Genomic DNA, 56,418 nt, shown 5'->3' on the forward strand with positions numbered 1-56,418 from the left:
CAGGTCACGGTGATCGAGGCCGACGGCCGCGAGAAGACCTTCAGCGTGCCCTACTCCTACGCCGCCGAACTGCTCAGGCCCGGCGCCTCGCGCTACCAGGTCGCCTCGGGCAGCTACCGCGGCGAGGACGTCGGCAACCCGCTGAAATTCGTCCAGGGCGGCTACCGCCGGGGCCTGAGCAACAACCTCAGCGCCTATTCCGGCGCGGTGCTCGCCGACAGCTACATGGCCTCGCTGATCGGCGCCGCGCTGAACACCTCGCTGGGCGCCTTCTCGGTGGACGCCACCGTCTCGCGCTTCGACGCGCTGCCCGGCGAAGCCGCCGGCCAGGGCATGCCCGACAATGGCGAAAGCTACCGCCTGGCCTACAACAAGAGCTTCGGCGGCACCCACCTGCAACTGTCCTACCGCCGCTCGGACAAGGGCTACCTGGGGCTGGCCGCCGCGGCCGACGCCCTGGACACCGACAACGCCAACCTGTTCCGCGAGCGCGACCGCGTCCAGCTCAACCTCAGCCAGGCGCTGGGCGGCGGCAGCCTGTACCTGTCCGGCGTGGGGCAGACCTACTGGACCGGGGAGAACCGCAGCCTGACCTTCAGCGGCGGCTTCAGCCGGACCTTCGGCTGGGGCAGCCTGGGCCTGTCGGCGACGCGCTTCCAGAGCGTCGACGGCTACGACAACCAGTACCTGCTGAGCGTCAGCGTCCCGCTGGGCCGCGAGGCCGGCGCGCCGCGCCTGAGCAGCACCCTGTCGCTGCAGGACGCGCGCAACCGCTCGCTGCAGACCAGCCTCAGCGGCATCGCCGGCGAACAGGGCCAGTGGAACTACAACCTGTACGGCAACGACAGCCAGGCCGAGGGCGGCAACAGCCAGTCCTATGGCGGCAACCTCAACCTGCGCACCGCCGCCAGCTCGCTGGGCGCCAGCCTGGCGCGGGGCGACGGCTTCAGCCGCGAGTCCCTGTCCGCGCGCGGCAGCCTGGTCGCCTATTCCGGCGGCGTGGCGCTGTCGCCGAACCAGGGCGAGACCATGGCCATAGTCGAGGCCGAAGGCGCGGCGGGCGCCCTGCTGCCGCGCGGCCGCGTTCACCTGGACGGCGACGGCAAGGCGCTGCTCACCGGGCTGACGCCCTACCGCCACAACGAGATAGTGCTGGACGCCAAGAGCGCCATCGACGACGTCGAGATCCGCGAGAACATCCAGAAGACCGCGCCGCGCTACGGCGCCATCGTGCGGGTGCCCTACCGTACCCGCAGCGGCATCTCGGTGCTGCTCGAGCTGCGCCGCGCCGGCGGCCTGGAAGTGCCCTTCGGCGCCGAGGTCGGCGGCGACGGCGAGGTGCTGGCCTACGTCGGCCAGGACAACCTGGTCTACCTGTACCTGGAAAAGGGCCGCGACAGCTACCGGGTATCCTGGGGCGAGGCGGACGAGCAGCAATGCAGCTTCACTTACGCCATGCCGGCGAAGAAGGACAAGCAAGACACCTACCGGGCCATCCCGGTCGACTGCCAGGCCGCCGCCGGCGGCCCGCCAAGCGAGGAAAGATCATGATCCACCCGCGCCGCCGCCCCCTGTTCCACTGCCTGGCCCTGGCCGCCTGCCTGCTGCAGGCGCTGCCGGCCGCCGCCGACGAGTGCCCGGTCGAGCCGAACCAGTGCTACTTCACCAACCAGCAGTTCACCTACGACGGCGAGACCTACATCAGCGCCGGCCTGCCGGTGGGCAGCGTGCTGGGCACCCTGAACCTGTCCCTGGACTACGCCTGCCGCCTGCAGGAGTACCTGGCCGGGGACGCCGGGCGCTACATCGTGCTGGGCGTGGCCAGCGAGGCCAGCCACATGCAGGGCAACGACTTCGCCACCAACCTCAACGGCCTGGTCTACCGGGTGATTCCCTCGGGCAAGGACGGCGTCGGCGTCAAACAGGTGGGCGGGGTGGCCGAGCGCATCCAACTGGGCATCGTCGGCGACCGCAGCCTGGGCCCCAGCGAATGCGTCAGCGGCTCGCTGTCCAACAGCTTCATCGAGGTGCTGAAGAACGGCCCGATCGACACCCCGGGGGTGTACTCGATCAACTTCCGCGAGCCGGCGCTGTTCGTCGGCTCGCGCTGGAACAACACGCCGCCGGCCTACCCCATCGACCCCTTCCCGGGCGTCGCCCTGACCTTCCTGCCCACCACCTGCGAGATGACCGATGTGCCGACGCGGGTCGATTTCGGCAGTTTCAGCAAGAACCAGTTGCCCCTGCAGCGGCGTTTCGACTTTCATTGGCAGTGCGACGGCGGCGCGGTCATCCACACCACGCTGTCACCGGCCAACGGCCAGCTCCTCGACGGCAACACCGCGCTGCTCCACGAATCCGCCGGTTTGCTGCTGAAGATCAAGGACCTGCAGAACGAGCGGTACGTAGTCTTCAACCAGCCCGTCGAGCACGTGGTGCGCTCGCCGCGTTCGCTGGGCTTCGACACCACCTTCGAGGCCGAGCTGCTGGCGGGCGCCGAGGTCCGGCCGGGGCCCTTCGAGTTCGTCGTGCTCTACACCACCGAATACAAGTGAGCCGCCCATGTACCTCTGGCTGAAGCACCTGCACATCACCCTGGCGATCCTCAGCAGCCTGCTGTTCCTCTGGCGCCTGGGGCTGAACTGGCGGGGCCGGCGCCTGGCCGGCTGGCAGCGCTGGGCGCCGCACCTGGTGGACAGCCTGCTGCTGCTCAGCGCCCTGGGCCTGGTGCACCTGGCCATGCCCTGGCCGCTGCCGCTGTGGCTGCAGGCCAAGCTGGGGCTGCTGCTGGGCTACATCGTGCTCGCCGCCTTCGCCATGCGCAGCGCCGCGCGCGGGCCCAAGGCGCTGCTCAGCGCCCTGGCCCTGGCATGCCTGGGCGGCATCTTCTACCTGGCGCTGAACAAGCCCTGGTGGTGATCAGCGCCCGAGCAGGCGCGCCAGGCCCTCGCCGATCGGCGTCGGCCGCTCCAGGCGGTAGTGCGTCAGCAGGCGGCCGTTGTCGGCACGGGAATGGCGGATGTCGCCGGGGCGCGCCTCGGCGTGGCTCACCGGCGGCAGGCTGCCGACCAGCGCACCGATCTCGCCGAGCAGCTGGTTCAGGCTGGTCACCTGGTTCAGCCCGACGTTGACCGCCCCTTCCGGCACCTGCCGCGCCTCCAGCGCCTGCACCAGCAGTTGCACCAGGTCGGCGACGTAGATGAAGTCGCGGGTCTGCTCGCCGTCGCCGAACACAGTGATCGGCTGCCCGTTCAGGGCCCGCTGGGTGAAGATGCTGATTACCCCGGAATAGGGCGAGGACGGGTCCTGGCGCGGGCCGTAGACGTTGAAGAAGCGGAATACCGCCGGCTCCAGGCCATGCTGGCGGCGGTAGAAGTCGAGGTAGTACTCGCCGGCCAGCTTGTCCGCGGCATAGGGCGTCAGCGGCGCCTTCGGCAGGTCCTCGACTATCGCCGTGCCCTGGCCGTTCTGGCCGTAGACGGCGGCGCTGGAGGCGTACAGCACGCGCCGGATGCCGGCTTCGCGCAGCGCCTCGCAGAGGTTCAGGGTGCCGATGAAGTTGCTCTGGTGGGTGGCCACCGGGTCGTCCACCGAGGCCTGCACCGAGGCCACCGCGGCCAGGTGCACCACCGCCTGGCAGCCGTCCAGGGCACGGCGGACCAGCGCCGCGTCGGCGACGTCGCCGACCAGCAGCTCCACGGCCGCGTCGAGGTTCTCGCGCTTGCCGGTGGACAGGTTGTCCAGCACGCGCACGTGGTAGCCGCGCGCCAGCAGCGCGTCGGCCAGGTGCGAGCCGATGAAGCCGGCGCCGCCGGTGATGAGGACGGGCTGGGCGCAGGTGGGGGAGATGTCAGCCATGACGGTAGTAACGGTCCAGTAGGGTCGGCAGCGCGGCGCGCCAGGCGCGCGGCTTGATGCCGAAGGTGTGGAGGATCTTCTTGCAGGCGAGCACCGCGTGCTGCGGTTCCTCGCTGGCATCCGGGCGCGCCGCGTGGGCCTGGGCGACGGGGTCGCGCAGGGCCTGGCCGGTGAGGGTCCGGGCCTCGGCGACGATCACCTGGCCCAGGGCCAGGGTGGTGGTGGCCTCGAGGCCGCCGTAATGGTAGGTGCCCCACAGCGGCGCCTGGCAGTCCAGCTGCTTGAGCACCGAGAGGATCACCCGCGCGGCATCGTCCACCGGGGTGGGGTTGCCGCGGCGGTCGTCCGCCAGGTACAGCTCCTCCTCGCCCAGGGCGCGGCTGAGGAAGCGGTCCAGGCTGCCGCCCGGGCTGTCGTCCAGCAGCCAGCCGAAACGCAGCAGCACGTGGCGCGGGCAGGTGGCGCGGACCCACTGCTCCATGCGCCACAGCGCCTGGCCGCGGCGGCCCAGGGGCAGCGGCTCGTCCTTCTCGCTGTAGGCGGTGGCGCGGGCGCCGTCGAACACCCGGTAGCTGGAAGGCTGCAGCAGGAGGATCTCGTAGTGCTGGCAGAGTTCGGCCAGGCGCTCCACGGCGCGTTCCTGGGCGGCCAGGCGGGCGTCGTCGACCTGCTCGGCCTGGAACCAGTCGTGGTAGTAGGCGAGGTTGATCACCGCGTCGGGGCGGGTCTCGTCCAGCAGCAGGGTCAGGCTGGAGGCATCCCAGCCCTGCTCGGGCGGGCGCGGGGCGAGGAAGCCGATGTCTTCCTCGGCTCCCAGGCGGATCAGCGCCTGTCCCAGGGCATTACCGCCACCCAACAGCATCAGGCGCATACGCATCTTCAGGGGGTCACTCGAATCGTGGGCCACGGCCGGCGGCGTTTCGCCGACGCTTTGCCGGCATTTTTCCTGCGCACCGGAACAGCGTCAAGCACGGCGCCACGCGCGGCGCGGCCTTACCCCCGAAAGCGGGCCGCTTTTCAGCGCCGGCGGAACAGCGGCCGCGGCTCGATCGCCGAGCGCCCGTAGAGCACGCTCAGGCCGGCCAGGCCCTTGAGCGCGTCCTCAACCGACTTGTCCTGGCGCACCGCGAAGGCGTCGAAACCGCACTGGCGCAGGTGCGCCAGCTGATCGCGCAGCACATCGCCCACCGCTCGCAGCTCGCCGCGCCAGCCCAGGCGCCGGCGCAGCAGGTAGGCCAGGCTGTAGCCGCGGCCGTCGCGGAAACTGGGGAAGTCGATGGCGATGAGCGGCAGCTTGTCCAGCTGGCCGAGCAACCTCTGCAGATCATCATCCGGCCCCAGCCACACTCCGCTTTTCTGTAGGAGCGAGCTTGCTCGCGAACCACCCGGCTCCGATTTCTCCGGACAGCTTTGTTCGCGAGCAAGCTCGCTCCTACAGGTGAGCCAGGCATTCAGCGGAAGGATAAGGTCGCCTTCGGGCAGCACCGCCGGCACCTCACGCAGCAGCGTCCAGGCGTCGTCGCAGTCGTGCCAGGCGCCCTCGCCGCCCAGGCGGATCAGGTTGTTCATGCCGGCACCTGCGCCTGCGCGTAGACCCGCGCCTTGAACGGCTCCAGGCCGATGCGCTCGACGGTCTCGACGAAACTCTCGCCGGCCCCGCGCCGTTCCACGTAGGTGTGGACGATGCGCTCGATCACCGCCGGCACCTCGGCGGCGCTGAACGACGGGCCTATCACCCGGCCCAGCGCGGCGCGCTTGCCCTGGGCGCCGCCGAGAGTGACCTGGTACCACTCGCTGCCGTTCTTGTCGACGCCGAGGATGCCGATGTTGCCGATGTGGTGGTGGCCGCAGGCGTTCATGCAGCCGGAGATGTTCAGGCTCAGCTCGCCCAGGTCGTGCAGGTAGTCCAGGTCCTCGAAACGCTGCTGGATGCCCTGGGCGATGGGGATCGACTTGGCGTTGGCCAGCGCGCAGTAGTCGCCGCCGGGGCAGGCGATGACGTCGCTCAGCAGGCCCTGGTTGGGCGTGCCCAGCCCCGCCTCGCAGGCTTCGCGCCAGAGCGCGTGCAGGTCGGCCTTGCGCACGTCCGGCAGCACCAGGTTCTGCTCGTGGGCCACGCGCACCTCGCCGAAGCCGAAGCGCTCGGCCCAGTCGGCGACCCGTTCCATCTGCCCGGCGCTCACGTCACCGGGCGGCGCGGCGGCGCCGGGCTTGGTCGACAGCACCACCGAGGCGTAGCCCGGCACCTTGTGCGGGCGCACGTTGCGCGAGGCCCAGCGGGCGAAGGCGGCATCGGCGGCCAGGGAGCTGCCGTAGGCCAGTTCGTCGGCGGCGGCCTGCGCGTAATGCGGCGGCTCGAAGGCGGCGGCGACGCGCTGGTATTCCTCCAGGGTCAACTGCGCCTCGCCATCGCGGATGTGCAGCCACTCCTCCTCCACCTCGTGGGCGAAGGCCTCGATGCCCAGCGCCTTGACCAGGATCTTGATGCGCGCCTTGTACTTGTTGTCGCGGCGGCCGTGGCGGTTGTACACCCGCAGGATGGCCTCGACGTAGGACAGCAGGTGCTGCCAGGGCAGGTCCTCGCGGATCGGCTGGGAGAGGATCGGCGTGCGCCCCAGGCCGCCGCCGACCATCACCCGCAGGCGCAGCTCGCCGGCTTCGTCGCGGTAAAGGTAGAGGCCGATGTCGTGCATCATCACCGCCGCGCGGTCTTCCTCGGCGGCGCACAGGGCGATCTTGAACTTGCGCGGCAGGAACAGGAACTCCGGGTTCACCGTCGACCACTGGCGGAGGATCTCGGCCAGCGGCCGCGGGTCCAGCAGCTCGTCGGCGGCGACGCCGGCGAAGGCCTCGGTGGTGATGTTGCGCACGCAGTTGCCGGAGGTCTGGATGGCATGCATCTCCACCTCGGCCAGCTGTTCGAGGATGTCCGGCACCTGCTCCAGCTCGATCCAGTTGAACTGGATGTTCTGCCGCGTGGTGAAGTGCCCGTAGCCGCGATCGAAGTCCCGGGCGATCTGCGCCAGCACGCGCAGTTGGCGGCTCGCCAGGGTGCCGTAGGGTATCGCCACGCGCAGCATGTAGGCGTGCTTCTGCAGGTACAGGCCGTTCTGCAGGCGCAGCGGCAGGAACTCCTCCTCGCTCAGCTCGCCGCACAGCCGCCGCGCCACCTGGTCGCGGAACTGCGCCACGCGCTCGCGCACCAGGGCATGGTCGTAATCGTCGTATCGGTACATCGCCGGGGGCACCTCACAAGGCTGCTGCGGCGGCCTGCGTCGGGCCACCGCTGGTGATGGCGCCACTATGGCCGGCGGTCGTGTCGCGAAACAGCGGCAGATCCGCCACAAAAAACCGGATCAGACGCCTTGCCCGCGTGGCCTGGACCGCCCTGCGACCGCGTGCCGCGCGCCACCGCCACAGCGCAGGCCACGCCTGGCGCGGCGCATCTGATCCGGTTTTTCGCGGGCAACCTGAATCTGTTTCGTGCCCAGGGCGCTTCCTATAGTCGCGGCGCATCCCAAGCCTGATGGGCCACGACAATGAGCCAGAGAATCCCCGCGAAGATCGTCGAGATCGCCGCCCCGCACGCCTTCACCCCGCCGCCCAGGCCGCTCTCGGCGGTCACCCCGACGGTCTACACCAAGCGTTTCAGCGGGCGCTTCCGCGACCTGCGGCGGCTCGGCGGCGCGCTGCTGTTCGCGCTGTTCTTCGGCACCCTGTGGCTGCAGTGGAACGGCCGCCAGGCGGTGCTCTGGGACCTGCCCGAGCGCAAGTTCTACATCTTCGGCGCGACCTTCTGGCCGCAGGACCTGATCCTGCTCTCGGCACTATTGATCATCGCCGCCTTCGGCCTGTTCTTCATCACCGTGCTGGCCGGCCGGGTATGGTGCGGCTACACCTGCCCGCAGAGCGTGTGGACCTGGATCTTCATGTGGGCCGAGCAGGTCACCGAGGGCGACCGCAACCAGCGCATGAAGCTGGACAAGGCCCCGCCCAGCACCGCCAAGTACCTGCGCAAGGGCGCCAAGCACGGGCTCTGGCTGCTGGTCAGCCTGGCCACGGCGCTGACCTTCGTCGGCTACTTCACCCCGGTGCGCCCGCTGGTGGCGGACCTCTTCACCCTGAACCTGGACCTGGAAAGCGCCTTCTGGGTGGCCTTCTTCGCCGCCGCCACCTACGCCAACGCCGGCTGGCTGCGCGAGCAGGTGTGCATCCACATGTGCCCCTACTCGCGCTTCCAGAGCGTGATGTTCGACAAGGACACGCTGATCATTTCCTACGACGCCGCCCGCGGCGAAACCCGCGGGGCGCGGCGCAAGGACGCCGAGCCCAGGGCCCTCGGCCTGGGCGACTGCATCGACTGCCAGCAATGCGTGCAGGTCTGCCCCACCGGCATCGACATCCGCGACGGCCTGCAGATCGCCTGCATCGGCTGCGCCGCCTGCGTCGATGCCTGCGACTCGGTGATGGACCGCATGGGCTACGCCCGCGGCCTGGTGCGCTACACCTCCGAACGCGCCCTGGAAGGCGGCCGCACCCACCTGCTGCGGCCGCGCCTGGTCGGCTATGCGGCGGTGCTGTTGGCCATGTTCGGCGCCTTCGCATGGGCCCTGCAGGCGCGCCCGTTGATCGCCCTGGACGTGGCTCGCGACCGCGGCCTGTTCCGCGAGAACGCGGCCGGCGAGATCGAGAACGTCTACAACCTCAAGCTGATCAACAAGACCCAACAGGCGCAGCGCTACCGCCTGAACCTGGCCGAGGCCAGCGGCTACCGTCTGCAGGGCGCCCTCGACCAGCGCCTGGAGCCGGGCGAGATCCGCGACTTCGCCGTCTCGGTGGCGCGCCTGGAACTGAGCGGCAGCGGCGGGCCTGTGCCCCTGCACTTCCGCGTGACGGCGCAGCAGGGCGGCGAACAGGTCGAGGCGGCCAGCACCTTCGTCGCGCCGAGGCGCTGAGCGATGGCCCCGCGGCATGGCGGCGGCGCCGCGCAACGCCTAGAGTGGGAGCTCCCCAACGGCCCCCGGGACAAGATGAAGCGCTACGAGAAATTCGCCGACGAGATCGCCGAACTGATCCGCAGCGGGGTGCTCGCCCCCGGGCAGAAGGTGCCCTCGGTGCGGCACGCCAGCCGCACCTACGGGGTCAGCGCCTCCACCGTGTTCCAGGCCTACTACCTGCTGGAGGATCGCGGCCTGATCGTGGCCCGCGCGCGTTCCGGCTACTTCGTCCGCGAGCACGTGCGCCGCGCCCTGGCCGAACCGGAGATCGCCCGTCACGAGGCGCAGACCACCGAGGTGGACGTCAGCGAGCTGGTGTTCTCGGTGCTCGGCTCGATCAAGGACCCGGACACCGTGCCCTTCGGCTCGGCCTTCCCGGCCCCCGAGCTGTTCCCCCTGCCGCGCCTGGCGCGCTCCATGGCCCACGCCGTGCGCGACATGGAGCCGCGCGCCGCGGTGGCCGACATGACCCCGGGCAGCCATGCCCTGCGCCGGCAGATCGCCCTGCGCTACATGGTCAACGGCACGCCGCTGCCGGTGGAAGAACTGGTCGTGACCAACGGCGCGCTGGAGGCGCTGAACCTGTGCCTGCAGGTGGTCACCCGGCCCGGCGACCTGGTGGCCATCGAGGCGCCGGCCTTCTACGCCACCCTGCAGGTGCTGGAGCGGCTCAAGCTCAAGGCCGTGGAAATCCCCGTGCACCCGCGCGAGGGCATCGACCTGCAGGTGCTGGCCGACAGCCTGGAGCGCCTGCCGATCAAGGCCTGCTGGTTCATGAGCAACTTCCAGAACCCGCTGGGCGCGAGCATGGGCGAGGACCGCAAGCGCGCCCTCGCCGGCCTGCTGGCCCGGCACCAGGTGCCGCTGATCGAGGACGACGTCTACGCCGAGCTGTACTTCGCCCAGCAGGCGCCCAAGCCGGTGAAGGCCTACGACGCCGAGGGCCTGGTGATGCACTGCGGCAGCTTCTCCAAGAGCCTGGCGCCGGGCTACCGCATCGGCTGGGTGGCCGGCGGGCGCTTCCACGCGCAGGTCGAGCGGCTCAAGCTGATGACCAGCCTGTCGGCCTCGGTGCCGGCCCAGGCGGCCATCGCCGACTACCTGCAGCACGGCGGCTACGACCGCCACCTGCGCAAGCTGCGCCACGCCCTGGAAAGCCAGCAGCACGCCATGCTCGCCGCGGTAGCCCGGCACTTCCCCGAAGCGACGCGGGTGACCCGCCCCAGCGGCGGCTACTTCCTCTGGCTGGAGCTGCCCGAGCGGGTCGACGCCCTGAAGCTGTTCCAGCTGGCCCACGCCCAGGGCATCAGCATCGCCCCGGGGCCGATCTTCTCCGCCACCCGCAGCTTCCGCCACTGCCTGCGGCTGAACTACGGCCACCCCTGGACGCCGCGCAGCGAAAAAGCCATGGAAACCCTCGGGCGGATCATCCAGTCGCTGTAGCGCTGCTCCGTACATTCGGACACGATCTGTATCTGTGCGACAGATTGCCGCAGGCATACGCTGTCAGACCAGACCCCGGACGAAGGACAGCGACCATGGATGCGGAAACCCTGACGATCCTGCTGACAGTGGGCACCGCCCTGGGCCTTCACCTGGGCGTGCGCTGGTACATCCGCCACGGCCTGCCCGGGCGCGGGTCGGATGACTGGATGGCTTGATGGTGGGTGGCGGGTTCGAGAGCCCCTCTCCCTAACCCTCTCCCTGAAGGGAGAGGGGACCGTTGGGCAGACGCTGATGTTCTGGAGTCAGCCGGCTAACACAGAGATTGCCGGCTAAAACCGGGCCTCCTCTCGGCACGGACAAGCTCCCTCTCCCTTCAGGGAGAGAGCTGGGGAGAGGGGACGGAATCGAACCAAAACACCGAAGTCACAGCTGAGCACCATTCGCGAGCAAGCTCGCTCCTACAAACAACCCCCAGCCATCTGCCGTCAGCCCGGCCGGTAAAGATGCCCATGCCCCGCGCTATACAACGACGACTCCCCAAACCCCTCCGCCGCCAGCACCCGCCCGACCAGGATCAGCGCCGTCCGCTTGAACCCCTTGGCCCGAGCCTTCGGCAGGATGTCGCCGAGGGTGCCGCTGACCTGGTCCTGATCCGGCCAACTGGCGCGGTGGATCACCGCGATCGGGCAGTCCGCGCCGTAGTGCGGCAACAGCTCCGCGACTATCTTCTCCAGCTGCCCCACGCCCAGGTGGATGGCCATGCTCGCCCGGTGCCGCGCCAGGTCGCCCAGGGATTCCCCCTCGGGCATCTTCGTGCGGCTGGCGTAGCGGGTGAGGATCAGCGTCTGCGACACGTCCGGCAGCGTTAGCTCGCAGCCCAGCAGCGCGGCGCAGGCGGCGGTGGCGGTGACCCCGGGGACGATCTCGTAGGGGATGCCGAGCCGGCGCAGGTGCTGGATCTGCTCACCGATGGCGCCGTACAGCGAAGGGTCGCCGGAATGCACGCGGGCCACGTCCTGGCCTTTCGCGTGGGCCTCCGCCAGCAGCGCGACTATCTGCTCCAGATGCAGCTCGGCGGTGTTCACCACCACCTCGGCGCTGTGCCCTTCGAGCACCGCCTCGGGCACCAGCGAGCCGGCGTAGAGAATCACCGGGCAGCTGCGCAGCAGGCGCTGGCCCTTGACCGTGATGAGCTCGGGATCGCCGGGGCCGGCGCCGATGAAATAGACCGTCATGGGCGTTTCGCTTCGGATCGGGAAAGGCGCAAGTCTACCCCAGCCCGTAGGGAGCCATGGCCAGCGCGCAAGTAGCGTTGGCGCTGCGCCGCTTGGGCACGACCAGCCGCGCCGGGCCTTCAGCCAGCGCTTCGGCCAGTGCCAGGGCGGCAGCCTCAGCCACGCCAGCGCTGCCGGTGACCTGGCGAGCCCGCTCGGAAGTGGAAGTCAGGCGCTGCTCGTAAGGCGCCAGGCGCTGCGCATCCAGCAGTTCCAGGGGCAGACGAAGTTGCCGCGACAGGTCGCGCAGGCCACCTTCCAGGGCCTTGGCCTCGCTGCTGGCCAGGGCATTCAGAGCCGCCTCATCGAGGCCGGCCTCGCGCAGGCAGGCGCGCAGCAGGGCGAGCAGTTCGTCGGCGCCGCAGCCACGGCGGCACCCCAGTCCGGCAACCAGTATCACGCGGGCGATCCTTCCTCGGGCAATCGCCGGGCAGCACAGCACGGCCCAGGCAGAGCGTCAACCGGCCCGGTGGCGATTGACCACCCGCCGGGCACTGCGTAGCCTTTGCCGCTTCGAGGTTCTCCGGCCCGGCGCCGGAGCTAAGAGGGAACGTGGTCAAGGCCACGGCTGCCCCCGCAACTGTGAATGATCCAAACCCCTTCGAATGCCACTGCCCACGGGCGGGAAGGCGAAGGCCAGGCGCAAGCCGGATCGTGAGCCAGGAGACCTGCCTCGAACCAGCATTACCACAACCGGGCGGGGTGATCCGGTGGCGGCTTCCGACGCGCGGAACCTCCGTGCGCGCGCCCCTGCCTCCCGCCATCGCAGCGCAGAGGCGACCATGCAAACCCTGGCCAAGCTCCCCGTCACCATCGTCACCGGCTTCCTCGGCGCCGGCAAGACCACCCTGCTCCGGCACATGCTCGACAACGCCGAAGGCCGCCGCATCGCGGTGATCGTCAACGAGTTCGGCGAACTGGGCATCGACGGCGAAATCCTCAAGCAATGCTCCATCGGCTGCAGCGAAGAAGAAGCCGTGGGCCGCGTCTTCGAACTGGCCAACGGCTGCCTGTGCTGCACCGTGCAGGAAGAGTTCTTCCCGGTGATGCGCGAGCTGGTGGCGCGCCGCGGCGAGCTCGACCAGATCCTCATCGAGACCTCCGGCCTGGCCCTGCCCAAGCCCCTGGTGCAGGCCTTCCAGTGGCCGGAAATCCGCAACGCCTGCACGGTGGATGCGGTGATCACCGTGGTCGACAGCCCGGCGGTGGCCGCCGGAACCTTCGCCGCCCACCCCGAGCAGGTCGACGAGCAACGCAGGCAGGACCCGAACCTGGACCACGAATCGCCGCTGCACGAACTGTTCGAAGACCAGTTGGCCAGCGCCGACCTGGTGGTGCTGAACAAGGCCGACCTGCTCGACGCCGACACCCTCGCGCAAGTGCGCACCCACGTCGCCGAGGAACTGCCGCCGGCGGTGAAGATCATCGAGGCCAGCGCCGGCAAGCTGCCGCTGTCGGTGCTGCTGGGGCTGAACGCCGAGGCCGAGCTGCACATCGACAGCCGCCCGACCCACCACGACCATGAAGGGCACGAGGACCACGACCACGACGAGTTCGACTCCTTCCACGTCGACCTGCCGGAAGTGGAAGAGCGCGCCCTGCTCGACGCCCTCGAGCAACTGGTGGAGCGCCACGCGGTGCTGCGCATCAAGGGCTTCGCGGCCATCCCCGGCAAGCCCATGCGCCTGCTGGTGCAGGGCGTCGGCAAGCGCTTCGACAAACACTTCGACCGCAAGTGGCTGAGCGACGAAACCCGCGCCACCCGCCTGGTGGTGATCGGCCAGGAACTCGACCAGGCCAGCATCGCCAACGAACTGCGCACCGCACTGACCTGATGCCCTTCGTAGGAGCGAGCTTGCTCGCGAATGGCCCCGCAGCGGGGTTTGTTCGCGAGCAAGCTCGCTCCTACGCACAGCCCTCGACCAAGGCCGTACCATGCACCTGCTGCGCACCCAACCCGGCGGCTTCGTCCCCGACGACGGCATCGCCCACCTGGCCCAGACGCCCGCCGAGCTGGTCATCCTCTGCAGCGGCGATTCGCACCTGGCGCTGCTCGCCGAGGCCGCCCGCGAACTGCCGGCGGACTACCCGAGCCTGCGCCTGGCCAACCCCATGCAGCTGCAGAACCACGCCTCGGTGGACCTCTACGTCGACGAGGTGCTGCGGCACGCGAAAGTCATCCTGATCTCGGTGCACGGCGGCGTCGGCTACTGGCGCTACGGCATCGAGCAACTGGTGGCCCTGGCCGAGCGCGGCGCCACCCTGGTCCTGGTCCCCGGCGACGACAAGCCCGACCCGGAACTCACCGCCCTGTGCACCGTCGCCCCCGCCGAAGCCGAGCGCCTCTGGCAGTACCTGCGCCAGGGCGGCCTGGACAACGCCCGGCAGTTCTTCGCCAACCTGGCCAGCCGCTACCTGGGCCGCGCCTACCCCTGGGAGGAACCGCGCGCCCTGCCCCGGGTGGCGCTGCACCATCCCCGTCATGCCGCCGCCACGCTCGACCACTGGCAAGCCGAATGGAACGCCGACTGGCCGGTGGCGGCGCTGCTGTTCTACCGCACCCACCTGCAGGCGGCGAACACCGGTTTCATCGATGTCTTCTGCGAGCGCCTGCGGGCCCAGGGCCTCAACCCCCTGCCGATCGCCGTGGCCAGCCTCAAGGAAACGGCCTGCCTGGAGCAGGTCGAGGCGCTGCTGGACGCCGCCTGCGCCGAGCTGATCATCAACACCACCGGCTTCGCCCAGTCCAACCCGGAGGCGCCCCAGGCCCGTCCGTTCCGCCGCGACGTGCCGGTGCTGCAGGCCATCTGCTCGCTGGACAATATCGAGCAGTGGCGCGCCAACGCCCAGGGCCTGGGCCCGCGCGACCTGGCCATGCACGTGGCGCTGCCGGAACTGGACGGCCGCCTGATCACCCGGCCGATCAGCTTCAAGGGCCTGGCCTGGCGCAGCGAGCGCAGCCAGAGCGACGTGGTCTGCTACCTGGCTCACCGCCCGGGCATGGACTTCGTCGCCGAGCTGGCGCGGCGCTGGGTGCTGCTGGCGCGCAAGGCCAACGCCGACAAGCGCGTGGCGCTGATCCTGGCCAACTACCCGACCCGCGACGGGCGCATCGGCAACGGCGTCGGCCTGGATACGCCGGCGGCGGCGCTGAACATCCTGCGCGCCCTGGAGGCCTCGGGCTACCCGGTAGCCGGCCTGCCGGAGACTGGCGATGCGCTTATCCACAGCCTGCTCGGCGGCGTGAGCAACGACCTCGACAGCCTCGACCTGCGCCCCTGCGCGCAGAGCCTGGCGCTGGCCGACTACCAGGCCTGCTTCGCGCGCCTGCCCGACGCCAACCAGCGCGCCGTGCGCGAGCGCTGGGGCGAGCCCGAGCAGGACCCGATGTACCGTGGCGGGCGGATGATGGTCGCCGGCCTGCGCCTGGGCCTGGCCTTCGTCGGCATCCAGCCGGCGCGCGGCTACCAGCTCGACCCGGCGGCCATCTACCACGACCCGGCGCTGGTCCCGCCGCACGGCTACCTGGCCTTCTACTTCTGGCTGCGCGAGGCGTTCGGCGCCGACGCGGTGATCCACGTCGGCAAGCACGGCAACCTCGAATGGCTGCCGGGCAAGGGCGTGGGCCTGTCCGAGGAATGCTGGCCGGACGCGATCCTCGGCCCACTGCCGAACCTCTACCCGTTCATCGTCAACGACCCCGGCGAGGGCGCCCAGGCCAAGCGCCGCAGCCAGGCGCTGATCATCGACCACCTGATGCCGCCGCTGACCCGCGCCGAGAACTACGGCCCGCTGCGCGACCTGGAGCGCCTGGCCGACGAGTACTACGACGCCTCGCTGCTGGACCCGCGCCGCGCCGTGCAACTGCGCGGGGAAATCCTCGACGCGGTGCGCGCCGCCGCCCTCGACCGCGAGCTGGGCCTGCAACTCAACGACGACGAGGACAGCTGGCTGCCGCAGCTGGACGCCTACCTCTGCGACCTCAAGGAATCGCAGATCCGCGATGGCCTGCACGTGTTCGGCGAATCGCCGGTGGGCCAGCTGCGCCGCGACACCCTGCTGTCGCTGGTGCGCATCCCCCGCGGCGACGGCAAGGGCGGCAACGCCAGCCTGCTGCGCGCCCTGGCCGAGGACCTGCGCCTGGGCCGCGACCCGCTGGACAGCAACTTCGCCGAGCCCTGGGACGGCCCGCGCCCCGAGCGGCTGCAGGCCGTCAGCGACGAACCCTGGCGCAGCAACGGCGACACCCGCGAACGCCTGGAACTGCTCGCCCTGCGCCTGATCGAGGACGGCCTCGACGGCCCCGGCCCGGCCAGCGCGCTGGTCCTGCAGCAACTGCGCGAAAACGTGGCGCCGCTGCTCGACGCCTGCGGCGCCAACGAGACCGGCCAGTTGCTGGCCGGGCTCAACGGCCGCTTCGTCCCCGCCGGCCCCAGCGGCGCGCCCAGCCGCGGGCGGCTGGACGTGCTGCCCACCGGGCGCAACTTCTTCACCGTCGACGTGCGCAACCTGCCCACGCCCACCGCCTACCGCCTGGGCTTCCAGTCCGCCAGCCGGCTGCTGGAGCGGCACCTGCAGGACCATGGCGACCACCTGCGCCAGCTCGGCCTCTCGGTGTGGGGCACGGCGACCATGCGCAGCGGCGGCGACGACATCGCCCAGGCCCTGGCGCTGCTCGGCGTGCGCCCGGTGTGGCAGGCCGGCAGCCAGCGCGTGGAAGACTTCGAGATCCTGCCGCTGAGCCTGCTCGACCGCCCGCGGGTGGACGTGACCCTGCGCGTGTCCGGGTTCTTCCGCGACGCCTTCGCCAACCTCATCCGCCTGTTCGACGCGGCGGTACAGGCGGTGGCGGCGCTGGACGAGCCGGACGACATGAACCCCCTGGCTGCCCGCGTGCGCGCCGAAAGCGCCCAGTTGCAGGCCGGCGGCGTGGCCGAGGAAGAAGCCCGGCGCCAGGCCGGCTGGCGCATCTTCGGCGCCCAGCCCGGCGCCTATGGCGCCGGCGTGCAGGGGGTGATCGAGGAACGCAGCTGGGAGAACCGCGCCGACCTCGCCGCGGCCTACCTGAACTGGGGCGGCTACGCCTACGGCGCCGGCAACGACGGCACCCCGGCCCGCGAGCGCTTCGCCCGGCGCCTGGACGGCCTGCAGGCGGTGCTGCACAACCAGGACAACCGCGAGCACGACATCCTCGATTCCAACGACTACTACCAGTTCCAGGGCGGCATGCTGGCCGCCGCCGAGGTCATCCAGGAGCGCCGCGTGGCCAGCTACCACGGCGACCACAGCCAGCCGGACAACCCGCGCATCCGCACGCTGAAGGAAGAACTCGGCCGCGTGCTGCGCGCCCGCGCGGTGAACCCGAAATGGATCGCCGGGATGAAGCGCCACGGCTACAAGGGCGCCTTCGAGATGGCGGCGACCGTGGACTACCTGTTCGCCTTCGACGCCACCAGCGAACTGGTGGAGGACCACCAGTACCAGCTACTGGCCGACGCCTACCTGCTGGACGACGACACCCGCGAGTTCATCCAGCGGCACAACCCCGAAGCCCTGCGGGACATGGCCGAGCGCCTGCTGGAGGCGCAGCAGCGGGGGCTTTGGCAGGAGCCTGGGGAGTATCGTGAGGCGCTGGAGAACATCCTGGTGGATAGCGAGGAGCAGTGACGCTGAGGCTCTTCGTAGGAGCGAGCTTGCTCGCGAACGGAGTTTCCAAGTGGCTTAGGTGTCTAGGTTTGGCTCCGTCCCCTCTCCCCAACCCTCTCCCTGAAGGGAGAGGGGGCTAGTCCGTGCCGAGAATGGATTTGGCGTCAGCCGGCAACTTCGTACTAGCCGGCTAGCTCCGAAATACCCGAGCACTCCGAATAGCCCCCTCTCCCTTCAGGGAGAGGGGGCTTGTCCGTGCCGAGAATGGATTTGGCGTCAGCCGGCAACTTCGTACTAGCCGGCTAGCTCCGAAATACCCACGCACTCCGAACGGTCCCCTCTCCCTTCAGGGAGAGGGTTAGGGAGAGGGCGCTCTCATCCCTGGCACCGGCATGGCCGGAAAACTCCCTTCGCGAGCAAGCTCGCGCCTACAGGCACCCAGTAACGTAGGGCGTATAACCGTTCGCGGTTATACGCCGCTACACCCACCTCATGCCCGGCTTCCCGGTCGAACCCGAAGCGCCCCAAGACAGCGGCTCCGTGACGGCCCCCGGAGCACACGGAAACGTCGGATAAACGGCGTATAACGCGGAGCGTTATACGCCCTACGCCGAGCCCGCCACCGTTACGATTACCCCCGCCGCAACCGCCGCGCCGCATCCAGCAACAACGCCTCGGTCCCACTCCACCCCAGGCAGCCATCGGTGATGGAAACCCCGTAGCGCAGCTCGCCCTTCAGCGGCTGGCAGCCGTCGAACAGGTGGCTCTCCAGCATCACCCCGCGCAGCGACGCATCGCCACCCAGGCGCTGGTCGAGCACGCTGGCCAGCACCGCCGGCTGGCGCAGCGGGTCCTTGCTGCTGTTGGCGTGGCTGCAGTCGACCATGATCCGCGCCGGGATGCCCTGCTTCTCCAGCCCCTCGCGGGCCGCGCGCACGCTGGCCACGTCGTAGTTGGGGCCGCCGTGGCCGCCACGCAGCACCAGGTGGGTGTCCGGGTTGCCGAGGGTCTGCACCAGCGCCGGGCGGCCCAGGCCGTCGATGCCGAAATGCTGGTGCGGGTGTGCCGCCGAGCGCATGGCGTCGCAGGCGATGCCCAGGCTGCCGTCGGTGCCGTTCTTGAAGCCCACCGGCAGATCCAGGCCGCTGACCATCTCGCGGTGCACCTGCGACTCGCTGGTACGCGCGCCGATGGCCGCCCAGCCCAGCAGGTCGTCGAGGTAGCCGGCCACCAGCGGCTGAAGCAGTTCGGTGGCCACCGGCAGGCCGCGTTCGAGCATGCCCAGCATCAGCCGCCGCGACAGCGCCAGGCCCTCGGCCATGTCGCCGCTGCCGTCCAGGTGCGGGTCGTACACCAGGCCCTTCCAGCCGATGGTGGTGCGCGGCTTCTCGACGTAGGCGCGCATCACCAGCAGCAGTTGGTCGCTCACTTCGGGGGCCAGGGCGGCGAGGCGCTCGGCGTAGTCGAGGGCGGAATCGGCGTCGTGCAGGGAACAGGGGCCGACCACCACCAGCAGGCGCGGGTCGCGGCCGTCGAGGATGGCGCGGATGGCCTGGCGGTCGTGCTGTACGCGTTCGGCCAGGGCGGCGGAAAGCGGCAGGCGCTGGCGCAGTTCGGCGGGGCTCGGCAGCGGCTGTTCGCGGCGGCGGAGGCTGGGGCGCGGCAGTTCGAGGACTTCGGCGGACTGCGGCAGGTCGTTGCGGATCAGGGCGGAAACGGAGGAATTCATGGACTGGCATCCTTGGCCGGCGCGGTCGTGGCCGCGCGCGGCGCTATCTGAGTGTTCGACTGAGGTGTTCGGGTGTGGCAGCGGTACGGCTGCTAAATCGCCAGTCGGAGGTGCGGTAATAGCGGTAGGTGGTGTAGGCGGTCATGTTTCGATCCTCTGGTTGAAGTGCTTTGGCCTTGTGGGCCGGAAAAACAAAAACCCCGGTCGGGTTGCCGACCGGGGTTTCGTGAAGCTGTCTGGTTGGCGACCCTGCTTGCTAGGGCGCCTGTGGGGTATCAGGCGCGCCTGTGGCTAAACCAATACCCATAGAAGAAATAACCGGCGGCAGCGGCCAGCACCTGCGCGCGAACGACCGCGGAGCCAAGGGCACCGGGGTGGGCGAGGGACTGGATGGACAGGCTGGACGGCATGGTTATCTCCACAAGATGCCGGCCAAGCTACCGCATCGGCGCCGGGCTTTCAATCATCCTTTCCTATCGCCTTCATCGATGGCGCCTCGCCCGCCCGCGCCGGCTTCGCTACCATTCGCCTTCACGCACGCCGCAGGTAACGCCCCATGCAACCGCACTTCCCCCTGGCCGCCGTGGTCGCCGCCGACGACCTGAAACTGGCGCTGTGCCTGGCCGCCATCGACCCAGCCATCGGTGGGGTGCTGATCGAGGGCCCGCGCGGCATGGCCAAGTCGACCCTGGCCCGCGGCGTGGCCGACCTGCTCGACGGCGGGCGCTTCGTCACCCTGCCCCTGGGCGCCAGCGAGGAACGCATCGTCGGCACCCTCGACCTAGACGCCGCCCTGGGCGAGGGCCGCGTGCGCTTCTCCCCGGGCATCCTGGCCAATGCCGACGGCGGCGTGCTCTACGTCGACGAGGTCAACCTGCTGCCCGACCACCTGGTGGACCTGCTGCTGGACGTGGCCGCCAGCGGCGTCAACCACGTCGAGCGCGACGGCCTGTCCCACAGCCACCCGGCGCGCTTCGTGCTGATCGGCACCATGAACCCCGAGGAAGGCGAGCTGCGCCCGCAGCTGCTTGACCGCTTCGGCCTGAAGGTCGAGCTGGGCGGCACGCCGGCGCCGGCCGAGCGCGCCGAGATCGTCCGCCGCCGCCTGGCCTTCGACGCCGACCCACAGGCCTTCCTCGGCCACTGGCAGGCCGAGCAGGACGCCCTGCGCCAGCGCTGCGCCCAGGCCCGCCGGCGCCTGCCCGGCATTCCCCTGGACGACGCCGCGCTGCAGGCCATCGCCGAGCGCTGCTACGCCGCCGGGGTGGACGGCCTGCGCGCCGACATCGTCTGGCTGCGCGGCGCCCGCGCCCATGCCGCCTGGCGCGGCGCCGAGCGCATCGAGAAGGAGGATATCGACGCCCTGGAGCCCTTCGCCCTCGCCCACCGCCGCCGCCATGCGCCGCCACCACCGGCGCAGCCGCAGGCGCCTCAGGCCCCTGCCGCCAACCAACCCGAACAAGGCACACAGAACGAAGGCCAGTGGGGCGAACTGCCGCCCCGCGCCGTGCCCGCCGGCGCCGCCCGCGAACTGCCGCGCTGGCCAAAAAAGCCCTGAGCATCCGCCCGCGCCCGGCCCCAGGCGCGGATGCCAGCCCCACACCCGGCCAGTCCGCCGGCGGCCGCAGCGGCGCCCGCCGGCAGGGTACGCACTCGCGCATCGACTGGCCGGCCACCTTGCTGCGCGGGCGCCCGCAACGGCGTGACCAGTTGGTGCTGCGCGCCCGCAGCGCCAAACCCCGTGAACTCTGGCTGGTAATCGTCGACGCCTCGGCCAGCACCCGCCGGCATGGCGCCCTGAGCCAGGCCAAGGGCCTGCTGGCGGAAGTCTTCGAGCAGGCCTACCGGCAACGCGCGCGCCTGGCCGTGCTGCATGCCGCGGGGCAGCAGCCACGCTGGCTGTGGCAGGGGCAGAAGGCTTCGGCGCAACTGCGCGACTGGCTGCGCGACCTGGGCGCCGGCGGCGGCACGCCGCTGCCCGAAGCCCTGGCCCAGGCCGCCGACTGGCTGCAGCAGCGCCAGCGCCACAAGCCCGGCGAGCGCCAGCGCCTGCTGATCGTCACCGACGGCCGCCTGCGCGACTGCCCGCCCCTGGCGCCCCTGCCCTGCGCCAGCCTGCTGGTGGACATCGAGAGCGGCCCCGTGCGCCTCGGCCGTGCGCAACACCTGGCCGCGGAACTGGAAGCGGATTACCGGCACATCAGCGAACTTCCCTGGAAGACCCAGCTACCCTCGTAAACCTACATATTCCAGCGCCCAGGAAGACCATCATGACGACAGTAGCGATTCTCTACCGGGAAACTGATACCGGGGAAATATCCGAACTGTTATGCAAGCATCAGCTGTTGATGCTGCCCGCAGTGATGCGCAGCGAAGGCCGACGACTGGCCGCAACACTGGACAGTGCGCGCGACGAGAATGGCAATGGTGTACTGCTGCTGGAGATTCCAGTGCAGACGCGTGAGTATGGCGAAGACTTCATCGCCGTCTTCTTCCATACCAACCGCTACGACTACCGCAGCCAGGGACAGCTGCAAGCCACCATGCAAAGGGCCCAGAATGCATGGGAAGACGCGGGTGGGCCGAACGAGTTCTTCGTCGAAACCTAGGGCAGCCCGTTGCAGCCATGCTCGCGATAGCCAGGTCGCCGGCTCAGCAGCTCGTAGTAGGCAGCTACCGCGGGCAGCTCGGGGCGCGGCAGCGGCGTCATGAACCAGCGCTGCACGGACAACCCGAGGACGATGTCGGCCAGGCTGAAGGCTGTGCCAGCGACGTAGGCGCCGGTCTTCTCCAATTGGGCGTCGAGGATTTGCATGTGCCGCACCCACTCGCGCTCACCGGCGGCCAGGGCCGCGGCATCGGCATGCGCCGGGCTGTTGCGCACCCGCGCCATGAACACGTAGCGCCAGGCATTGTTCAGCTCGGTGGCCTGCCAGCCCATCCACTGCTCCACCCGCGCCCGCTCGCGGGGCGCGGAAGGCAGCAGGTCGTCGCGCGGGTACTGGCTGGCCAGGTAGCTGCAGATGGCGTTGCTCTCCCATAGCACGAAGTCGCCGTCCACCAGCACCGGCACCAGCGCATTGGGATTGAGGGCGAGGAATTCGGGCGCGTCCGTGGCGCGAAAGCCGCTGCCCCAGTCTTCCCTATGGTAGGGAAGCTGCAGCTCGGCGCAGGTCCACAGCACCTTGCGCACGTTGATCGATGAGGCCTTGCCGAGGATTCGCAACATTCCGCCACTCCCTGTTCGCGTCGTGCGCATGACCGTTCGCGGTTATACGCCGGCGCCCCCCGCCGCGTCGATCGCGCCGGCTGACGCCGGACAACCCGCCCACGCCGAACGGCCCCCTCTCCCGCTTGCGGGAGAGGGTTGGGGAGAGGGGCTCTCATGCGCCAACCGGCGCTATCGATCCACCTCGTACAGCTCCAGCTTCGGCAATGTGTCGGCGAGCGGTTCGCGAGCAAGCTCGCTCCTACAGGCGATGCACCTGTGCTTTTCGTAGGAGCGAGCTTGCTCGCGAACCCGGCCCTACAGAAGCGGCTCCAGCGCTGCCCATAGCACCTCGACGCTATCGAACTGCCGATCCACCTCGGGCAATTCCGGCCGCGCCAGGATCAACACCGGCACACCCCGCTCGCGCGCCACCTGCAGCTTCGGCTCGGTGGCCTGGCTGCCGCTGTTCTTGCTCACCAGTACGTCGGTGTCCAGGCGCGCGAACAGCTCGCGCTCGCCCTCCAGGCTGAAGGGCCCACGGGCGCCCAGTACCTCGGCGCGCTCGGTGCCTGGCAGGCTCTGCAGGCAGCGCAGGGTCCAGAACTGATGTTCGGGAATTTCGCCGAGGTGTTCCAGCGGCTCGCGGCCCAGGGTGAACAGCGGCCGGCGGAACGGCGCCAGCGCCACGATCAGTTGCGCCCAGCCTTCCACCTCGCGCCAGTCGTCACCAGGCCCGGGCTGCCAGCCGGGACGGCGCAGGGCCCAGCAGGGCACGCCGGCCAGCTGCGCCGCGCGGACGGCGTTGCGGCTGATCTGCGCGGCATAGGGATGGGTGGCGTCGAGCAACAGGTCATAGTCCTGCGCGGTGATGAACGCCGCCAGGCCCTCGGCGCCGCCGTAGCCGCCCACGCGCACCTGGCAGGCGAGGTCGTCGGGCACCTTGCCCAGGCCGGCCAAGCTGTACAGGTGGCGAGGGCCGAGGCGGCGGGCGATGGCCAGGGCCTCGCCGATGCCGCCCAGCAGCAGGATGCGCTTGCCGCTCACGGCTTGCGCACCGCCAGCAGGGTGATCGGCAGGGCGGCGCGCCAGGTGTCGAAGCCGCCCAGGGGCTGCGCCTGGGCCACCTGCAGGCGCACCAGCTCGCCGCCGTGGCGCTCGCGCCAGGCGACCAGGGCCGCCTCGCTCTGCAGGGTCACGGCATTGGCCAGCAGGCGCCCGCCGGGCTTGAGATTGTCCCAGCACAGCGCCAGCACGCCGGGCACGGTGACGCCGCCGCCGATGAAGATGGCGTCCGGCGCCTCCAGGCCTTCCAGGGCCTGCGGCGCGTGCCCGGCCACCAGTTGCAGGCCGGGCACGCCGAGGGCGTCGCGGTTGTGGGCGATGTGCCCGAGGCGACCCTCGTCGGCCTCGATGGCGATGGCCCGGCACGCGGGGTGAGCGCGCATCCACTCGATGCCGATGGAGCCGCAGCCGGCACCGACGTCCCAGAGCAGTTCGCCCGGCTCCGGGGCCAGGCGCGCGAGGGTCACGGCGCGCACGTCGCGCTTGGTCAACTGGCCGTCGTGGCGGTAGGCGTCGTCGGCCAGGCCGGGGGTCAGCGGCAGGCGCCGGGCATCGGCGCCTGCCACGCAATCGATGGCCAGCACGTTGAGCGCGGCGGCCTCCTCCAGCGACCAGTCGGCGGCCAGGCCGTCGATGCGCCGCTCGCGCTCGCCGCCCAGGTGCTCCAGCACGCTCAGCCGGCTCGGCGCGAAACCGCGTTCGCGCAACAGCGCGGCGACCGCCGCCGGGCTGCGCCCATCGGCGCTCAGCACCAGCAGCCGGCGCCCCGGGTGCAGGCGCAGGTTCAGCGCCGCCAGCGGCCGGCCCACCAGCGACAGCAACTCGACGTCCTGCAGTGCCCAGCCCAGCCGCGCCGCGGCCAGGCTCACCGAGGACGGCGCCGGCAGCACGCGCATTTCCGCCGCCGCCAGTTGCCGCGCCAGGCTCGCGCCCACGCCGAAGAACAGCGGGTCGCCGCTGGCCAGCACGCAGGTCGGGGTGCCGCGCCGCGCCAGCAGCGGCGCCATGTCGAAGGGGCTCGGCCAGCGCGTGCGCTGTGCGCCGATGCACGGCGGCAGCAGGTCCAGCTGGCGCTCGCCGCCGAACACCTCGCTGGCCGCCAGCAGGGCGCGGCGGGCGGTCTTGCCGAGGCCGGGGTAGCCGTCCTCGCCGATGCCGACGATGGTCAGCCAGGGCGTCATGGGAAGTCCTCGCAGGTTGCGACACCGCGCCGCCGGCGTTCCGACGGGCAGGGTTTTCAAGGGGTCGGGCAAAGCGGGCATAATACAGCCTTCGTCGGTGCCCATCAGGGCCGAAGAGGGAACGCGCAGGAGCCATCCAAGCGCGGCTGCCCCCGCAACTGTAAGCAGCGAGTCCACGCGTCATTGGCCACTGGGAGACCGGGAAGGCCGCGTCGGGCGACGACCTGCCAGCCAGGAGACCTGCCGACGGGACCAGTCGCGCGTGCAAGCATCGAGCGGGGTGTATCGATGTTGTAGGTCTTCCCATATGTGGGGCGATCCGCAAGGTCACCGCGACCCAGCCATGGTGACCCTGTGCCGAGCCAGCCGCCCGTCCCCCCTGTCGAAATCCGCCCGTCGCCCTGCCCGGGGCTGTTGCGCGTGGTCGCCTCCGGCGATGGCGGCATCTGCCGCATCAAGCTGCCCGGCGGGCGCCTCGACGCCACCGGTGCCAGGGCCATCGCCCGTGCCGCCGAGCGCCATGCCGACGGCGTGCTGGAGGCGACCAACCGCGCCAACCTGCAGATCCGCGGCGTGCACGAAGGCGCCGGCGCGGCGCTGTCCGCCGAGCTGCTGCAGGCCGGGCTGGGCCCGCGGGTCGCCGCCGCCGATGATGTGCGCAACCTGCTGCTGAGCCCCGCCGCCGGCCTCGACCCGGCCCAGGCCCTGGACGTCTCGCCGCTGGCCGCCACGCTGCTCGACCTGCTGCAGGACAACCCGCGCTTCCACGGCCTGTCGCCCAAGTTCGCCCTGCAGCTGGATGGCGGCGAGGGCCTGGCGATGCTGGAGCACCCCCACGACATCTGGCTGTCGGCCATGGACGCCGGGCGCTTCGCCTTCGGCCTGGCCGGCTGCCCGCCGCTGCGCGCGCAGGACAGACCCGCGCTCGCCGCCATCGCCAGCGAACAGGTGCCGGCCCTGGTCGAGGCGCTGCTGAACCTGTTCCTCGACCTGGCCGGCGAAGGCGTCTCGCGCATGCGCCAGTTGCTGACAAGCCTTCCCGCCGAGGACCTGCTGGCGCGCCTCGACCTGCCGCTGCAACAGGACGTGGCCGACTGGCGTCGCCCCGCCGTCGCGCCCTTCGCCCATCTGGGTATCCGCCCGCAGCGCCAGAGCGGCCTGTGCAGCGTCGGCGCCGGCTTCGTCCTCGGCCGCCTGCACGCCGGGCTGCTGCGCGAACTGGCCGGCCTCGCCGAGTGCGAAGGCGACGGCGGCCTGCGCCTGACACCCTGGCAGGGCCTGCTGCTGCCCAACGTACCGGCTGCGCGGGCCAGCGCCGTGCTCGCCGCACTCGACAGCCTGGGCCTGATCACCTCGGCCGAACAGCCGCTGTCCCGGCTGGTCGCCTGCAGCGGCTCCAGCGGCTGCGCCCGCGGCCTGGCCGACACCAAGGCCGACGCCCTGCGCCTGGCCGAACGCCTGGGCGCGCCGCTGCCGCCCAGCGTGCACCTGTGCGGCTGCCCGCGTTCCTGCGCCGCCGCCCACGTGGCGCCCCTGACCCTGCTGGCCGTCGCCGACGGCCGCTACGACCTCTACCGCCGCGCCCCCGGCCACGCCGGCTTCGGCCAGCCGCTGGCGCGCGACCTGTCCCTCGACGCCGCGGCCGACCGGCTGCGCGACCCCGGAGTCTTCCCCGATGCTTGACTACATCCGCGACGGCCAGGCGATCTACCGCCAGTCCTTCGCCACCATCCGCGCCGAGGCCGACCTCTCGGCCATCCCCGCCGACCTGGAGAAGCTCGCCGTGCGGGTGATCCACGCCTGCGGCATGGTCGACGTGGTGCAGGACCTGCGCTTCTCCGCCGGCGCCGGCAGCGCCGGCCGCGCGGCCCTGGCGGCCGGCGCGCCGATCCTCTGCGACGCGCGCATGGTCGCCGAGGGCATCACCCGCGCGCGCCTGCCGGCGCACAACGAAGTCATCTGCACCCTCAACGAGGCGGACGTCCCGGCCCTGGCCCGCGAGCTGGGCAACACCCGCTCGGCGGTGGCCCTGGAGCACTGGCGCCAGCACCTGGAAGGCAGCGTGGTGGTGATCGGCAACGCCCCCACCGCGCTGTTCTACCTGCTGGAAATGCTCGACGCCGGCGCGCCGAAACCGGCGCTGATCCTCGGCTTCCCGGTGGGCTTCGTCGGCGCCGCCGAATCCAAGGAGCTGCTGGCCGCCGACAGCCGCGGCGTGCCCTACGTGATCGTCCGCGGCCGCCGCGGCGGCAGCGCCATGGCCGCCGCCGCGGTGAACGCCCTGGCCACGGAGGTGGAATGATGGGCGGCCGCCTGCTCGGCCTGGGCGTCGGCCCCGGCGACCCCGAGCTGATCACCCTCAAGGCCCTGCGCCTGCTGCAGTCGGCCCCCGTGGTCGCCTATTTCGTGGCCAAGGCCAAGCACCACGCGGGCCAGGGCGGCAACGCCTTCGGCATCATCGAGCAGCACCTGGGGCAGGCCCAGGTGCGCCTGCCGCTGGTGTACCCGGTGACCACCGAGAGGCTGGAGCCGCCGCTGACCTACGAGACCGTCATCAGCGACTTCTACGACACCGCCGCCGAGCAGGTGGCCCGGCACCTGGACGCCGGCCGCGACGTCGCGGTGATCTGCGAGGGCGACCCCTTCTTCTACGGCTCCTACATGTACCTGCACGACCGCCTGGCCGAACGCTACCCGAGCGAAGTGGTGCCCGGCGTGTGCTCCATGCTGGGCAGCGCGGCGGTGCTCGGCGTGCCGCTGGTGTACCGCAACCAGAGCCTCTCGGTGCTCTCCGGCGTGCTGCCGGAAGACGAGCTGAAGCAGCGCCTGGCCAGCGCCGACGCGGCGGTGGTGATGAAGCTCGGGCGCAACTTCGACAAGGTCCGCCGCGTGCTCCGCGCGCTGGGCCGCGACGACGGCGCGCACTACGTGGAGCGGGCGACCATGCGCGAGCAGCGCATCGTGCCGCTGGACGAGGTGGACCCGATGGCTTCGCCCTACTTCTCCATGGTGGTGATCCCCGGGCAGAGGTGGCGCGGTTGATGAACGCCTCCCCCGCCATCGTCATCCTCGGCGCCAGCGCCCTGGCCACCGCCCGGCGCGTGCAGGCGCTTTATCCACGGGCGCGCATCCACGGCCTGCAGGGCCGCGTCGAGGGTGCCGACGAGCCCTACCAGGATTTCGGCGACACCCTGCGCGCGCTCTACCGCGCCGGCACGCCGATCATTGCCCTGTGCGCCGCGGGCATCGTCATCCGCAGCCTGGCCCCGGCGCTGCAGGAAAAAGGCGCCGAGCCGCCGGTGCTGGCCGTGGCCGAGGACGGCAGCGCGGTGGTGCCGCTGCTCGGCGGCCTGGCCGGGGTCAACCGCCTGGCCCGCGAGATCGCCGCCGCCCTGGACGTGGCGCCGGCCATCACCACCAGCGGCGAGCTGCGCTTCGGCGCCTGCCTGCTGGAGCCGCCGCAAGGCTACGCCCTGGCCGACATCGAGCAGGGCAAGCGCTTCGTCGCCGACCTGCTCGGCGGCGAAAGCCTGCGCATCGAAGGCGACGCCCCCTGGCTGGCCGCGGCGCGCCTGCCGCTGGCCGAGGATGCCCGGCGCCGCGTGCGGGTGACCTGCGAGGCACGCCCGGCACAGCGCGACGAATTGCTGATCCACCCGCGCCAGGTCCTGGCCGAAGTGCAGGCGCCGGTCGACGACCTCGCCGCACTTGTCCACAAGGCATTGGCGCACGCCCACCTGGCCCGGCCGCCCTTGCTGCCCTGCTCGCCCCGCGCCGGCACATGGCCGACGCGCGCCTGGCGGAAGCCGCCCGGGCCCTCGGGGTGCCGCTGCGCTTCGTCGCCGGTGAGCCACTGCCACCCGTGCATGGCGCGCACGAGGGCATCCACCTGCGCCTCGCCGAATCCCCCGCGCAGGCCGCCGCCATCGGCCGCCCGCGCGGGCGCCTGAGCGTGATCGGCCTCGGCCCCGGCGCCGCCGAGCACATGACCCCGGCAGTGCGCCGCGCCCTGGACGAAGCCCAGGACCTGCTCGGCTACGAGACCTACGTGAAGATGGCCGAGCCGCTGCGCGCCGACCAGGTGCGCCACTGCAGCGACAACCGCGAAGAGATGCAGCGCGCCCGCCATGCCTTCGAGCTGGCGGCCGGCGGCCGGCGCGTGGTGGTGGTGTCGTCCGGCGACCCGGGGTGTTCGCCATGGCCGCGGCGGTCATCGAGGCCCTGCACGAAAGCGGCGAGGCCGAGTGGCACAACGTCGAGCTGGAAGTGCTGCCCGGGGTCTCCGCCGCCCTGGCTGCCGCGGCCAAAGCCGGCGCGCCGCTGGGCCACGACTTCTGCCTGATCTCGCTGTCGGACAACCTCAAGCCCTGGGAGGTGATCGAAAAACGCCTCGACCACGCCGGCGCCGCCGACCTGGCCATGGCCTTCTACAACCCCATCTCCAGGGCCCGCCCCTGGCAGCTGGGCCGTGCCCTGGAGATCGTCCGCCAGCACCGCGCGGCGGAAACCCTGGTGGTGCTCGGCCGCGACATCGGCCGCCCGGCCGAGGCGCTGCGCAGCCTCACCCTCGGCGAACTGCAGCCGGAGATGGTGGACATGCGCACCCTGGTGATCATCGGCTCGTCGCTCACCCGCCGCTTCCCCCGCGCCGGCGGCGGCGACTGGGTGTACACGCCGCGCTGGTATCGCTGAGGCAGGTGTATCGGCGGATAACCGCGGACGGTTATCCGCCCTACGTCCCTGGAAGTTCGGCCCCGCTTGCAAATGGCCAGCGCGTTGATGAAAATGCGACGGATTATCATTCTTCATTTTCCGGCGCCGCCATGGCCTCCTCCACCCTCGACATCGACCGGCTGTACAGCGACCACCACGGCTGGCTGCATGGCTGGCTGCGCAGCCGCCTGGGCAACGCCGCGGATGCCGCCGACCTGGCCCAGGACACCTTCCTGCGCCTGCTGCTCAAGCAGGAGCTGCTGGAGCTGCGCACCCCGCGCGCCTTCCTGCGCACCATCGCCCGCGGCCTGGTGATCGACCACTGGCGCCGCGAGGAGCTGGAGCGCGCCTACCTGGAATCCATCGCCCACCTGCCGGAGGCGGAAGCGCCCTCGGCGGAAACCCGCGAAATGCTCCTGCAACTGCTGGAAAGCATCGCCCGCCTGCTCGACGGCCTGAAGCCCAAGGTGCGCAGCGCCTTCCTCCTGGCCCAGTGCGAAGGCCTGCCCCATGCGCAGGTCGCCGAACGGCTCGGCGTCTCCGTGCGCTCGGTGGAGCGCTACGTGGCCGAGGCGCTGTTCCACTGCTACCAGGCGCGCTACGCCGAATGAACGCCAGCGCCGAACTGCAGCCTGACGCCCGGGTGGTCAAGCAGGCCATCCAGTGGACGCTGCGCCTGGCCGGCGGCGTCGACCCGCAGTTGCAGGAAGCCTGCGCCCGCTGGCGCGCCCAGCGCGCCGAACACGAACTGGCCTGGCAGCGCGTGCAGTCGCTGAACCAGGAGCTGCGCAGCGGCCTGCAGAGCGTGCCGGGCAGCCGCGTGGCCCTGGAGACGCTGGAGAAGGGCAGCCAGCGCCTGCAGCGGCGCCAGGCCCTGAAGCTGCTGTCGCTGGTCGCCCTGGGCGGCTCCGCGCTGTGGCTGAGCCGCGACCTGGGCCCCTGGCAGCGCTGGAGCGCCGACTACGCCAGCGGCGTCGGCGAGCGCAAGCGCTTCGTCCTGGCCGACGGCAGCAAACTGCTGCTGAACACCGACACCGCCGTCGACGTCTTCTTCGCCCCGCAACAGCGCCTGCTGGTCCTGCAGCGCGGCGAAATCCTCGTCAGCACCGCCAAGGACCCCGCCCGGCCGCTGCGTGTGCGCAACCGCGACGGCCTGTTCGAAGCCCTGGGCACCTGCTTCGTGCTGCGCCAGGATGCCCATGACAGCCTGCTCAGCGTGCAACAGGGCGCCGTGGCCATCGCCCCGCGCCGCCTCGGCCAGGCCCGCACGGTGGCCGAGGCCGGGCAGCGCTACCGCGTCGACGCCGACGGCGCCACGCCCCTGGCCGCCACCGGCATGGACAGCAGCGCCTGGGCCGAGGGCCTGATCGTCAGCCGCGACATGCGCCTGGCCGACTTCCTCGCCGAGGTCGCCCGCTACCGCCACGGCCACCTCGGCTGCGACCCGCTGGTGGCCGACCTGCGCCTGTCCGGCGTGTTCCGCCTGGACGACACCGACAAGCTGCTCGACCTGCTGCCGCGCACCCTGCCGGTACGGGTCATGCGCCGCAGCGACTGGTGGGTGACCGTCGAGGCCCGCACCTGAACCGGACTCCCCTGTAGGAGCGAGCTTGCTCGCGAACGGAGTTTCCCGGTCGTGTCGGCGCCTGGCATGAGAGCGCCCTCTCCCTAACCCTCTCCCTGAAGGGAGAGGGGACCGTTCGGTGTGTTCGGGGATTTCGGAGTTAGCCGGCAGCACCGAAGGTTTCCGGCTGAAACCATCACCTCTCTCGGCACGGACTAGCCCCTCTCCCTTCAGGGAGGGGGCTGGGTCAAACCAAAACACCTAAGCCACCTGGAAACTCCATTCGCGAGCAAGCTCGCTCCTACGAAGAGCCGCATGGGCGCCATCGGAAACATTTTTCGCGGATGAGAATTATTTTTGTCGGGTTTTCCATCATCGGCCGGCATGGAGATAAACCCTCCCATTCCTCGCCCTGACGGATACCTCCCCATGCGTGCAGTCCCGGCTCGATCATCCGCCCCGAACTCCCCCGCCAGCCGCCTCGCCATCGCCGTGCGCGGCGCCCTGCTCTGCGCCGCCCTGGGCAGCGTCCTGCCCCTGACCGGCTGGGCCGCCGACGCCGCCAGCATCACCCGCAGCCGCGCCTACGCCATTCCTGCCGGCCCCCTGGGCGAGGTGCTCAACAGCTTCGCCCGCGAAGCCGGCATCACCCTCTCCACCACCCCGCAGCAGACCGCCGGCCTGCAGTCCGAAGGCCTCAACGGCACCTACTCGGTGGACCAGGGCCTGGCCCGCCTGCTCGCCGACACACCGCTGCAGGCCGAGGACCAGGGCGACGGCAGCTACGTGCTGCGCGCCGCCGGGCCCAAGGACGCCCTGGCCCTGCCCGCCACCAGCGTGTTCGCCCTGGGCAACGCGCTGGGCAGCGAGGACGGCTACCTGGCCACCCACAGCCAGATTGCCACCAAGACCTCCAAGGCCCTGCTGGAAACCAGCCAGAGCGTCTCGGTGGTGACCCGCGAGCAGATCGACGACCAGGGCTCGAAGACCGTGCAGCAGGCCATCCGCTACACCCCGGGCATCTTCACCGGCCAGGTCGGCGCCTCCAACCGCTACGACTACATCGTCATGCGCGGCTTCGCCGACAACAGCGTGGACAACATCTACCTGGACGGCCTCAAGGCCATGGGCGACAACGGCACCTTCAGCTCGATGCAGATCGACCCGTACTTCCTCGAACGCATCGACGTGCTCAAGGGCCCGTCCTCGGTGCTCTACGGCCGCAGCCTGCCCGGCGGCCTGGTGGCGCTGACCAGCAAGAAGCCGCTGTACGAGGACTACCACCAGGTCACCGCCAGCGTCGGCAACATGCAGCAGAAGGAACTGGGCTTCGACTTCAGCGGCCCGCTGGACGACGAGAAGCGCATCGCCTACCGCCTGGTCGGCCTGGGCAAGGGCGCCGACACCCAGTTCGACCACGCCAAGGAAGAGCGCTACGCCATCGCCCCGAGCCTGGCCATCGACTTCAGCGACGACACCACCCTGACTCTCCAGGGCTACCTGCAGCACGACCCCAACGGCGGCTACCACAGCGGCGTGCCAGCCGACGGCACGCTGTACCACCACAACGGCCGCAAGATCGACCGCGAGTTCTTCGACGGCGAACCCGACGTCGACGACTTCGACCGCACCCAGCGCATGTTCGGCTACCAGCTGGAACACCGCATCGACGACGTCTGGTCGGCGCGGCAGAACTTCCGCTACCTGCAGTCCGACGTGAGCCTGGCGCAGGTCTACGGCTACGGCTGGACCGCGCCGGACAGCAACGAACTGACGCGCTACTTCTCCGGCGCCCGCGAGCGCCTGGAGGCCTACATCATCGACAACATGGCCCAGGCCGAATTCGCCACCGGCGCGGCCCGCCACACCCTGCTGATGGGCCTGGACTACCAGCGCCGGCACACCTCGGTGGACTGGTCCTCGGGCTCGGTGGCGCCCATCGACGCCTTCGACCCGGTGTACGGCGACAGCGCCATCAGCTACTACCCGGACGACAACCACACCCGCCGCCTGGAACAGACCGGCGTCTACGCCCAGGACCTGATCGACCTGGACAACTGGCGCTTCTCCCTGGGCATGCGCCAGGACTGGGTGACGGTGGAAGACAAGAACCGCAGCACCGGCAGCAAGGCCGACGACGACTGGAAGAAATTCACCGGCCGCGCCGGCGTGCTCTACCTGTTCGACAACGGCGTGGCGCCCTACGTCAGCTACTCCGAGTCGTTCAACCCCAACGCCTACTCCGACCAGGACGGCACCCCGCTGGAGCCCACCGAGGGCAAGCAGTGGGAACTGGGCCTGAAGTACCAGCCGCCGGGCAGCGCCAGCCTGTACACCGCCTCGCTGTTCCACATCACCCAGGAGAACGTGGCGACCAAGGAGCCGCAGGACAACTTCTACACCTCGGTGGGCGAGATCCGCTCCCAGGGCCTGGAGCTGGAAGCGCACATCCAGGCGACGCGGAACCTGAAGCTGCTCGGCAGCTACACCTACACCGACATCACCTACACCAAGTCGCTGGATGGCAACCAGGGCCACACCCCGAACCAGGCGCCCAAGCACATGGCCTCCATCTGGGCCGACTACGCCTTCGACGCCGGCCCGCTGGACGGCCTGAGCATCGGCGGCGGCGCCCGCTACGTCGGCGAGACCTGGGCGGACAAGGAAAACACCCTGCGCGTGCCCGACTACACCCTGGTCGACGCCCGCATCGGCTACGACCTCGGCAAGCTCGGCATGAAGGGCCTGGACGTCAGCCTCAACGCCAACAACCTGCTGGACAAGGACTACGTGGCCTCCTGCTACAACCTCGACTACTGCTACTTCGGCGAGAAGCGCAACGTCACCGCCACGGTCAACTACCAGTTCTGACCCCACGCCGCCCGCCCGCGGGCAGGCATTCCCTCGTAGGAGCGAGCTTGCTCGCGAACGGGCCCCGCTGCGGGAGCGGTTCGCGAGCAAGCTCGCTCCTGCAAAATCCCCTCGCGCTACCAGCCGCCTCTCCCGCCGCGCCCCCTGATGGCGCACTGATAGGTAGCACCCGCAGCCAATCTGCTACCTCGCTGTGCAGAAATTTCCCAATGCTTCGTAAAAACCATTCCACCGGTGAAACAAGCAGGCGTTTCACACCAGGAACGCACAACTATTTGATTAATAAGGAATAAACAAAGCTCTTCGAAAGAAAAATCACGTGGCATTGTTCATGCATAAATCAACGCACCGTATATGAAACAAGGTGAGATGAATTACATGGCTGCCACCCAAGAGCTGTACGCCGTCGTCGAACCGGGAAACCCCGCCTTGCAGGCCCGGGAAGGTGCGCGGCCGGCCGACGTGGAGATCGTCTTCGAGAACGTCGGCAAGTGCTTCCCCAAGAAGGGCGAGCGCGATGCGCCCTTCGCCGTGCGCGGGCTCAATTTCAGCATCCGCAAGGGCGAGGTGGTGTCCATCATCGGCCCGTCCGGCTGCGGCAAGAGCACCCTGCTGAACATGGGCAGCGGGCTCTACACGCCGAGCGAGGGCGCCGTGTTCGTCGGCGGCGAGCGCGTCGTCAAGCCGGTGGCCAAGGTCGCCTTCATGCTGCAGAAGGACCTGCTGATGCCCTGGCGCAGCATCCGCCGCAACGTCGAGCTGGGCCTGGAGATCCAGGGCGTGCCGGCGGCGCGGCGGCGGCCGGTGGCCGAGCGGCTGATCGAGAAATGCCACCTGGCCGGCTTCGGCGACCACTACCCGTTCCAGCTCTCCGGCGGCATGCGCCAGCGCGCGGCCCTGGCCCGCACCCTGGCCATCGACCCGCAGGTGCTGTTCCTAGACGAGCCGTTCTCGGCCCTCGACGCCCAGACCAAGATGATTCTCCAGCAGGACCTGGCGCAGACGCTCTACGAGCAGCGCAAGACCGCGCTGTTCATCACCCACGACCTGATGGAAGCCATCGCCCTCTCCGACCGCATCCTGGTCATGAGCGCCCGCCCCGGCAGCATCATCGAGGAAATCGAGGTCGACCTGCCGCACCGCGACAACCCCCTGGAACGCCGCAAGCTGCCCGGCGCCGGCCCCCTGGTCGGGCGCCTGATGGACCTGCTGAAAGTCGGCGACGACCCCCTCCACTGACCCCCGCACGAGGACCCACTCATGCGCAAGACCCTGCTCTCCCGCCTCGCCGGGCCGCTGCTCGCCCTCTGCGCCTTCGGTGCCAGCGCCGCGCCCACCGAAGTCACCTACCTGCTGCCGGCGCCGCCCAGCTCGCCGGCCTTCGCGCCCTGGATCATCGCCCAGCAGAAGGGCTACTACGCCCGGGAGAACCTCAAGGTGACCTTCCTCGCCGGCAAGGGCGGCGTCGACGTGGCCAAGCAGATCGGCTCGGGCAACGCCCTGGTCGGCGGCGCCATCGGCGACACGCCCATCGTGGTGCGCGCCAACGGCGTGCCGGTGAAGGCCGTGGCGGTGCTCGGCGGCGGCGGCGTGACCCTGCTGGCGGCCCGTGGCGACAGCGGCATCGACTCGGTGAAGGCGCTCAAGGGCAAGACCATGACGGTGATGTCCTACTCCGACACCACCTACTACGCCCTGCTCGCCTCGCTGCGCAAGGCCGGCCTGGGGCGCGACGACGTGGACATCCAGGCCGCCGGCCCGGCCGGCGTCTGGCAGCTGTTCTCCGCCGGCAAGGCCCAGGCCATGGCCGGGGTGCCGGACTGGGTGGTCAACGCCGAGGACGCCGGATTGAAGGCGAAGCTGCTGCCCCAGGACCAGGTGTTCGAGAGCATGGCCCAGGCCATCCTCGCCTCCGACGACGCCATCGCCAACCACCCGGAGGTGGTCCAGGGCGTGGTCAGCGCCACCCTCAGGGGCATGGCCGACATCATGGCCGACCCCAGGGGCGCCGCCGCCACCTTCGCCGCCGCGGTACCGGCCTACAAGGGCAGGGAAGCCTCGCTGGAGCGCATCTTCCAGCTCTACGACGAGCACGTGTACCCGGGCCAGGCGGTCCCCGGGCAGATCGACGAGCAGCGCCTGGCCAGCGTCGCCCGCTTCTACGTCGAGGAGAAGATCGTGCCGCGCGCCACCCCGCTGGCCGAGCTCTACACCAACCGCTTCGTCGAGGCCAACGCCGCCCGCCTGGCGCAACAGTGATCCCCCGGAGTCCGACATGACGCTTTCCCGTTCGAGCGCCGGCAGCCTGGTGCTGCTGGTGCTGTTCCTCGCCCTCTGGCAATGGGGCCCCGGCCTGCTCGGCATGCCCGAGTTCGTCCTGCCCAACCTCACCCGCGTGGCCCAGGAAGCGGTGGCCATGTGGCAGACCGGCAACCTGCTGGAGCACACCCTGATCACCACCCTGGAGATCATCGTCGGCTTCGCCCTGGGCGCCCTGCTGGGCATCGTCATCGGCGTCGCCCTGGGCCTGTCGCCGGCCGCCGAGGCCATGCTCTCGCCCTACATCCTGGCGCTGCAGATCGCCCCAAGGTGGCCTTCGCCCCGCTGTTCGTGATGTGGCTGGGCTACACCGTGTACCCGAAGATCCTCATCGCCATCCTCATCGTGTTCTTCCCGGTGATGATCAACGTGCTCTCGGCGATCCGCACCGTCGACCCGGACATGATCAACCTGGTGCGCGCCCTCAGCGCCACCCGCTGGCAGCTGTTCCGCCTGGTGGAGTTCCCCTCGGCCATGAGCGCCCTGTTCTCCGGCCTGCGCATCGCCTCCACCCTGGCGGTCATCGGCGTCACCGTCGGCGAGCTGGTGGGCGGCAACAAGGGCCTGGGCTTCCTGCTGGTGGACGCCGAGGGCCAGGGCAACACCGCCGGGGTGTTCGTCACCATAGTCGCGCTGACCGTCATCGGCGTGCTCGCCTATGCCGCCGTGGTCTGGGCCGAGAAGCGCGTCCTCCACTACCTGCCCAAGGCCAACCTGGCCACGGCCTGAGGACGCGAACATGAGCACCGATACCCTCCTGCAAGGCCGCCGCATCCTCATCACCGGCGGTGTCGGCGGCCTCGGCCTGGCCTTCGCCGAGGCCGCGGCACGGGCCGGCGCCCGGGTGGCGATCGCCGACGTCCGCGACGCCGAGGTCCAGGCGGCCGCCGCCGGCCTGCGCGAACAGGGCCTTGCGGTCGACGGCCTGGCCCTCGACCTGCGCGAGCCGCAATCCATTTCCACCTGCGTGGCCCGGGCCGTGGAACGCCTCGGCGGCCTCGACGGCCTGGTCAACAACGCCGCGGTGACCCACTCCGGCGGCAAGCCCGCGCAAGCGCTGGACATCGCCACCTGGGACCTGGTCATGCAGGTCAACGTGCGCGGCACCTGGCTGATGACCAACGCCTGCCTGCCGGCGCTGCGCGAAAGCGGCCGTGGCGCCGTCGTCAACCTGGCCTCCGACACCCCGCTGTGGGGCGCCCCCAACCTGCTCGCCTACACCGCCAGCAAGGGCGCGCTCATCGCCATGACCCGCAGCCTGGCGCGGGAGCTGGGCGCCGACGGCATCACCGTCAACGCCATCGCCCCCGGCCTGGTGGAGGTCGAGGCCACCGCCTACGTCCCCGCCGAGCGCCACGCGCTGTACCGCCGGCAGCGCGCCATTTCCCGCGCGCAGCTGCCGGCGGACGTGACCGGCGCCGTGCTCTTCGCCCTGTCCGACCTGTCCCGCTTCGTCACTGGCCAGACCCTGCCGGTCAACGGCGGGTTCGTCATGCTCTGAGGAGAAAAACCGATGACCGATCTCAACGCGCAACAACAGCCCCGCACCTGGGACCGCCCCGCCGACGCCAGCTTCGAGCAGTGGTGCAACTCGCGCATCGCCCGCTATTCCACCCGCCAGTACGACTGGAACGCGCTGAAGTTCCAGGCCGACTACGACCCCAAGTACCGCCGTGCGCAGATGCGCTACATCGGCACCGGCGGCACCGGCGTCAGCGCCGACAACAACACCATCCCGTCCGAGCACTTCACCTTCTCCACCATGGTCATCCCGGCCGGCCATGAAGGCCCGCCGCACCTGCACGTCGACGTGGAGGAAGTGTTCTTCGTCCTGCGCGGCAAGCTCAAGGTGATCCTGGAGAAGGACGGCGAGCGCTTCGAGACCATCCTCGGCGACCGCGACGTGATCTCGGTGCCGCCGGGCGTGTACCGCGAGGAAATCAACATCGGCGACGAGGACGCGCTGATGTGCGTGATGCTCGGGGCGAAGAAGCCGGTCACCCCGACCTACCCGCCGCAGCATCCGCTGGCCAGCATCAAGCGCTGAGGGCCGGACGATGACGGCGATGACCGCGGCGGCCGCCTGGCAGGCCGACCTGGAACGCGACTTCCCGCAGCGCCTGGTGCGCCACGGCGAAACCGTCGCCGCTGTGCGCGAGGCCGGCGCAACCGACGCACCGGCGCTGGTGCTGCTGCACGGCATCGGCTCCGGCGCGGCCTCCTGGCTGCCGCTGGCGCAACGCCTGAAGGACCGCGCGCGGATCATCGCCTGGGACGCCCCCGGCTACGGCGAGTCGACGCCGCTGGCCGAAGCCGCGCCGCGGGCGGAAGCCTACATGGGCCGCCTGCGCGAACTGCTGGATGCGCTGGGCGTGCGGCGTTGCCTGCTGCTCGGCCATTCCCTGGGCGCGATGGCCGCCCTGGCCCTGGCCAATGCCGAGCCGCAGCGCGTGGCCCGCCTGGTGCTGCTCAGCCCCGCGCGCGGCTACGGCGCACGCCCGGACGAAGGCGAGGCGGTACGCAGCCGGCGCCTCGCCGGGCTGGCCAGCGAAGGCATCGCCGGCCTCGCCGAGCGCCGTGCGCCGGCCATGCTCGGCGCCAACCCGGACGCCGCGGCGCTGGCCTGGGTGCGCTGGAACATGGCGCGGCTCAGGCCCCACGGCTACCGCCAGGCGGTGGAGCTGCTGTGCGGCGACGACCTGCTGCGCCTGGGCCGCCCGCCCGTGCCCAGCGAGGTGCTGTGCGGCAGCGAGGACGGCATCACCCCGCCCGCCGCCTGCCGCGAAGTCGCCGAAGCGCTGGCGGCGCCCTTCCAGCTCGTACCCGGGGCCGGCCACGCCAGCCCCATCGAATGCCCCGAAGCCCTGGCCGGGCTGCTTGCCCGGCTTATCGAGCACTGCCAAGGACTGAAACCATGAGTACCGACACCCTCAACGAACCCCAGGAACGCTACATGGTTCCGGGGCTGGAGCGCGGCCTGACGCTGCTGGGCGAGTTCACCCGCCACGACCGCACCCTCACCGCCCCGGAGCTGGCGCGCCGCCTGCAGTTGCCGCGCACCACCATCTTCCGCCTGCTGGCCACCCTCGAGGCCCTGGGCTTCGTCACCCGCAGCGGCAACGAATACCGCCTGGGCATGGCGGTGCTGCGCCTGGGCTTCGAGTACCTGGCCTCGCTGGAACTCACCGAACTGGGCCAGCCGATCCTGCGGCGCCTGTGCGACGCCATCGGCTACTCCTGCAACCTGGTGGTACGCGACGGGCGCAACATCGTCTACGTGGCGAAGATCTCGCCGCCGTCGATCCTCACCAGCGCGGTCAACGTCGGCACCCGCCTGCCGGCCCACGCCACGGTGCTGGGGCGCATCCTCCTGGAGGACCTGGACCTCGCCGCGCTGCGCGAGCTGTACCCGGAGAAACAGCTGGAACGCTTCTCCGAGGGCACCCCGCGCAACGCCGAGGAACTCTTCGACCTGGTGCAGAACGACCGCCTGCGCGGCTACGCCCTCAGCGAAGGCTTCTTCGAGGCGAGCATCTCCACCGTCGCCGCGCCGGTGCGCGACCACACCGGGCGGGTCTGCGCCGCCATGGGCGTGACCATCCCCGCCACGCGCATCGCCGAGCACCTGCTGGAGCCGCTGGTGCGCCAGGTGCGCAACAGCGCCGAGGAACTCTCCGGCCTGCTCGGGCACATGCCCAACCCCAACGTGCTGTCGCTGCAGAGGGTCCACCCATGAGCCTGTGCGACCTCAGCGGCCGCGTCGCCGTGGTCACCGGCGGCAGCTCCGGCATCGGCCTGGCCACCGTCGAACTGCTGCTGGAAGCCGGCGCCGCGGTGGCCTTCTGCGGCCGCGACGGCGAGCGCCTGGCACAGGCCGAGGCCGGGCTGCGCCAGCGCTTCCCCGAGGCGCGCCTGCTGACCGCCACCTGCGACGTGCTCGACGCCGGCCAGGTGCGCGACTTCGCCGCGCGCTGCCAGGCACAACTGGGCGCCGCCAGCATGCTGGTGTGCAACGCCGGGCAGGGCCGCGTCTCCACCTTCGCGCAGACCAGCGACGAAGCCTGGCGCGAGGAGCTGGAGCTGAAGTTCTTCTCGGTGATCCACCCGGTGCGCGCCTTCCTCGAACAACTGGAAGGCCAGCCCGACGCCGCCATCGTCTGCACCAACTCGCTGCTCGCCAGCCAGCCGGAGCCGCACATGGTCTGCACCTCGGCGGCCCGCGCCGGGCTGAAGAACCTGGTGCGCTCGCTGGCCTGCGAGTTCGCGCCCAAGGGCATCCGCGTCAACGGCATCCTCATCGGCCTGGTGGAGTCCGGCCAGTGGCGCCGGCGCTTCGAGGCCCGCGAGCAGCGCGAGCTGGACTGGGCGCAGTGGACCGCGCAACTGGCCCGCCAGAAGCAGATTCCCCTCGGCCGCCTGGGCCTGCCGCGCGAAGCCGCCAACGCCCTGCTGTTCCTCGTTTCACCGCTGTCGGCCTACACCACCGGCAGCCACATCGATGTATCCGGAGGCCTGTCCCGCCATGCGTAACGAAAACCCGGTCACCGTGGGCGCCGTCATCGCCGCCTTCCTCGAGCAGTGCGGGGTCAAGGCCGCCTTCGGGGTGATCTCGATCCACAACATGCCGATCCTCGACGCCTTCGCCAGCCGCGGCAACCTCCGCTTCGTCATGGCCCGCGGCGAGGCCGGCGCCACCAACATGGCCGACGCCTACGCCCGCGCCAACGGCAGCCTGGGCGTGTGCCTGACCTCCACCGGCACCGCCGCCGGCAATGCCGCCGGCGCCCTGGTCGAGGCCCTTACCGCCGGCACCCCGCTGCTGCACCTGACCGGGCAGATCGAGACGCCCTACCTGGACCAGGACCTGGCCTACATCCACGAGGCCCGCGACCAGTTGGCCATGCTCAAGGCGGTGTCCAAGGCGGCCTTCCGCGTGCGCAGCGCCGAGACAGCCCTGAGCACCCTCAAGCTCGCCGTGCAGACCGCCCTGAGCGCGCCGGCCGGGCCGGTCAGCGTGGAGATCCCGATCGACATCCAGTCCGCCCATATCCCCATGCCCGAAGACCTGGCGCCGCTGCCGGTGCCGGTCGCCGTGCCCACCGCCGAGGCCCTGGACCGCGTCGCCGAGCGCCTGGCCGGCGCACGCCGGCCGATGCTCTGGCTCGGCGGCGGCGCCCGCCACGCCGGGCGCGAGGTGAAGCGCCTGATGGACCTGGGCATCGGTGTCATCACCTCGACCCAGGGCCGCGGCGTGGTCAACGAGGACGACCCGCGCTGCCTCGGCGCCTTCTCCCAGAACAAGCAGGTGGAAGCCTTCCTGCAGGGCTGCGACGCGCTGCTGGTGGCCGGTTCGCGGCTGCGCAGCAACGAGACCTTCAAGTACGCCCTGAAGCTGCCCCAGGTGACCTACCGCATCGACGCCAACCCGGCCATCGAGGGCCGCTGCTACAACAGCGAGCTGTTCATCTGCGGCGACTCGGCGCTGGCCCTCGCCGGCCTGGCCGAGCGCCTGGAGGGCGGCTGCAGGTCGAGCCCGGCTTCCGCGACGAGCTGCGCGGGATTCGCGAACGTTCCCGCGCGCAACTGATGGACGAGCTGGGCCCCTACGCCTCGATGGTCGAACAGCTGCAGGGCATGACCGGCCGCGACTTCACCTGGGTGCGCGACGTGACCCTGTCCAACAGCATCTGGGGCAACCGCCTGATCCACCTGTTCCACCCCCAGGCCGGCATCCATGCCCTCGGCGGCGGCATCGGCCAAGGCCTGGCCATGGGCATAGGCGCGGCCATCGCGGCGGCGCAGAACGCCCCGCAGCGCAAGGTCTTCGCCCTCTGCGGCGACGGCGGCTTCATCCTCAACCTGGGCGAGATCGCCACCCTGGTACAGGAGAAGGCCAAGGTGGTGATCCTGCTGATGAACGACCAGCGCTACGGCGTCATCCGCAACATCCAGGACGCCGTGTACGGCGGCCGCCACTGCTACGTCGACCTGCATACCCCGGACTACGCGCGCCTGGCCGAGTCGGTGGGCCTGCGCCACGCGCGCATCAACGACCTCAAGGACTTCGCCGGCGTGCTGGAAAGCGCCCATGCCAGCGACGGCCCCTTCCTGCTGGAAGTGGACATGTGCGCGGTGGGCAACTTCGCCAAGGCCTTCGCCGGCCCGCCGAACATGGAAACCCGCCACCAGAAGGCCACGGCCTGAGGACCCCGCCATGCTGCACATCGCCATGATCGGCTGCGGCGCCATAGGCCTCAGCGTGCTGGAACTGCTCAAGGACGACCGCGACCTGGCGCTCGACCAGGTGGTGGTCCCCGCCGGCCACCTCGACCAGGCGCGCCAGCGCCTGGCCGGCATCGCCGCGCAGGCCCGCGTCGGCGAGGCGCTGGACTACGCCCGGCGCCCCGACCTGCTGGTGGAATGCGCCGGCCACGCGGCCCTGGCCGAGCACGTGATCCCGGCCCTGGAACGCGGCATCCCGTGCCTGCTGGTGTCCATCGGCGCGCTCTCCGAGGACGGCCTGGCCGCGCGCCTGGAAGACGCCGCGCGGCGTGGCGGCACCCGGGTGGAACTGCTCTCCGGGGCCATCGGCGGCATCGACGCGCTGGCCGCGGCCAAGGTCGCCGGGCTGGACTCGGTGATCTACAGCGGACGCAAGCCGAGCCGCGCCTGGAAGGGCACGCCGGCCGACGAGCGCTTCGATCTCGACGGCCTCACCGAACCCACGGTGATCTTCGAAGGCAGCGCCCGCGAGGCCTCCTCGCGCTACCCGAAGAACGCCAACGTCGCCGCCACCCTGTCGCTGGCCGGCCTGGGCCTGGACGCCACCCGCGTGCGCCTGATCGCCGACCCCACCAGCGAGGAGAACGTGCACCACTACCAGGCCCGCGGCGCCTTCGGCGAATTCGAGATGACCCTGCGCGGCAAGCCGCTGGCGGCCAACCCCAAGACCTCGATGCTGACCGTGCTCAGCATCGTCCGCGCGCTGGGCAACCACGCCCACGCCGTTTCCATCTGAGGACAGCGCCATGCTCGATCTCGACGCCATCCAACCCATCTGCATCGCCGGCCAGTGGCGCCTGGGCAGCGGCGACCTCTACGCCAGCCACTACCCGGCCGACGGCTCGGTGGTCGCGCACCTGCACGCCGCCGGCCTGGCCGACGTGGAGGAAGCCATCCAGGGCGCCCAGCGCGCCTTCCTCCACAGCGGCTGGGCGCAGCGCAAGCCCCACGAACGCGCCGCGGTGCTGTACCGCGTGGCGCAGCTGATCCGCGAGCACGCCGAGGAACTGGCGCAACTGCAGCGCCTGGACAACGGCAAGCCGATCCGCGAGACCCGCGCCCTGGTCGCCAGCGCCGCCGCCACCTTCCAGTTCTTCGCCGGTGCCTGCGAGACACTGGAGGAAAGCATCACCCCCTCACGCGGCGACTTCCTGAGCATGAGCGTGTACGAGCCCATGGGCGTGGTCGCCGCCATCACCCCGTGGAACTCGCCGATAGCCTCCGAGGCGCAGAAGCTGGCGCCGGCCCTGGCCGCCGGCAACGCGGTGCTGATCAAGCCGGCGGAGATCACCCCGCTGGCGGCCCTGGCCCTGGCGCGCCTGTGCATCCAGGCCGGGGTACCGGCCGGGCTGCTCAGCGTGCTGCCGGGCAAGGGCTCGCTGATCGGCGACGCCATCACCCGCCACCCGCTGGTCAAGCGCGTGTCCTTCACCGGCGGCACCCGCACCGGCAAGCACATCGCGCGCATCGCCGCGGACAAGATGATGCCGGTGTCCATGGAGCTGGGCGGCAAGTCGCCGACCATCGTCCTGGACGACGCCGACCTCGACCACGCCGTGGCCGGGGTGCTCTACGGCATCTTCAGCAGCTCGGGGGAATCCTGCATCGCCGGCTCGCGGCTGTTCGTCGCCCGGCCGCTGTACGAACCCTTCCTGCAGCGCCTGGTCGAAGGCGCCGAGCGCCTGCGCATCGGCGACCCGGCCGACGAGGCCACGCAGATGGGGCCACTGATCAGCGAGCGCCACCGCGAGAGCGTCGAGCGCTACGTCGACCTCGGCCTGTCCGAGGGCGGGCGCCTGCTCGCCGGCGGTTGCCGCCCGCAGGGCAGCGCCTTCGAGCGTGGCTGGTTCTACACCCCGACCATCATCGACGGCCTGCGCAACAGCGCGCGCCTGTGCCAGGAGGAAGTCTTCGGCCCGGTGCTGACGACCCTGCCGTTCGACGACGAGCGCCAGCTCATCGAAGAGGCCAACGACAGCGTCTACGCCCTCGCCGCCGGCATCTGGACCCGCGACTTCCAGCGCGCCTGGCGCCTGGGCCGCGCCGTGCAGGCCGGCACCGTGTGGATCAACACCTACAAGCAATTCTCCATCGCCACCCCCTTCGGTGGCTGGAACGACAGTGGCCTGGGGCGTGAGAAGGGGCGCCTGGGCATCCTCCAGTACATGGAGCAGAAAGCCCTGTACTGGGGCCTCAACCAGCAGCCCATCGCCTGGGCCGGAGCGACAGCATGAGCGTACTTGGCATCGACGAGATCACCTACGGCGTGGAAGACCTGCCACGCTGCCGGCGCTTCTTCGAGGACTGGGGCCTGGCCCTGGTCGGCGAGCAGCCCGATGAAGTGGTCTTCGAAACCCTCAACGGCTGCCGCGTGGTGCTCGCCGACCTGGACAAGCCCGGCCTGCCGCCAGCCATCGAGCCCGGCTCGACGGTGCGCGAAGTGGTCTGGGGCGTCGAAAGCGCCGACGACCTGGCGCGCTACGCCGGCCGCATCGCCTCGGCGCCGGGCTTCGTCGAGAGCGGCGGGCGCATCGGCTGCACCGACCCCAACGGCCTGGCGATCCGCCTGCAGGTCACCCGCAAGCGCGAGCTGCTGCTGGAGGAATGCGGCGCGCACAACACCTGGAACAGCAAGGCGCGGATCAACAGGCCCAGCCCGGTCTACGAGCGCGCCACCCCGGTGGAGGTCGGCCACGTGGTGTTCTTCGTCAAGGACGTCAACGCCTGCGAGGCCTTCTACCGCGAGGCCTTCGGCTTCCAGACCTCGGACCGCTACCCCGGCCGCGGCGCCTTCCTGCGCACCGCCGAGGAAGGCGGCCACCACGACCTGTTCATGCTCCAGCTGCCGGCGCCGCGCGCCGGGCTGAACCACGTCGCCTTCACCGTGCGCGACATCAACGAGGTGTTCGGCGGCGGCATGCACATCGCCCGCTGCGGCTGGGACACCGAGATCGGCCCGGGCCGCCACCCGGTGTCCTCGGCGTTCTTCTGGTACTTCAAGAACCCCGCCGGGGCGCTGGTGGAGTACTACGCCGACGAGGACCAGCTGACCGGCGCCTGGCAGCCGCGCAGCTTCGAACCCGGCCCCACGGTGTTCGCCGAATGGGCCATCGCCGGCGGCCTCGACGGCGTCACCCGGCGGCAGAAAGGCGCCGAAGGCCCGCAAGGCAAATTCCTGACCGAAAAGAACAAGAGCTGAGGAGAAAGCCCATGTCCAAGCTGAAGATCGGCGTGCTCGGCGCCGGCATCGGCGGCCTGTGCGCCGCCATCGCCCTGCTGCGCGCCGGGCATGACGTCATCGTCTACGAACAGGCCAAGGCGTTCCTGCGCGTCGGCGCCGACATCAACCTCACGCCCAACGCGGTCAAGGCCATCGACGGCCTGGGCGTCGGCGAAGCGGTGCGCGCCAGCGCGGCGCGCCCCACCCACCGCATCAGCCGCACCTGGGACAGCGGCGAGGAAACCTCGCGCCTGGAAATGGCCGACGCCGCCGAGCGCAAATACGGCGCGCCGCAGCTGACCATCCACCGCGCCGACCTGCTGGCCGCCCTGGCCGAGGCCTTCCCCCTGGAGCGCGTGCGCTTCGCCCACCGCGCGCAGTCGGTGCGCCAGGCGGCAGATGGCGTGCACATCGAGTTCGCCGACGGCGGCCAGGACCGCGTCGACGTGCTGATCGGCGCCGACGGCATCCACTCGGTGGTGCGCAGCGCGCTGTTCGGCGAGGAACACCCGCGCTTCACCGGGGTGGTCGCCTACCGCGCCGTGGTGCCGGCGGTGAAGGTCGCCCAGGTGCCTCACATCCAGGCCTTCACCAAGTGGTGGGGGCCCAATCCGCAGAGCCAGATCGTCACCTTCCCGCTCAACCGCGGCCGCGACATCTTCATCTTCGCCACCACAGCCCAGGACAGCTGGCACCTGGAAAGCTGGACCACCCAGGGCAGCGTCGAGGAACTGCGCGAAAGCTACGCCCACTACCACCCGCACGCCCGCGCCCTGCTGGAAGCCTGCGACGAAGTCCTGAAGACCGCGCTGTACGAACGCGACCCGCTGCCCTACTGGACCCGCGACAACCTGGTGCTGCTCGGCGACGCCTGCCACCCGATGATGCCGTTCATGGCCCAGGGCGCCGGCCAGGCCATCGAGGACGCCGTGGTGCTCGGCCGCATGCTCGCCGGTGTCAGCGCCCCGGCCGGCGTCTCGGCGGCGCTCAAGGCCTACCAGGACGCCCGCCTGGAGCGTACCAGCCAGATCCAGATCGGCTCGCGCGGCAACCAGTGGCTCAAGGCCGGCGGCAACGCCGACTGGGTCTACGGCTACGACGCCTGGGCCATCCCCGTCGACCACGCGGCCTGAGGAACGAGCATGAGCGAAACCCTGCTGCTCACCGTGCTGCTGCGCCACGACCAGTCGAAGAACCTGGAGGACATCCAGGCCCACATGAAAAAGATGGCGTGGTGGGAACGCTTCCCCGGCGAAGGCGTGGAGATCGTCTCCTGGACCGTGGCCATGGGCCTGGGCCAGATCGTCACCCTGCGCCTGCCGCCGGCGCTGCTGCCGCGCGTCAACGTCGAACTGGAGCGCTCCGCCTGGGGCGTGTTCCGCACCGAATGCTACCCGACCTACGACTTCGTCCCGGTGCGCGAAAGCATCCGCGAACGGGTCCGCAATGGAGGCCAATGAAATGACCGAACCCTACAACGAGACGCACCAGTCGCGCAGCCGCCCGAGCACGCCCCTCGAAGACCTGCTGGGCGACTCCATCGAGCGCGCCTACGCCGCCGGCAGGCACGACCTGCCGAGCCTGCTGGAGCACCTGAACCTGGCCGGCCCGCCCTGCCCGCTGACCAGCGGCGAGTGGACCGAAGACGCCTACAAGACCCTGATGGCCCGCCTGGGCGAATAACGGGCGAGGAACGAGAAAAATGACCGCACACCTGACCGTCGATCCTGTCGAGAAGATCCTGGCCAATGGCCTGAAGAACCTCTGGTTCCCCGTCCTCCCTTCGCAACTGCTCGGCGACAAGCCGCTGTCCGTCCGCCGCCTGGGCTACAAGATCGCCCTGTGGCGCGACAACGACGGCAGCGTCCACGCCCTCGAGGACCACTGCCCGCACCGCGGTGCGCCGCTGTCCCTCGGCCCGGTGCTGGGCGACCGCCTGCAGTGCCCCTACCACGGCGTCGAGGTGCGCTGCGACGGCACCGTCACCAAGGTCCCCGGCAGCCCCGGCTGCAAGCTCGAGGGCAGCCGCCCGACGCGCATGTTCCACGTCCGCGAGGCGGCCGGCGCGATCTTCCTCTACAACGCCGCCGACCCGCACCTGGAGAACCCGCCGGAACTGGTGCTGCCCGAGCAGCTGACCTCGCCCGAATGGAGCAGCTTCATCTGCTACACCGAATGGCGCGGCGACTACCGCTACGTCATCGACAACGTCATGGACCCGATGCACGGCACCTACCTGCACAAGATGTCCCACTCCATGAGCGAAGGCGCGGCCAGCGCCAAGTTCGTCACCCGCGACACCGAGCAGGGCTTCTTCTTCGAGAAGGAAGGCCAGCGCGGGGTGAACTTCGACTGGACCGAGTTCGTCGACAACGGCTGCCACTGGCTGCGCCTGGAAATCCCCTACCCGAAGACCGGCGGCCCGGGCGGCAACTTCACCATCGTCGGCAGCTACACGCCGAGCAGCCCGCAGCTGTGCGCGGTGTTCCACTGGCGCTGCCGCCCGCTCACCGGCTGGCAGCGCGACACCTGGCGCTTCCTCTACAAGAACCGCCTGGAGGCCCGCCACTGGGCGGTGCTGGAGCAGGACCGGGTACTGCTGGAGAACATGGAGCCGGACGCCAACCAGCGCGAGAACCTCTACCAGCACGACCTGGGCGTGGTGCGCATCCGCCGCTACCTGAAGAACAAGGCCAAGGAACAACTGGAGCTGATCGAGGCCCGCCAGCTATGAGCGCAGTCGTCCGCGTGAAGGCCGAGGCGCTGGCGGAGCCGGCCGGCGCCAGCTGGTCCAACGCCCTGCGCATCGGCAACGAGGTGGTGATGTCCGGCATGACCGGGCACCCCGCCACCCGCCAGGCCGCCGAGCGCGGCGAACCGCTGGGCGCCTACGAGCAGACGCTGCTGGTGCTGGGCAAGTGCAAGGCCCTGGTCGAGGCCGCCGGCGGCCACGTCGGCAATCTCTACCGGCTGAACGTCTACGTCACCGACATCGCCGCAAAGGACGAGGTCGGCCGCGCCCGCCGCGACTTCTTCGCCGGCCAGGCCTGCTATCCCACCTCCACCCTGGTGGAGGTCAGCGGCCTGGTGTTCCCCGAACTGCGCGTCGAGATCGAGGCCAGCGCGCGCCTGGACGTCGATCTGCGCACCGCCGAGGTACTGCCATGAGCAACGCAACCATCCCGGCGCTGGTGCACACCCTGCGCCACGAGGCCGAAGGCATCATGAGCGTGGAACTGCGCCCCTGGGGCGACACCCGCCTCCCGCCCTTCGAGGCCGGCTCGCACATCGACCTGCACCTGCCCAACGGCCTGGTGCGCAGCTACTCGCTGCTCAACTCGCCCAGCGACCAGGGGCGCTACGTGATCGGCATCCTCCGCGACCGCAACAGCCGCGGCGGCTCGCGCTGGGTGCACGACAACCTGCGCGTCGGCACCCAGCTGCAGATCTCGGCGCCGCGCAACAACTTCGCCCTGGACGCCAGCGCCAGCCACAGCGCGCTGGTGGCCGGCGGCATCGGCATCACGCCGATCTACTGCATGTTCCGCCAGTTGCTCGCCCTCGGCCGCTCCGCCGAGCTGATCTACTGCGCCCGCTCGCGCCGCGAGGCCGCGCTGCTGGAGGAACTGCGCAGCCTCGACGCCCGGCTGCAGCTGCACTTCGACGACGAGAAAGGCGTGCCGCCGGACCTGGCCACCTACCTGGCCGGCCGCCCCGCCGACGCGCACTTCTACTGCTGCGGCCCCACGCCCATGCTCGATGCCTTCGAACGCACCTGCGAGGCCCTGGGCTACCCCAACGCGCACATCGAGCGCTTCGCCGCCGTCGAGCAGGCCGCCGCGGACGATGCGCTGGACAGCTACGAGGTGGAGCTGCGCAAGAGCGGCAAGCACCTGCGCATGGAGGCCGGCATGGTGCTGCTGGACGCGCTGCTGGAACAGGGCTGCGACCTCGACTACAGCTGCCGCGAAGGCGTCTGCGGCTCCTGCGAGGTAAAGGTGCTGGAAGGCGAGGTGGACCACCGCGACGGCGTGCTGACCAAGGCCGAGCGCGCGGCCAACCGGTCGATGATGGTCTGCGTCTCGGGCTGCCGCAGCCGGCGCCTGGTGCTCGACCTGTAGCCCTCCCCGCCCTGCACGAAACGGCAGCCCATGGCTGCCGTTTTCGTTTCCGCCGGCGTTTCCCAACGCACCAGATTCGGCCCCAGCGCCCCGCGCCTGTGCATCCGTGTAACACCGACTCCGGGCCGTTTCACGGGTGGTCAAAACGTCAGCGTTTCACAGATAACACATTGATAGATAAAGAAAATATTCAAGCGAACAGCCACTCGTCCATGGCATGGAAACTGCTCCCTTCCTCGAGCTGGAAATTGAAACGTTGATTCATACAAGAAACAAGACAACCGGCCTTCGCGAAGCTGCGTGCGGTCCGCCAGGACCCACTTCCGGGGCCGCCTTTTCCGAGGTGATGCTTCCATGTCGAGACCTACCCTGCTGGCCGCACTCGCGCTGGCGTACACGCCCCTGCTGTTCGCCACCGAGCCCGGCCCGGCGCCGACCATCAGCCAGGGCATGAAGGACAAGCCCTTCCCGCACATTTCCTGGCGCAGCGAGGACGGCGACGCCAGCCTGGACATCGGCGGCGCCCTGCGCGCCAACTACCGCTACGAGGACTGGGACAGCAGCATCAACCGCCCGGCGCGTTGGCTGTTCGACACCTTCCGCCTGGACGTGCAGGGCCGCTACGAGCAGTTCAGCGTCGATGCCGGCTACTGGTTCCAGGACCGCAACAAGCGCGCGGTGGACCGCGCCTACCTCGGCTACCGCTTCGACGAGCGCTCCGACCTGCAGGTGGGCGCCCCGGCCAGGCCCTTCGGCCTGCTGCCCTACCCGCAGTTCGGCTGGAGCTACCACATCCCGTTCTTCCTCGGCTTCGGCGTCAACACCGGCACCGGCCTGAAGTACGGCTACAAGGACAGCAACTGGGACTTCCAGGCCGCCTACTACCCGCGGATGCTGCCTTCGAGCATCCGCTACGCCCCGGAAGTCGGGCGCTACGCGGACCTCAAGGACAACGCCATCCCGGCGCTGCACGGCCGCCAGGACAACGAGAAGCGCGACCAGGTCAACCTGCGCCTGGCGCGCAGCTTCCAGGCCGGCGACTGGAACAACGAGCTGGGCGCCTCGCTGGCCGCCTCGCGGTTGTACAACGCCACCACCGACGACAACGGCAGCTTCTGGGCCGCCGGCGCCCACGGGGTATTCAAGAACGGGCCCTGGACGATCTCGACCCAGGCGATCCGCTACGAGTACGACCCGAAGAACCCCAGCGGCGTCAGCGACGATGCCGTGCTCATGGGCGGCAACGGCCTGACGCCGGCCTTCCTGATCGCGGCCAAGGGCAGCATTGGCGGGCTCAACGTCGGCTACGACGTCGCCACGCCCTGGCTGGGGCCGGTGAAGAAGGTGAAGCTGTACAACGACTACAGCCGGCTGTGGAAGGACAAGAGCGGCTGGGACGACTCGCAGATGTACACCGCCGGCATCCAGTTCTTCGCCCTGCCGGTGATGGCCTGGCTGGACTTCACCTGGGCGCGCAACGCCAACCCCTGGGGCGGCGCGGAGAACGGCACGGGCTGGACCTCGACCACCTCCTCGGGCAGCAACGACTGGTACTTCCGCACCAACCTGAACATCGGCTACTACTTCTGAGCCGGGCGGCGGGGCCGGGCTCGCGCCTGGCCCCGCCGGCCCTCAGAAGCGCTCCGCCGCCTGGGCGTGGCGTCGCACCTCGTCCTGCTCCAGGCGCTCGCGGTAGGCATGGGCTTCCTGCTCGCTGTAGAACACGCCGACCAGCAGGCCCTGCTGGTGCACGTCCCAGCAGCGCCGGCCGAGGGCGCGGAATTCGCGGGATTTGTGGTCTTCGTCGCGCTCGGTGACAACTACGCTCATCGTTCTTCTCCGTTGTTTGACTTGCATCAAGGCGGAGTCAGATTCACTTAATTAGCCAGCTAACGAAATAGCCGAATCAGCAAAGGTTTTTTGCGAAAAGCGTGGGGAACGCGAGTCCCTCTCTGCCCTACGCCAAGCCCTCCCATGCCGTAGGGCGAATAACCGTTCGCGGTTATCCGCCGTTGGCCGTGCCACCGGGATGTCCGGCATGGCCGGTGAATCCAATCGCGGACGGAGTCCGCTCCTACGACCGTGCTTCCTGGAACCGTAGGAGCGGACTCTGTCCGCGATCATGGCGGATAACGCCGTAGGCGTTATGCGCCCTACGCCAAGCCCTCCTATGCCGTAGGGCGAATAACCGTTCGCGGTTATCCGCCGTTGACCGTGCCACCGGGATGTCCGGCGTGGCCGGTGAATCCAATCGCGGACGGAGTCCGCTCCTACGACCGTGCTTCCTGGAACCGTAGGAGCGGACTCTGTCCGCGATCATGGCGGATAACGCCGTAGGCGTTATGCGCCCTACGCCGGAGGTGGGCTCGGCGTAGGGCGCATAACCGTTCGCGGTTATCCGCCGTTGGCCGTGCCACCGGGATGTCCGGCATGGCCGGTGAATCCAATCGCGGACAAGGTCCGCTCCTACGACCGTGCTTCCTGGAACCGTAGGAGCGGACTCTGTCCGCGATCATGGCGGATAACGCCGTAGGCGTTATGCACCCTACACAACGAAAGCACCTTGGGTCCAGGACATAGGAGCGGACGCTTTGCAGACAGGCATGAAAAAGCCCGGCATCCCCAAGGGGAATGCCGGGCTTTTTTCGGAGCTGTCCGACGCTTAGAACGGAATGTCGTCGTCGAAGCTGTCGTAGTCGGCGGCCGGTTGCGGAGCCGGGGCAGCCTGCTGTTGCGGGGCCGGGCGCGGGGCCTGTTGCGGGCGCTGCTGGGGTTCGCGCGGCGCACGCGGGGCGTCGTCGCCGCCGGCGCCCGGACGGCCGCCGAGCAGTTGCATGTTGCCGTTGATGTCCACCACGATCTCGGTGGTGTACTTGTCCTGACCGTCCTGGCCCTGCCACTTGCGGGTACGCAGGCTGCCTTCGACGTAGATCTGCGAACCCTTGCGCACGTACTCGGCGACGATCTCCGCCAGGCGGCCGAAGAACACCACGCGGTGCCATTCGGTACGTTCCTGCTGCTGGCCGGTCTGCTTGTCCTTCCAGCTCTCGCTGGTGGCCAGGGTGACGTTGGTCACCGCGTTGCCGTTGGGCAGGTAGCGGGTTTCCGGATCGCCACCGACGTTACCAACCAGAATGACTTTGTTAACCCCACGGGCCATGACGCTCTCCTAAAGGCTTCAGCACGTCGCCGGCTCGGCGCCTGCCAGGCGCTCGAGGGACGTGCGATCCACTTGTTGGGAATCTACTTTGACATAAGCGGCGGCCTCTTCGGCGACCACCATCACATCGCTCACACCGGGCAATGCCTTGAAACGCTCGGCCAACGAGGCATCGCGCAGCGCCTCGTCAGACAGGGGCAGGCGGATGCTCGTTACATACGGCGGTTCACGCATGGTAACAGCAATCGCCAGCCAGATGGCAGCCAGCGCCGCGCAGCCGATGAACACCCCGTCCAGCCCGCCGTGCTGGAACATCCAGCCGCCGAGGACGCCGCCCACCGCAGCGCCGAGGAACTGGCTGGTGGAGTACACGCCCATTGCCGTGCCCTTGCCGCCGGCCGGCGACACCTTGCTCACCAGCGACGGCAGTGAGGCTTCCAGCAGGTTGAAGGCGGTGAAGTAGACGATGATGCCGAACACCAGTTCCTTCAGGCTGTAGCCGAATTCCCAGAAGAACAGCTCGCACAGCAGCAGGGTGGCCACCGCGCCGGCCAGCACGCGCTTCATCTGGCGCTTCTTCTCGGCGTAGATGATGAACGGCACCATGCCGAAGAAGCCCACCAGCAGCGCGGTCAGGTAGACCCACCAGTGCTCTTCCTTGGGCAGCCCGGCGCGCTCCACCAGGGCCAGCGGCAGGGCCACGAAGCTGGCCATGAGGATGGCGTGCAGCACCAGGATGCCGGCGTCCAGGCGCAGCAGGTCGGCATTCTTCAGGGTCGGGATCAGCGCCTGGGCGGCCACGCTGGACTCGCGGTGCTGCAGGCGGTGGTCCGGGCTGGGGACGAAGAACAGGATGATCAGCAGGCCGACCAGGGCCATACCGGCGGTGAACCAGAACAGCCCGTGCAGGCCGAACAGGTGCGTCAGCACCGGGCCGGCGACCATGGCCACGGCGAAGGACACGCCGATGCTCATGCCGATGGTGGCCATGGCCTTGGTGCGGTGCTGCTCGCGGGTGAGGTCGGAGAGCATGGCCATGACCGCGGCGGAGATCGCCCCGGCGCCCTGGATCACCCGCCCGGCGATGACGCCCCAGATGCCGTCGGCGTTGGCCGCCACGGCCGCGCCGAGGGCGAACACCAGCAGGCCGACGACGATGATCGGCCGGCGGCCGATGCGGTCGGACAGGGTGCCCAGGGGTATCTGCAGGATGGCCTGGGTCAGGCCGTAGGCGCCGATGGCCAGGCCGATCAGCGCCGGGGTCGCGCCGGCCAGGTCCTGACCGTAGGTGGCGAGTACCGGCAGGACCATGAACATGCCGAGCATGCGGAACGCGAAGACCAGGGAAAGGCCGACGGCCGCGCGGGTTTCGGTGCCACTCATGCGCTCAGTGTGGGTGTCGTGCATAAGTCCCTCAGGGGAATGACTGGAGCGGGCTTGTGCTTCTTGCTCCCGCAATGGCGTGCCCATCCGTTCCCGGATGGCCGGCTGCCGCCGACGCCGAAAAATAGCCGGGCATTCTAGCAGCCCTGCCGCCCGGCGGCACAGACGCGCCACTTTGCCGCGTACTGCCGGGGAAACGTATACTCAGCGGTTTTCGCCCGCCATGCGAGGCCGCTGTGGACAAGATCCTCATCCGTGGGGCACGTACCCACAACCTGAAGAACATCGACCTGACCCTGCCCCGCGACAAGCTGATCGTGATCACCGGCCTGTCCGGCTCCGGCAAGTCCTCCCTGGCCTTCGACACCCTCTACGCCGAGGGCCAGCGCCGCTACGTGGAATCCCTGTCGGCCTATGCCCGGCAGTTCCTCTCGATGATGGAAAAACCCGACGTCGACACCATCGAGGGCCTGTCGCCGGCGATCTCCATCGAGCAGAAGTCCACTTCGCACAACCCGCGCTCCACCGTGGGCACCATCACCGAGATCTACGACTACCTGCGCCTGCTCTACGCCCGCGTCGGCATCCCGCGCTGCCCGGACCACGACATCCCGCTGGAGGCGCAGACCGTCAGCCAGATGGTCGACCAGGTGCTGGCGCTGCCCGAGGGCCGCCGGCTGATGCTGCTGGCCCCGGTGATCCGCGAACGCAAGGGCGAGCACCTGGCGGTGTTCGAGGAGATGCGCGCCCAGGGCTTCGTCCGCGCGCGGGTCGACGGCAAGCTCTACGAGCTGGACGAACTGCCCAAGCTGGACAAGAAGCAGAAGCACTCCATCGACGTGGTGGTGGACCGCTTCAAGGTCCGCGGCGACTTGCAGCAGCGCCTGGCGGAGTCCTTCGAGACGGCCATCAACCTGGCCGACGGCATCGCCCTGGTGGCGCCACTCCCCGACGAAGACGACAAAAAGCAGGGCGAAGAAGGCGAGGAGATGATCTTCTCCGCGCGCTTCGCCTGCCCGGTCTGCGGCCACTCCATCAGCGAGCTGGAGCCCAAGCTGTTCTCCTTCAACAACCCGGCCGGCGCCTGCCCCACCTGCGACGGCCTGGGCGTGAAGCAGTTCTTCGACGCGCGCCGGGTGGTCAACGGCGAGCTGACCCTGGCCGAGGGCGCCATCCGCGGCTGGGACAGGCGCAACGTCTACTACTTCCAGATGCTCGGCTCGCTGGCCGCGCACTTCGGCTTCAGCCTGGAGGAGCCCTTCCAGGAGCTCTCCGCCGAGCACCAGAAGTTCATCCTGAACGGTTCGGGCCGCGAGAACGTCGAGTTCCGCTACCTCAACGACCGCGGCGACATCGTCAAGCGCGCCCACCCCTTCGAAGGCATCCTGCCGAACCTGGAGCGCCGCTACCGCGAGACCGAGTCCATGACCGTGCGCGAGGAGCTGGCCAAGTTCCTCAGCACCCAGCCCTGCCCGGACTGCCACGGCACCCGCCTGCGCCGCGAGGCGCGCCACGTGTGGGTGGGCGACAGGACCCTGCCGGCGGTCACCGCGATGCCGGTGGGCGAGGCCAGCGAATACGCCGCCGGGCTGACCCTGACCGGCCGCCGCGGCGAGATCGCGGCGAAGATCCTCAAGGAGATCCGCGAGCGCCTGCAGTTCCTGGTCAACGTCGGCCTCGACTACCTGACCCTCGACCGCAGCGCCGACACCCTGTCCGGCGGCGAGGCCCAGCGCATCCGCCTGGCCAGCCAGATCGGCGCCGGCCTGGTGGGGGTGATGTACATCCTCGACGAGCCCTCCATCGGCCTGCACCAGCGCGACAACGAGCGCCTGCTGGCCACCCTCACCCACCTGCGCAACCTGGGCAACACGGTGATAGTGGTGGAGCACGACGAGGACGCCATCCGCCTCGCCGACTATGTGGTGGACATCGGCCCCGGCGCCGGCGTGCACGGCGGGCAGATCGTCGCCGAGGGCACCCCCGAGCAGGTCATGAGCCACCCGGACTCGGTCACCGGCAAGTACCTCTCCGGCCGCCAGAAGATCGTGGTGCCGGCCACGCGCACGCCGCGCAACAAGAAGCAGTTGCTAAAGCTCAAGGGCGCGCGCGGCAACAACCTGCGCAACGTCAACCTGGAGCTGCCGGTCGGCCTGTTCACCTGCGTCACCGGCGTGTCCGGCTCGGGCAAGTCGACGCTGATCAACAACACCCTGTTCCCGATCACCGCCACCGCGCTGAACGGCGCCACCAGCCTGGAGGTCGCGCCCTACGATTCCTTCGACGGCCTGCAGCACCTGGACAAGGTGGTGGACATCGACCAGAGCCCGATCGGCCGCACCCCGCGCTCGAACCCGGCGACCTACACCGGCCTGTTCACC

50 protein-coding genes, 3 pseudogenes and 2 riboswitches (2 of these 55 only partly in view) are annotated in these 56,418 nt (G+C 70.1%); of the genes and pseudogenes, 39 read left to right on the top strand and 14 right to left on the bottom strand.

Annotated features, from left to right (window positions below; genetic code table 11):
• The 3 genes in view from PKO50_RS27060 to PKO50_RS27070 are tightly spaced (at most 7 nt apart) and all read left to right on the top strand, a layout consistent with a single transcriptional unit that may run on beyond the window.
• Positions 1-1,551, top strand: the 3' portion of a protein-coding gene (locus PKO50_RS27060) for a fimbria/pilus outer membrane usher protein (RefSeq protein ID WP_275627759.1). 984 nt of this gene lie to the left of the window's left edge; 1,551 of the gene's 2,535 nt are visible here — the last part of the coding sequence; the start codon falls outside the window, past its left edge; it ends in the stop codon at positions 1,549-1,551.
• Positions 1,548-2,555 (top strand): hypothetical protein, encoded by a 1,008-nt coding sequence (locus PKO50_RS27065; RefSeq protein WP_275627760.1) that lies wholly within the window; start codon positions 1,548-1,550, stop codon positions 2,553-2,555. Before PKO50_RS27060 ends, PKO50_RS27065 begins: the two co-directional genes overlap by 4 nt.
• Positions 2,556-2,562: 7 nt before the next feature.
• Positions 2,563-2,919, top strand: a complete 357-nt coding sequence (locus tag PKO50_RS27070; protein ID WP_275627761.1) for a SirB2 family protein — start codon at positions 2,563-2,565, stop codon at positions 2,917-2,919.
• On the opposite strand, the gene PKO50_RS27075 is transcribed toward PKO50_RS27070, so the two are convergent.
• From PKO50_RS27075 to PKO50_RS27090, 4 genes are all read right to left on the bottom strand, one after another.
• The gene (locus tag PKO50_RS27075; RefSeq protein WP_275627762.1) at positions 2,920-3,858 is read right to left on the bottom strand and encodes an NAD-dependent epimerase/dehydratase family protein; all 939 of its coding nucleotides are present in this window, start codon (positions 3,856-3,858) and stop codon (positions 2,920-2,922) included.
• Positions 3,851-4,735, bottom strand: coding sequence for a sugar nucleotide-binding protein (locus tag PKO50_RS27080; RefSeq protein WP_275627763.1), 885 nt, complete (start codon positions 4,733-4,735; stop codon positions 3,851-3,853). Before PKO50_RS27080 ends, PKO50_RS27075 begins: the two co-directional genes overlap by 8 nt.
• A 140-nt stretch (positions 4,736-4,875) precedes the next feature.
• A complete protein-coding gene (locus PKO50_RS27085) occupies positions 4,876-5,427 on the bottom strand; it encodes a DUF934 domain-containing protein (protein ID WP_275627764.1) in 552 nt (183 codons plus the stop codon).
• Complete coding sequence (locus PKO50_RS27090) at positions 5,424-7,094, bottom strand: nitrite/sulfite reductase (RefSeq protein WP_275627765.1); 1,671 nt, start codon at positions 7,092-7,094, stop codon at positions 5,424-5,426. The genes PKO50_RS27085 and PKO50_RS27090 overlap by 4 nt, the downstream gene beginning before the upstream one ends.
• A 303-nt stretch (positions 7,095-7,397) precedes the next feature.
• Between PKO50_RS27090 and ccoG the strand changes: the two genes are divergently transcribed.
• The 3 genes from ccoG to PKO50_RS27105 all read left to right on the top strand — a co-directional run bounded on the left by ccoG (position 7,398) and on the right by PKO50_RS27105 (position 10,516).
• The gene (ccoG, locus tag PKO50_RS27095; protein WP_275627766.1) at positions 7,398-8,813 is read left to right on the top strand and encodes a cytochrome c oxidase accessory protein CcoG; all 1,416 of its coding nucleotides are present in this window, start codon (positions 7,398-7,400) and stop codon (positions 8,811-8,813) included.
• A gap of 75 nt (positions 8,814-8,888) precedes the next feature.
• The gene (gene mapR / locus PKO50_RS27100) at positions 8,889-10,298 is read left to right on the top strand and encodes a GntR family transcriptional regulator MpaR (RefSeq protein WP_275627767.1); all 1,410 of its coding nucleotides are present in this window, start codon (positions 8,889-8,891) and stop codon (positions 10,296-10,298) included.
• Between the two features lie 95 nt (positions 10,299-10,393).
• A complete protein-coding gene (locus PKO50_RS27105; RefSeq protein ID WP_256595844.1) occupies positions 10,394-10,516 on the top strand; it encodes a hypothetical protein in 123 nt (40 codons plus the stop codon).
• A gap of 270 nt (positions 10,517-10,786) precedes the next feature.
• Here PKO50_RS27105 and cobM read toward each other — a convergent pair whose 3' ends face one another.
• Together cobM and PKO50_RS27115 are read right to left on the bottom strand one after the other, a co-directional pair.
• Positions 10,787-11,536 (bottom strand): precorrin-4 C(11)-methyltransferase, encoded by a 750-nt coding sequence (cobM, locus tag PKO50_RS27110; protein ID WP_275627768.1) that lies wholly within the window; start codon positions 11,534-11,536, stop codon positions 10,787-10,789.
• Between the two features lie 34 nt (positions 11,537-11,570).
• Entirely contained in the window at positions 11,571-11,975 is a 405-nt protein-coding gene (locus PKO50_RS27115; RefSeq protein ID WP_089393397.1) for a cobalamin biosynthesis protein, read from the bottom strand.
• Positions 11,976-12,074: 99 nt separating this feature from the next.
• Positions 12,075-12,266, top strand: a riboswitch (cobalamin riboswitch).
• A 91-nt stretch (positions 12,267-12,357) separates the two neighbouring features.
• Between PKO50_RS27115 and cobW the strand changes: the two genes are divergently transcribed.
• Positions 12,358-13,410, top strand: coding sequence for a cobalamin biosynthesis protein CobW (cobW, locus tag PKO50_RS27120; RefSeq protein ID WP_275627769.1), 1,053 nt, complete (start codon positions 12,358-12,360; stop codon positions 13,408-13,410).
• A 100-nt stretch (positions 13,411-13,510) separates the two neighbouring features.
• Positions 13,511-17,242, top strand: a complete 3,732-nt coding sequence (gene cobN, locus PKO50_RS27125; RefSeq protein ID WP_275627770.1) for a cobaltochelatase subunit CobN — start codon at positions 13,511-13,513, stop codon at positions 17,240-17,242.
• A 610-nt stretch (positions 17,243-17,852) separates the two neighbouring features.
• Here cobN and PKO50_RS27130 read toward each other — a convergent pair.
• Positions 17,853-18,950: a 3-deoxy-7-phosphoheptulonate synthase gene (locus tag PKO50_RS27130; RefSeq protein WP_275627771.1), complete on the bottom strand. Its 1,098-nt coding sequence runs from the start codon at positions 18,948-18,950 to the stop codon at positions 17,853-17,855.
• Between the two features lie 275 nt (positions 18,951-19,225).
• A complete protein-coding gene (locus PKO50_RS27135; RefSeq protein ID WP_275627772.1) occupies positions 19,226-19,360 on the bottom strand; it encodes a hypothetical protein in 135 nt (44 codons plus the stop codon).
• 146 nt (positions 19,361-19,506) lie between these two features.
• On the opposite strand from PKO50_RS27135, the gene PKO50_RS27140 reads away from it, so the two are divergent.
• Genes PKO50_RS27140 through PKO50_RS27150 form a run of 3 tightly spaced genes read left to right on the top strand, consistent with a single transcriptional unit; the run spans position 19,507 to position 21,559 of the window.
• The gene (locus PKO50_RS27140) at positions 19,507-20,508 is read left to right on the top strand and encodes an AAA family ATPase (RefSeq protein WP_109933795.1); all 1,002 of its coding nucleotides are present in this window, start codon (positions 19,507-19,509) and stop codon (positions 20,506-20,508) included.
• Positions 20,433-21,188 carry a VWA domain-containing protein gene (locus tag PKO50_RS27145; protein WP_275627773.1) on the top strand — a complete coding sequence of 252 codons (756 nt, stop codon included), beginning with the start codon at positions 20,433-20,435 and terminating at the stop codon, positions 21,186-21,188. The genes PKO50_RS27140 and PKO50_RS27145 overlap by 76 nt, the downstream gene beginning before the upstream one ends.
• A 32-nt stretch (positions 21,189-21,220) precedes the next feature.
• Entirely contained in the window at positions 21,221-21,559 is a 339-nt protein-coding gene (locus tag PKO50_RS27150) for a hypothetical protein (protein WP_275627774.1), read from the top strand.
• Here the strand turns inward: PKO50_RS27150 and PKO50_RS27155 are convergent.
• The 3 genes from PKO50_RS27155 to cbiE form a co-directional block, all read right to left on the bottom strand.
• A complete protein-coding gene (locus tag PKO50_RS27155) occupies positions 21,556-22,179 on the bottom strand; it encodes a glutathione S-transferase (protein WP_275627775.1) in 624 nt (207 codons plus the stop codon). The two genes, PKO50_RS27150 and PKO50_RS27155, sit on opposite strands and share 4 nt — an antisense overlap.
• A 297-nt stretch (positions 22,180-22,476) precedes the next feature.
• Positions 22,477-23,205, bottom strand: coding sequence for a cobalt-precorrin-6A reductase (locus tag PKO50_RS27160; RefSeq protein ID WP_275627776.1), 729 nt, complete (start codon positions 23,203-23,205; stop codon positions 22,477-22,479).
• Complete coding sequence (cbiE, locus tag PKO50_RS27165; protein WP_275627777.1) at positions 23,202-24,404, bottom strand: precorrin-6y C5,15-methyltransferase (decarboxylating) subunit CbiE; 1,203 nt, start codon at positions 24,402-24,404, stop codon at positions 23,202-23,204. The genes PKO50_RS27160 and cbiE overlap by 4 nt, the downstream gene beginning before the upstream one ends.
• 78 nt (positions 24,405-24,482) lie before the next feature.
• Positions 24,483-24,667, top strand: a riboswitch (cobalamin riboswitch).
• A gap of 91 nt (positions 24,668-24,758) precedes the next feature.
• Here cbiE and cobG point away from each other — a divergent pair.
• The 27 genes and pseudogenes from cobG (at position 24,759) to PKO50_RS27300 (ending at position 51,084) form a co-directional block, all read left to right on the top strand.
• A complete protein-coding gene (gene cobG / locus PKO50_RS27170; RefSeq protein WP_275627778.1) occupies positions 24,759-26,087 on the top strand; it encodes a precorrin-3B synthase in 1,329 nt (442 codons plus the stop codon).
• A complete protein-coding gene (locus PKO50_RS27175) occupies positions 26,080-26,706 on the top strand; it encodes a precorrin-8X methylmutase (protein WP_275627779.1) in 627 nt (208 codons plus the stop codon). The genes cobG and PKO50_RS27175 overlap by 8 nt, the downstream gene beginning before the upstream one ends.
• Positions 26,703-27,446, top strand: a complete 744-nt coding sequence (locus tag PKO50_RS27180; RefSeq protein WP_275627780.1) for a precorrin-2 C(20)-methyltransferase — start codon at positions 26,703-26,705, stop codon at positions 27,444-27,446. Before PKO50_RS27175 ends, PKO50_RS27180 begins: the two co-directional genes overlap by 4 nt.
• On the top strand, positions 27,446-28,354 hold the full coding sequence (locus PKO50_RS27185; RefSeq protein WP_275627781.1) for a hypothetical protein: 909 nt from the start codon (positions 27,446-27,448) through the stop codon (positions 28,352-28,354). Before PKO50_RS27180 ends, PKO50_RS27185 begins: the two co-directional genes overlap by 1 nt.
• 35 nt (positions 28,355-28,389) lie before the next feature.
• Positions 28,390-29,096: pseudogene (cobJ, locus tag PKO50_RS27190) on the top strand (precorrin-3B C(17)-methyltransferase).
• 131 nt (positions 29,097-29,227) lie between these two features.
• Entirely contained in the window at positions 29,228-29,728 is a 501-nt protein-coding gene (locus tag PKO50_RS27195) for a sigma-70 family RNA polymerase sigma factor (RefSeq protein WP_109936705.1), read from the top strand.
• Positions 29,725-30,702, top strand: a complete 978-nt coding sequence (locus tag PKO50_RS27200; protein ID WP_275627782.1) for a FecR family protein — start codon at positions 29,725-29,727, stop codon at positions 30,700-30,702. Before PKO50_RS27195 ends, PKO50_RS27200 begins: the two co-directional genes overlap by 4 nt.
• 363 nt (positions 30,703-31,065) lie before the next feature.
• Positions 31,066-33,552, top strand: coding sequence for a TonB-dependent siderophore receptor (locus PKO50_RS27205; RefSeq protein ID WP_275627783.1), 2,487 nt, complete (start codon positions 31,066-31,068; stop codon positions 33,550-33,552).
• A gap of 378 nt (positions 33,553-33,930) precedes the next feature.
• A complete protein-coding gene (locus PKO50_RS27210; RefSeq protein ID WP_275627784.1) occupies positions 33,931-34,791 on the top strand; it encodes an ABC transporter ATP-binding protein in 861 nt (286 codons plus the stop codon).
• Positions 34,792-34,812: 21 nt separating this feature from the next.
• Positions 34,813-35,811: an ABC transporter substrate-binding protein gene (locus tag PKO50_RS27215; RefSeq protein ID WP_109936708.1), complete on the top strand. Its 999-nt coding sequence runs from the start codon at positions 34,813-34,815 to the stop codon at positions 35,809-35,811.
• Positions 35,812-35,827: 16 nt separating this feature from the next.
• Positions 35,828-36,600 (top strand): annotated as a pseudogene (locus tag PKO50_RS27220) (ABC transporter permease).
• A gap of 10 nt (positions 36,601-36,610) precedes the next feature.
• A complete protein-coding gene (locus tag PKO50_RS27225) occupies positions 36,611-37,372 on the top strand; it encodes an SDR family oxidoreductase (RefSeq protein WP_275627785.1) in 762 nt (253 codons plus the stop codon).
• A 12-nt stretch (positions 37,373-37,384) separates the two neighbouring features.
• Positions 37,385-37,918, top strand: coding sequence for a cupin domain-containing protein (locus tag PKO50_RS27230; protein ID WP_109936711.1), 534 nt, complete (start codon positions 37,385-37,387; stop codon positions 37,916-37,918).
• Between the two features lie 10 nt (positions 37,919-37,928).
• On the top strand, positions 37,929-38,789 hold the full coding sequence (locus tag PKO50_RS27235) for an alpha/beta fold hydrolase (protein ID WP_275627786.1): 861 nt from the start codon (positions 37,929-37,931) through the stop codon (positions 38,787-38,789).
• Positions 38,786-39,607, top strand: coding sequence for an IclR family transcriptional regulator (locus PKO50_RS27240; protein ID WP_089393418.1), 822 nt, complete (start codon positions 38,786-38,788; stop codon positions 39,605-39,607). The genes PKO50_RS27235 and PKO50_RS27240 overlap by 4 nt, the downstream gene beginning before the upstream one ends.
• Complete coding sequence (locus tag PKO50_RS27245; RefSeq protein WP_275627787.1) at positions 39,604-40,401, top strand: SDR family oxidoreductase; 798 nt, start codon at positions 39,604-39,606, stop codon at positions 40,399-40,401. Before PKO50_RS27240 ends, PKO50_RS27245 begins: the two co-directional genes overlap by 4 nt.
• Positions 40,394-42,075 (top strand): annotated as a pseudogene (locus tag PKO50_RS27250) (thiamine pyrophosphate-binding protein). The gene PKO50_RS27245 and the pseudogene PKO50_RS27250 overlap by 8 nt, the downstream one beginning before the upstream one ends.
• A 10-nt stretch (positions 42,076-42,085) precedes the next feature.
• Positions 42,086-42,889 carry an aspartate dehydrogenase gene (locus PKO50_RS27255; RefSeq protein ID WP_109936715.1) on the top strand — a complete coding sequence of 268 codons (804 nt, stop codon included), beginning with the start codon at positions 42,086-42,088 and terminating at the stop codon, positions 42,887-42,889.
• A 10-nt stretch (positions 42,890-42,899) separates the two neighbouring features.
• Positions 42,900-44,387, top strand: coding sequence for an aldehyde dehydrogenase (locus tag PKO50_RS27260; protein ID WP_275627788.1), 1,488 nt, complete (start codon positions 42,900-42,902; stop codon positions 44,385-44,387).
• Positions 44,384-45,352 carry a VOC family protein gene (locus tag PKO50_RS27265; RefSeq protein WP_275627789.1) on the top strand — a complete coding sequence of 323 codons (969 nt, stop codon included), beginning with the start codon at positions 44,384-44,386 and terminating at the stop codon, positions 45,350-45,352. Before PKO50_RS27260 ends, PKO50_RS27265 begins: the two co-directional genes overlap by 4 nt.
• A gap of 11 nt (positions 45,353-45,363) precedes the next feature.
• A complete protein-coding gene (locus PKO50_RS27270; protein ID WP_275627790.1) occupies positions 45,364-46,506 on the top strand; it encodes an FAD-dependent monooxygenase in 1,143 nt (380 codons plus the stop codon).
• 9 nt (positions 46,507-46,515) lie between these two features.
• Positions 46,516-46,833, top strand: a complete 318-nt coding sequence (locus PKO50_RS27275; RefSeq protein ID WP_275627791.1) for a hypothetical protein — start codon at positions 46,516-46,518, stop codon at positions 46,831-46,833.
• A gap of 1 nt (position 46,834) precedes the next feature.
• The gene (locus PKO50_RS27280; RefSeq protein ID WP_275627792.1) at positions 46,835-47,056 is read left to right on the top strand and encodes a recombinase-like helix-turn-helix domain-containing protein; all 222 of its coding nucleotides are present in this window, start codon (positions 46,835-46,837) and stop codon (positions 47,054-47,056) included.
• 19 nt (positions 47,057-47,075) lie between these two features.
• The gene (locus PKO50_RS27285; protein WP_275627793.1) at positions 47,076-48,107 is read left to right on the top strand and encodes an aromatic ring-hydroxylating dioxygenase subunit alpha; all 1,032 of its coding nucleotides are present in this window, start codon (positions 47,076-47,078) and stop codon (positions 48,105-48,107) included.
• Positions 48,104-48,541, top strand: coding sequence for a RidA family protein (locus PKO50_RS27290; protein WP_275627794.1), 438 nt, complete (start codon positions 48,104-48,106; stop codon positions 48,539-48,541). The genes PKO50_RS27285 and PKO50_RS27290 overlap by 4 nt, the downstream gene beginning before the upstream one ends.
• On the top strand, positions 48,538-49,494 hold the full coding sequence (locus PKO50_RS27295; RefSeq protein ID WP_275627795.1) for a PDR/VanB family oxidoreductase: 957 nt from the start codon (positions 48,538-48,540) through the stop codon (positions 49,492-49,494). Before PKO50_RS27290 ends, PKO50_RS27295 begins: the two co-directional genes overlap by 4 nt.
• 354 nt (positions 49,495-49,848) lie before the next feature.
• Positions 49,849-51,084, top strand: coding sequence for a hypothetical protein (locus tag PKO50_RS27300; RefSeq protein WP_275627796.1), 1,236 nt, complete (start codon positions 49,849-49,851; stop codon positions 51,082-51,084).
• A 42-nt stretch (positions 51,085-51,126) separates the two neighbouring features.
• Here the strand turns inward: PKO50_RS27300 and PKO50_RS27305 are convergent, their stop codons facing one another.
• The 3 genes from PKO50_RS27305 to PKO50_RS27315 all read right to left on the bottom strand — a co-directional run bounded on the left by PKO50_RS27305 (position 51,127) and on the right by PKO50_RS27315 (position 54,061).
• Positions 51,127-51,324: a hypothetical protein gene (locus PKO50_RS27305; protein ID WP_109936725.1), complete on the bottom strand. Its 198-nt coding sequence runs from the start codon at positions 51,322-51,324 to the stop codon at positions 51,127-51,129.
• Between the two features lie 832 nt (positions 51,325-52,156).
• Positions 52,157-52,654, bottom strand: coding sequence for a single-stranded DNA-binding protein (gene ssb / locus PKO50_RS27310; protein WP_249917947.1), 498 nt, complete (start codon positions 52,652-52,654; stop codon positions 52,157-52,159).
• Positions 52,655-52,672: 18 nt separating this feature from the next.
• On the bottom strand, positions 52,673-54,061 hold the full coding sequence (locus PKO50_RS27315; RefSeq protein ID WP_275627797.1) for an MFS transporter: 1,389 nt from the start codon (positions 54,059-54,061) through the stop codon (positions 52,673-52,675).
• A gap of 212 nt (positions 54,062-54,273) precedes the next feature.
• Here PKO50_RS27315 and uvrA point away from each other — a divergent pair, with 212 nt between their 5' ends.
• A protein-coding gene (gene uvrA, locus PKO50_RS27320; RefSeq protein ID WP_275627798.1) for an excinuclease ABC subunit UvrA crosses the window boundary here: on the top strand, positions 54,274-56,418 show its 5' portion. It continues 711 nt past the right edge of the window; only the first 2,145 of its 2,856 coding nucleotides appear in the window; it begins with the start codon at positions 54,274-54,276; its stop codon lies beyond the right edge, outside the window.

This window comes from Pseudomonas sp. 273, from assembly GCF_029201425.1.
Classification (GTDB): Bacteria; Pseudomonadota; Gammaproteobacteria; order Pseudomonadales; family Pseudomonadaceae; genus Pseudomonas; species Pseudomonas delhiensis.

Excerpts from the sequence above, each read along its gene's own strand:
- PKO50_RS27205 (WP_275627783.1), top strand. The coding sequence starts at position 31,066 with ATGGAGATAAACCCTCCCATTCCTCGCCCTGACGGATACCTCCCCATG.
- cobM (WP_275627768.1), bottom strand. The coding sequence starts at position 11,536 with ATGACGGTCTATTTCATCGGCGCCGGCCCCGGCGATCCCGAGCTCATC.
- PKO50_RS27260 (WP_275627788.1), top strand. The coding sequence starts at position 42,900 with ATGCTCGATCTCGACGCCATCCAACCCATCTGCATCGCCGGCCAGTGG.
- cobN (WP_275627770.1), top strand. The coding sequence starts at position 13,511 with ATGCACCTGCTGCGCACCCAACCCGGCGGCTTCGTCCCCGACGACGGC.
- PKO50_RS27245 (WP_275627787.1), top strand. The coding sequence starts at position 39,604 with ATGAGCCTGTGCGACCTCAGCGGCCGCGTCGCCGTGGTCACCGGCGGC.
- PKO50_RS27200 (WP_275627782.1), top strand. The coding sequence starts at position 29,725 with ATGAACGCCAGCGCCGAACTGCAGCCTGACGCCCGGGTGGTCAAGCAG.
- PKO50_RS27195 (WP_109936705.1), top strand. The coding sequence starts at position 29,228 with ATGGCCTCCTCCACCCTCGACATCGACCGGCTGTACAGCGACCACCAC.
- PKO50_RS27140 (WP_109933795.1), top strand. The coding sequence starts at position 19,507 with ATGCAACCGCACTTCCCCCTGGCCGCCGTGGTCGCCGCCGACGACCTG.
- PKO50_RS27080 (WP_275627763.1), bottom strand. The coding sequence starts at position 4,735 with ATGCGTATGCGCCTGATGCTGTTGGGTGGCGGTAATGCCCTGGGACAG.
- PKO50_RS27185 (WP_275627781.1), top strand. The coding sequence starts at position 27,446 with ATGAACGCCTCCCCCGCCATCGTCATCCTCGGCGCCAGCGCCCTGGCC.
- PKO50_RS27105 (WP_256595844.1), top strand. The coding sequence starts at position 10,394 with ATGGATGCGGAAACCCTGACGATCCTGCTGACAGTGGGCACCGCCCTG.
- PKO50_RS27265 (WP_275627789.1), top strand. The coding sequence starts at position 44,384 with ATGAGCGTACTTGGCATCGACGAGATCACCTACGGCGTGGAAGACCTG.
- ccoG (WP_275627766.1), top strand. The coding sequence starts at position 7,398 with ATGAGCCAGAGAATCCCCGCGAAGATCGTCGAGATCGCCGCCCCGCAC.
- PKO50_RS27155 (WP_275627775.1), bottom strand. The coding sequence starts at position 22,179 with ATGTTGCGAATCCTCGGCAAGGCCTCATCGATCAACGTGCGCAAGGTG.
- PKO50_RS27180 (WP_275627780.1), top strand. The coding sequence starts at position 26,703 with ATGATGGGCGGCCGCCTGCTCGGCCTGGGCGTCGGCCCCGGCGACCCC.
- PKO50_RS27305 (WP_109936725.1), bottom strand. The coding sequence starts at position 51,324 with ATGAGCGTAGTTGTCACCGAGCGCGACGAAGACCACAAATCCCGCGAA.
- PKO50_RS27290 (WP_275627794.1), top strand. The coding sequence starts at position 48,104 with ATGAGCGCAGTCGTCCGCGTGAAGGCCGAGGCGCTGGCGGAGCCGGCC.
- PKO50_RS27175 (WP_275627779.1), top strand. The coding sequence starts at position 26,080 with ATGCTTGACTACATCCGCGACGGCCAGGCGATCTACCGCCAGTCCTTC.
- PKO50_RS27235 (WP_275627786.1), top strand. The coding sequence starts at position 37,929 with ATGACGGCGATGACCGCGGCGGCCGCCTGGCAGGCCGACCTGGAACGC.
- PKO50_RS27150 (WP_275627774.1), top strand. The coding sequence starts at position 21,221 with ATGACGACAGTAGCGATTCTCTACCGGGAAACTGATACCGGGGAAATA.
- PKO50_RS27085 (WP_275627764.1), bottom strand. The coding sequence starts at position 5,427 with ATGAACAACCTGATCCGCCTGGGCGGCGAGGGCGCCTGGCACGACTGC.
- PKO50_RS27315 (WP_275627797.1), bottom strand. The coding sequence starts at position 54,061 with ATGCACGACACCCACACTGAGCGCATGAGTGGCACCGAAACCCGCGCG.
- PKO50_RS27300 (WP_275627796.1), top strand. The coding sequence starts at position 49,849 with ATGTCGAGACCTACCCTGCTGGCCGCACTCGCGCTGGCGTACACGCCC.
- PKO50_RS27285 (WP_275627793.1), top strand. The coding sequence starts at position 47,076 with ATGACCGCACACCTGACCGTCGATCCTGTCGAGAAGATCCTGGCCAAT.
- PKO50_RS27135 (WP_275627772.1), bottom strand. The coding sequence starts at position 19,360 with ATGCCGTCCAGCCTGTCCATCCAGTCCCTCGCCCACCCCGGTGCCCTT.
- cbiE (WP_275627777.1), bottom strand. The coding sequence starts at position 24,404 with ATGACGCCCTGGCTGACCATCGTCGGCATCGGCGAGGACGGCTACCCC.
- PKO50_RS27215 (WP_109936708.1), top strand. The coding sequence starts at position 34,813 with ATGCGCAAGACCCTGCTCTCCCGCCTCGCCGGGCCGCTGCTCGCCCTC.
- PKO50_RS27255 (WP_109936715.1), top strand. The coding sequence starts at position 42,086 with ATGCTGCACATCGCCATGATCGGCTGCGGCGCCATAGGCCTCAGCGTG.
- PKO50_RS27270 (WP_275627790.1), top strand. The coding sequence starts at position 45,364 with ATGTCCAAGCTGAAGATCGGCGTGCTCGGCGCCGGCATCGGCGGCCTG.
- PKO50_RS27070 (WP_275627761.1), top strand. The coding sequence starts at position 2,563 with ATGTACCTCTGGCTGAAGCACCTGCACATCACCCTGGCGATCCTCAGC.
- PKO50_RS27130 (WP_275627771.1), bottom strand. The coding sequence starts at position 18,950 with ATGAATTCCTCCGTTTCCGCCCTGATCCGCAACGACCTGCCGCAGTCC.
- PKO50_RS27065 (WP_275627760.1), top strand. The coding sequence starts at position 1,548 with ATGATCCACCCGCGCCGCCGCCCCCTGTTCCACTGCCTGGCCCTGGCC.
- PKO50_RS27230 (WP_109936711.1), top strand. The coding sequence starts at position 37,385 with ATGACCGATCTCAACGCGCAACAACAGCCCCGCACCTGGGACCGCCCC.
- PKO50_RS27280 (WP_275627792.1), top strand. The coding sequence starts at position 46,835 with ATGACCGAACCCTACAACGAGACGCACCAGTCGCGCAGCCGCCCGAGC.
- PKO50_RS27210 (WP_275627784.1), top strand. The coding sequence starts at position 33,931 with ATGGCTGCCACCCAAGAGCTGTACGCCGTCGTCGAACCGGGAAACCCC.
- PKO50_RS27295 (WP_275627795.1), top strand. The coding sequence starts at position 48,538 with ATGAGCAACGCAACCATCCCGGCGCTGGTGCACACCCTGCGCCACGAG.
- PKO50_RS27090 (WP_275627765.1), bottom strand. The coding sequence starts at position 7,094 with ATGTACCGATACGACGATTACGACCATGCCCTGGTGCGCGAGCGCGTG.
- ssb (WP_249917947.1), bottom strand. The coding sequence starts at position 52,654 with ATGGCCCGTGGGGTTAACAAAGTCATTCTGGTTGGTAACGTCGGTGGC.
- PKO50_RS27075 (WP_275627762.1), bottom strand. The coding sequence starts at position 3,858 with ATGGCTGACATCTCCCCCACCTGCGCCCAGCCCGTCCTCATCACCGGC.
- cobW (WP_275627769.1), top strand. The coding sequence starts at position 12,358 with ATGCAAACCCTGGCCAAGCTCCCCGTCACCATCGTCACCGGCTTCCTC.
- PKO50_RS27225 (WP_275627785.1), top strand. The coding sequence starts at position 36,611 with ATGAGCACCGATACCCTCCTGCAAGGCCGCCGCATCCTCATCACCGGC.
- mapR (WP_275627767.1), top strand. The coding sequence starts at position 8,889 with ATGAAGCGCTACGAGAAATTCGCCGACGAGATCGCCGAACTGATCCGC.
- PKO50_RS27240 (WP_089393418.1), top strand. The coding sequence starts at position 38,786 with ATGAGTACCGACACCCTCAACGAACCCCAGGAACGCTACATGGTTCCG.
- PKO50_RS27275 (WP_275627791.1), top strand. The coding sequence starts at position 46,516 with ATGAGCGAAACCCTGCTGCTCACCGTGCTGCTGCGCCACGACCAGTCG.